42 protein-coding genes (1 of these 42 running past the window's edge) are annotated in these 57,671 nt (G+C 36.7%); 14 read left to right on the top strand and 28 right to left on the bottom strand.

Annotation, left to right across the window (positions count from 1 at the left end; all coding sequences use genetic code 11):
- The first annotated feature begins 913 nt into the window (after nucleotides 1–913).
- Nucleotides 914–1,999: a 3-deoxy-7-phosphoheptulonate synthase gene (locus GYY69_RS10645; RefSeq protein ID WP_174797651.1), complete on the top strand. Its 1,086-nt coding sequence runs from the start codon at nucleotides 914–916 to the stop codon at nucleotides 1,997–1,999.
- A gap of 46 nt (nucleotides 2,000–2,045) precedes the next feature.
- Here GYY69_RS10645 and purL read toward each other — a convergent pair whose 3' ends face one another.
- Nucleotides 2,046–5,948 carry a phosphoribosylformylglycinamidine synthase gene (gene purL, locus GYY69_RS10650; protein ID WP_174797652.1) on the bottom strand — a complete coding sequence of 1,301 codons (3,903 nt, stop codon included), beginning with the start codon at nucleotides 5,946–5,948 and terminating at the stop codon, nucleotides 2,046–2,048.
- Nucleotides 5,949–6,438: 490 nt separating this feature from the next.
- On the bottom strand, nucleotides 6,439–7,926 hold the full coding sequence (locus tag GYY69_RS10655; protein ID WP_174797653.1) for a hypothetical protein: 1,488 nt from the start codon (nucleotides 7,924–7,926) through the stop codon (nucleotides 6,439–6,441).
- Between the two features lie 734 nt (nucleotides 7,927–8,660).
- Here GYY69_RS10655 and GYY69_RS10660 point away from each other — a divergent pair.
- Entirely contained in the window at nucleotides 8,661–9,179 is a 519-nt protein-coding gene (locus GYY69_RS10660) for an endonuclease V (protein ID WP_174797654.1), read from the top strand.
- Between the two features lie 87 nt (nucleotides 9,180–9,266).
- Here the strand turns inward: GYY69_RS10660 and glnS are convergent, their stop codons facing one another.
- From glnS to GYY69_RS10675, 3 genes are all read right to left on the bottom strand, one after another.
- Nucleotides 9,267–10,943 carry a glutamine--tRNA ligase gene (glnS, locus tag GYY69_RS10665; RefSeq protein WP_174797655.1) on the bottom strand — a complete coding sequence of 559 codons (1,677 nt, stop codon included), beginning with the start codon at nucleotides 10,941–10,943 and terminating at the stop codon, nucleotides 9,267–9,269.
- A gap of 271 nt (nucleotides 10,944–11,214) precedes the next feature.
- Nucleotides 11,215–12,558: an ATP-binding protein gene (locus GYY69_RS10670; protein WP_174797656.1), complete on the bottom strand. Its 1,344-nt coding sequence runs from the start codon at nucleotides 12,556–12,558 to the stop codon at nucleotides 11,215–11,217.
- Nucleotides 12,555–13,283 (bottom strand): winged helix-turn-helix domain-containing protein, encoded by a 729-nt coding sequence (locus GYY69_RS10675; RefSeq protein WP_174797657.1) that lies wholly within the window; start codon nucleotides 13,281–13,283, stop codon nucleotides 12,555–12,557. The genes GYY69_RS10670 and GYY69_RS10675 overlap by 4 nt, the downstream gene beginning before the upstream one ends.
- A gap of 193 nt (nucleotides 13,284–13,476) precedes the next feature.
- On the opposite strand from GYY69_RS10675, the gene GYY69_RS10680 reads away from it, so the two are divergent.
- The 4 genes from GYY69_RS10680 to GYY69_RS10695 are packed head-to-tail and all read left to right on the top strand — an operon-like array spanning nucleotide 13,477 to nucleotide 15,777.
- Entirely contained in the window at nucleotides 13,477–14,175 is a 699-nt protein-coding gene (locus tag GYY69_RS10680; RefSeq protein ID WP_202985003.1) for an MtnX-like HAD-IB family phosphatase, read from the top strand.
- A 9-nt stretch (nucleotides 14,176–14,184) separates the two neighbouring features.
- Nucleotides 14,185–15,018 carry an alpha/beta hydrolase gene (locus GYY69_RS10685; protein ID WP_174797659.1) on the top strand — a complete coding sequence of 278 codons (834 nt, stop codon included), beginning with the start codon at nucleotides 14,185–14,187 and terminating at the stop codon, nucleotides 15,016–15,018.
- Complete coding sequence (locus GYY69_RS10690; RefSeq protein ID WP_174797660.1) at nucleotides 15,018–15,374, top strand: EamA family transporter; 357 nt, start codon at nucleotides 15,018–15,020, stop codon at nucleotides 15,372–15,374. The genes GYY69_RS10685 and GYY69_RS10690 overlap by 1 nt, the downstream gene beginning before the upstream one ends.
- A gap of 1 nt (nucleotide 15,375) precedes the next feature.
- Entirely contained in the window at nucleotides 15,376–15,777 is a 402-nt protein-coding gene (locus tag GYY69_RS10695) for a DMT family transporter (protein WP_174797661.1), read from the top strand.
- Between the two features lie 77 nt (nucleotides 15,778–15,854).
- On the opposite strand, the gene GYY69_RS10700 is transcribed toward GYY69_RS10695, so the two are convergent.
- From GYY69_RS10700 to GYY69_RS10710, 3 genes are all read right to left on the bottom strand, one after another.
- Nucleotides 15,855–16,727, bottom strand: a complete 873-nt coding sequence (locus GYY69_RS10700) for an arginase family protein (protein ID WP_174797662.1) — start codon at nucleotides 16,725–16,727, stop codon at nucleotides 15,855–15,857.
- Nucleotides 16,724–17,773, bottom strand: a complete 1,050-nt coding sequence (locus GYY69_RS10705) for a GNAT family N-acetyltransferase (protein ID WP_174797663.1) — start codon at nucleotides 17,771–17,773, stop codon at nucleotides 16,724–16,726. Before GYY69_RS10705 ends, GYY69_RS10700 begins: the two co-directional genes overlap by 4 nt.
- Nucleotides 17,774–17,847: 74 nt before the next feature.
- Complete coding sequence (locus GYY69_RS10710) at nucleotides 17,848–19,257, bottom strand: aspartate aminotransferase family protein (protein WP_141669987.1); 1,410 nt, start codon at nucleotides 19,255–19,257, stop codon at nucleotides 17,848–17,850.
- Nucleotides 19,258–19,440: 183 nt separating this feature from the next.
- On the opposite strand from GYY69_RS10710, the gene GYY69_RS10715 reads away from it, so the two are divergent.
- The 7 genes from GYY69_RS10715 (at nucleotide 19,441) to gyrB (ending at nucleotide 28,726) form a co-directional block, all read left to right on the top strand.
- Complete coding sequence (locus tag GYY69_RS10715) at nucleotides 19,441–20,190, top strand: MipA/OmpV family protein (RefSeq protein WP_174797664.1); 750 nt, start codon at nucleotides 19,441–19,443, stop codon at nucleotides 20,188–20,190.
- Nucleotides 20,191–20,300: 110 nt separating this feature from the next.
- Entirely contained in the window at nucleotides 20,301–21,209 is a 909-nt protein-coding gene (locus GYY69_RS10720; RefSeq protein WP_174797665.1) for a recombination-associated protein RdgC, read from the top strand.
- A 195-nt stretch (nucleotides 21,210–21,404) separates the two neighbouring features.
- Nucleotides 21,405–22,505 (top strand): porin OmpA, encoded by a 1,101-nt coding sequence (gene ompA / locus GYY69_RS10725; RefSeq protein WP_174797666.1) that lies wholly within the window; start codon nucleotides 21,405–21,407, stop codon nucleotides 22,503–22,505.
- A 167-nt stretch (nucleotides 22,506–22,672) separates the two neighbouring features.
- A complete protein-coding gene (gene dnaA / locus GYY69_RS10730; protein WP_174797667.1) occupies nucleotides 22,673–24,031 on the top strand; it encodes a chromosomal replication initiator protein DnaA in 1,359 nt (452 codons plus the stop codon).
- Between the two features lie 15 nt (nucleotides 24,032–24,046).
- Entirely contained in the window at nucleotides 24,047–25,150 is a 1,104-nt protein-coding gene (gene dnaN / locus GYY69_RS10735) for a DNA polymerase III subunit beta (RefSeq protein WP_174797668.1), read from the top strand.
- A gap of 48 nt (nucleotides 25,151–25,198) precedes the next feature.
- Nucleotides 25,199–26,272, top strand: a complete 1,074-nt coding sequence (gene recF / locus GYY69_RS10740; RefSeq protein ID WP_174797669.1) for a DNA replication/repair protein RecF — start codon at nucleotides 25,199–25,201, stop codon at nucleotides 26,270–26,272.
- A gap of 42 nt (nucleotides 26,273–26,314) precedes the next feature.
- Nucleotides 26,315–28,726 carry a DNA topoisomerase (ATP-hydrolyzing) subunit B gene (gyrB, locus tag GYY69_RS10745; protein WP_174797670.1) on the top strand — a complete coding sequence of 804 codons (2,412 nt, stop codon included), beginning with the start codon at nucleotides 26,315–26,317 and terminating at the stop codon, nucleotides 28,724–28,726.
- Between the two features lie 361 nt (nucleotides 28,727–29,087).
- On the opposite strand, the gene GYY69_RS10750 is transcribed toward gyrB, so the two are convergent.
- From GYY69_RS10750 to gss, 14 genes are all read right to left on the bottom strand, one after another.
- Entirely contained in the window at nucleotides 29,088–30,710 is a 1,623-nt protein-coding gene (locus tag GYY69_RS10750; protein WP_174797671.1) for a hypothetical protein, read from the bottom strand.
- Nucleotides 30,711–31,824: 1,114 nt separating this feature from the next.
- A complete protein-coding gene (locus GYY69_RS10755; RefSeq protein WP_174797672.1) occupies nucleotides 31,825–33,273 on the bottom strand; it encodes a VWA domain-containing protein in 1,449 nt (482 codons plus the stop codon).
- Between the two features lie 125 nt (nucleotides 33,274–33,398).
- On the bottom strand, nucleotides 33,399–34,781 hold the full coding sequence (locus tag GYY69_RS10760; RefSeq protein ID WP_174797673.1) for a VWA domain-containing protein: 1,383 nt from the start codon (nucleotides 34,779–34,781) through the stop codon (nucleotides 33,399–33,401).
- Nucleotides 34,782–34,850: 69 nt separating this feature from the next.
- Nucleotides 34,851–35,333 carry a hypothetical protein gene (locus tag GYY69_RS10765; protein WP_174797674.1) on the bottom strand — a complete coding sequence of 161 codons (483 nt, stop codon included), beginning with the start codon at nucleotides 35,331–35,333 and terminating at the stop codon, nucleotides 34,851–34,853.
- Nucleotides 35,334–35,335: 2 nt separating this feature from the next.
- A complete protein-coding gene (locus GYY69_RS10770) occupies nucleotides 35,336–36,025 on the bottom strand; it encodes a hypothetical protein (RefSeq protein ID WP_174797675.1) in 690 nt (229 codons plus the stop codon).
- Nucleotides 36,025–37,608, bottom strand: a complete 1,584-nt coding sequence (locus GYY69_RS10775; protein ID WP_202985004.1) for an SUMF1/EgtB/PvdO family nonheme iron enzyme — start codon at nucleotides 37,606–37,608, stop codon at nucleotides 36,025–36,027. Before GYY69_RS10775 ends, GYY69_RS10770 begins: the two co-directional genes overlap by 1 nt.
- Nucleotides 37,598–38,821, bottom strand: coding sequence for an ABC transporter permease (locus GYY69_RS10780; protein WP_174797676.1), 1,224 nt, complete (start codon nucleotides 38,819–38,821; stop codon nucleotides 37,598–37,600). The genes GYY69_RS10775 and GYY69_RS10780 overlap by 11 nt, the downstream gene beginning before the upstream one ends.
- A gap of 3 nt (nucleotides 38,822–38,824) precedes the next feature.
- Complete coding sequence (locus GYY69_RS10785) at nucleotides 38,825–39,541, bottom strand: ABC transporter ATP-binding protein (protein WP_174797677.1); 717 nt, start codon at nucleotides 39,539–39,541, stop codon at nucleotides 38,825–38,827.
- Nucleotide 39,542: 1 nt separating this feature from the next.
- Nucleotides 39,543–41,498, bottom strand: a complete 1,956-nt coding sequence (locus GYY69_RS10790) for a vWA domain-containing protein (RefSeq protein WP_174797678.1) — start codon at nucleotides 41,496–41,498, stop codon at nucleotides 39,543–39,545.
- A gap of 12 nt (nucleotides 41,499–41,510) precedes the next feature.
- Nucleotides 41,511–42,512: a hypothetical protein gene (locus tag GYY69_RS10795; protein ID WP_174797679.1), complete on the bottom strand. Its 1,002-nt coding sequence runs from the start codon at nucleotides 42,510–42,512 to the stop codon at nucleotides 41,511–41,513.
- A gap of 130 nt (nucleotides 42,513–42,642) precedes the next feature.
- A complete protein-coding gene (locus GYY69_RS10800) occupies nucleotides 42,643–45,315 on the bottom strand; it encodes a putative virulence factor (protein WP_174797680.1) in 2,673 nt (890 codons plus the stop codon).
- Entirely contained in the window at nucleotides 45,312–48,338 is a 3,027-nt protein-coding gene (locus GYY69_RS10805) for a virulence factor SrfB (protein WP_174797681.1), read from the bottom strand. Before GYY69_RS10805 ends, GYY69_RS10800 begins: the two co-directional genes overlap by 4 nt.
- 9 nt (nucleotides 48,339–48,347) lie before the next feature.
- Complete coding sequence (locus GYY69_RS10810) at nucleotides 48,348–49,907, bottom strand: SrfA family protein (protein ID WP_174797682.1); 1,560 nt, start codon at nucleotides 49,905–49,907, stop codon at nucleotides 48,348–48,350.
- 284 nt (nucleotides 49,908–50,191) lie between these two features.
- Entirely contained in the window at nucleotides 50,192–52,066 is a 1,875-nt protein-coding gene (gss, locus tag GYY69_RS10815; protein WP_174797683.1) for a bifunctional glutathionylspermidine amidase/synthase, read from the bottom strand.
- Nucleotides 52,067–52,259: 193 nt separating this feature from the next.
- Here gss and ybeD point away from each other — a divergent pair, with 193 nt between their 5' ends.
- Nucleotides 52,260–52,526 carry a DUF493 family protein YbeD gene (ybeD, locus tag GYY69_RS10820; protein WP_174797684.1) on the top strand — a complete coding sequence of 89 codons (267 nt, stop codon included), beginning with the start codon at nucleotides 52,260–52,262 and terminating at the stop codon, nucleotides 52,524–52,526.
- 290 nt (nucleotides 52,527–52,816) lie between these two features.
- Here the strand turns inward: ybeD and adk are convergent, their stop codons facing one another.
- The 6 genes in view from adk to hisS are tightly spaced (at most 38 nt apart) and all read right to left on the bottom strand, a layout consistent with a single transcriptional unit that may run on beyond the window.
- A complete protein-coding gene (adk, locus tag GYY69_RS10825; RefSeq protein WP_174797685.1) occupies nucleotides 52,817–53,461 on the bottom strand; it encodes an adenylate kinase in 645 nt (214 codons plus the stop codon).
- 38 nt (nucleotides 53,462–53,499) lie between these two features.
- Nucleotides 53,500–53,751 (bottom strand): YfgJ family double zinc ribbon protein, encoded by a 252-nt coding sequence (locus GYY69_RS10830; protein WP_174797686.1) that lies wholly within the window; start codon nucleotides 53,749–53,751, stop codon nucleotides 53,500–53,502.
- Between the two features lie 3 nt (nucleotides 53,752–53,754).
- Entirely contained in the window at nucleotides 53,755–55,221 is a 1,467-nt protein-coding gene (gene der, locus GYY69_RS10835; RefSeq protein WP_174797687.1) for a ribosome biogenesis GTPase Der, read from the bottom strand.
- Nucleotides 55,222–55,240: 19 nt separating this feature from the next.
- Nucleotides 55,241–56,413, bottom strand: a complete 1,173-nt coding sequence (gene bamB / locus GYY69_RS10840; RefSeq protein ID WP_174797688.1) for an outer membrane protein assembly factor BamB — start codon at nucleotides 56,411–56,413, stop codon at nucleotides 55,241–55,243.
- Nucleotides 56,414–56,439: 26 nt separating this feature from the next.
- Nucleotides 56,440–57,165, bottom strand: coding sequence for a tetratricopeptide repeat protein (locus GYY69_RS10845; RefSeq protein WP_174797689.1), 726 nt, complete (start codon nucleotides 57,163–57,165; stop codon nucleotides 56,440–56,442).
- 17 nt (nucleotides 57,166–57,182) lie between these two features.
- Nucleotides 57,183–57,671: the 3' end of a histidine--tRNA ligase gene (gene hisS / locus GYY69_RS10850; protein ID WP_174797690.1), read on the bottom strand. It continues 789 nt past the right edge of the window; the window shows 489 of its 1,278 coding nt (coding positions 790–1,278); its start codon lies off the right edge, out of view — the gene reads right to left on this strand; the stop codon is at nucleotides 57,183–57,185.

Genomic DNA, 57,671 nt, shown 5'->3' on the forward strand with positions numbered 1-57,671 from the left:
ATTTAGACTTCGCAATATCTATTCGTTAAAACATGTGATAACCATCGTATCAATCAAAAATTCACAAAACCGGCTTGTCCACACATGAATGGCAAAGCCATAAGAGATAGGTACTTTAATGAAGAAAGGTGTTCACGTTTTCAGTTATATTTTTTGTAAAAAATATTCAGGATTCTATACCGTTTCGCGATTAATTTAGACTTCGCAATATCTATTCGTTAAAACATGTGATAACCATCGTATCAATCAAAAATTCACAAAACCGGCTTGTCCACACATGAATGGCAAAGCCATAAGAGATAGGTACTTTAATGAAGAAAAGTGTTCACGTTTTCAGTTATATTTTTTGTAAAAAATATTCAGGATTCTATACCGTTTCACGATTAATTGAGACTTCGCAGTATCTATTCGTTAAAACATGTGATAACCATTGTATCAATCAAAAATTCACTAAACCTACCTGCCCACAAACGAATGGCAAAGCCGAAAGCCTGATACGGAAATTTATGAAGAAGTAACCTAATCAACAATAGTTAGCAATTCAAAAGATAGAAAATAAAAGATTAAGCAATTTATTAACTTTTATAATACGGTTAAACCACATAATGTGATTTCAGATAAAACACTTTATGCATTTTTAGCGGATTATTTTAATCATGAAGTGTAAACAACTCGGTGTTTTCCTACAACTTATCGAAATGTAAACATTTAATTACACAATTTTAGATCTGGTTTGTTTAGATACCCGTTTTGCAAGTATCTTTTTATCAAGTCACAAAATATAAAAATGAATCATTTAGTAAACAGTAAAAATTTCATTTACTATTATGTAATTTTGTGTTTACATAATAAGCGTTTATGTAATTAATATTTTACATATAAAATATAAATGATTTTAACAAGGAAAAGAAAAATGTTAAAAGATACCCTAAATAATGTTCGAATCCGAGACGAACACATGTTAATCACCCCCGAAGAAATTAAACAGCTTTATCCTCTTTCTGAAGATTTAAAAAATCAAATAGCCTTGTCTCGTCAAACTGTTGTGGATATTTTAGAAAGACGAGATCACCGATTACTTATCGTCTGTGGTCCTTGTTCTATTCATGATCCTATTGCGGCACTTGAATATGCGCATAAATTAAAAAAACTCTCAGACGAAGTTAAGGATCACTTATTTATCGTCATGCGTGTTTATTTTGAAAAACCAAGAACCACTGTTGGTTGGAAAGGTTTGATTAACGATCCTCATATGGATAGCTCATTTGATATTGAGCATGGACTAAAAAAAGCACGTAAATTACTGCTCGATATTGCTGAAATTGGCTTACCTATTGCTACCGAAGCATTAGATCCCAATACACCACAATATATTGCCGATTTAATTAGCTGGTCAGCAATCGGTGCAAGAACCACAGAGTCACAAACCCATCGAGAAATGGCTTCAGGGCTTTCGATGCCTGTCGGTTTTAAAAATGGCACAGATGGTAGTTTGGATGTTGCCATTAACGCCATGAAATCAGCCTCTATGCCTCATCGTTTTGTAGGCATTAATCAACAAGGGCAAGTGACCGTTTTACAAACAATGGGCAATCCACATGGTCATGTTATTTTGCGTGGCGGTAAAACACCTAACTTTGATGCTGAAAATGTCGCATTATGTGAAATTCAAATGAAAAAAGCAGGGTTATTACCTAACTTAATGATTGACTGTAGCCATGCCAATTCCAATAAAGATTATCGCAATCAACCGATTGTTGCCGACTCAATTATTGAACAAATCAAGCATGGTAATAATTCAATTATTGGCGTGATGATTGAAAGTAACCTGTTTGAAGGCAACCAATCTTCTGAACAACCGCAAGAAAACTTTAAATATGGTGTGTCAGTGACCGATGCTTGTATCAATTGGGAAACCACCGAGCAAGTGTTGCAAAAAATGAATAGCCAGTTAGCTACACCTCTAATTGAAAGACAAAAACAACCACCTAAGCCCTAAACACTAATAAAAAAATCGCCGACAAAAATATCGGCGATTTTTTTATTTAACCTAATTGTTTGCGAGCATTACGGAACATTCTCATCCATGGGCTATCTTCGCCCCAATTATCTGGATGCCATGAATTAGCAACTGTTCTAAATACCCTTTCTGGATGTGGCATCATAATGGTTGCTCGCCCATCTTCAGATGTCACCGCAGTAATTCCGTTTGGTGAACCATTGGGATTGGCAGGGTACTGCTGTGTTACTTTGCCATAATGGTCAATATAACATGCCACTATTAATGCTGATGCTTCTAAATTAGTTAGATGCGTATCATCACAAACCTCAACACGCCCTTCTCCGTGTGAAACCGCAATTGGCATATGTGATCCCGCCATATCAGTAAATAGCAACGAAGGGCTTGATTGAATTTGCACTAAGCTAAAGCGCGCTTCAAAACGTTCTGACAAATTACGCACAAAACGAGGCCACAAATCAGCCCCTGGAATCAGATCCTTAAGGTTTGACATCATCTGACAACCGTTACAAACCCCTAACGATAACGTATCTTTGCGATGAAAGAATCGTTCAAATTCATCGCGCACCTTTTCGTTAAATAAAATCGATTTAGCCCAACCTTCGCCCGCGCCTAGCACATCGCCATAAGAAAAGCCACCACAAGCAACCAGTGTACTAAATTGGTTAAGAGTAATGCGACCTGAGAGTAAATCAGTCATATGCACATCAATGGCTTCAAAGCCTGCTCGATCAAATGCGGCCGCCATCTCGACATGCGAGTTAACACCTTGTTCACGTAAAATAGCGACTTTAGGTTTTGCACCTTTAGCAATATAAGGCGCTGCAATGTCCGTTTGTGGATCGAAAGTTAAGTGCACATTTAAGCCCGGATCATCTTCATTTTGTTTCGCTTGATGTTCTTGATCGGCACACTCAGGATTATCACGTAACCGCTGCATCTGCCAAGTTGTTTCGGCCCACCATGTTCTTAACATTGAGCGCGACTCACTATAAACCACAGCAGATTTGTTACGCACAATAAATTGTTGTCCTGCTTTAGCACTACCCAAAGCATGAACCGTATGGGATAAGCCAAACTGCTTAAAGCAAGCCATCACATCATCTAAACAACTATTGGCCACTTGAATAACAGCACCAAGCTCCTCATTAAATAGCGAAGCAATCACATCATGGCCTAATTGAGAAATATCAACATCAACACCACAATGCCCAGCAAAAGCCATCTCGGCTAATGTCACAAACAGCCCCCCATCGGAACGATCATGATAAGCCAGCAACACATTTTGACTGACTAAAGCTTGAATGGCTTGATAAAAAGCAAGCAGCTCTTTAGGATCATGAACATCCGCTGTTTGTTGGCCTAAATGACGATACACTTGCGCAAGTGCGGTTGCCCCTAATGCTTGATGACCTTTCGATAAATCAACCAACAATAACGTATTATCTTGATCGGTACGCAATTGTGGTGTTACGGTTTTACGCACATCTTCAACGCGCGCAAATGCCGAAATCACCAATGATAACGGTGATGTCACTGCTTTTTGTTCACCATCTTCTTGCCATGTAGTTTTCATCGACATCGAATCTTTACCAACCGGAATTGCAAGTCCCAATGCTGGGCATAGATCTTCACCTATTGCTTTAACGGCCTGATAAAGCCCAGCATCTTCGCCCGGATGGCCAGCGGCGGCCATCCAGTTAGCTGAAAGCTTAATGCGTTTGATATCACCAATATTCGTTGCGGCAATATTGGTAATCGCCTCACCAACAGCAAGCCTTGCCGAAGCTGCAAAGTTAATTAGCGCAACTGGCGCGCGCTCTCCCATAGACATAGCTTCGCCATAATAACTATCAAAACTTGCAGTGGTGACAGCGCAATCGGCAACTGGTACTTGCCAAGGTCCAACCATTTGATCTCGCGCCACCATCCCCGTCACAGAGCGATCACCAATGGTAATTAAAAAGGTCTTTTCGGCAACCGTTGGTAAGTGTAAAACCCGTTTGACCGCATCATATAAATTAATGTCAGCAGTTGAAAAATTATCACCATGCGCCTGATGTGTTTTTACATCACGTTGCATTTTAGGCGTTTTACCAAGCAGTACATCCAGTGGCAAATCTATCGGGTTATTATTAAAATGCTCATCATGCAAAATCAGCGCTTTATTCGCTGTTGCCTCACCAATAACGGCATAAGGCGCTCGTTCACGCTGACAAAGCTCATCAAACAATGCTAATTTATCGGATTGGATGGCAAGGACATAACGTTCTTGCGATTCATTACACCAGATTTCTAACGGGGACATACCCGGCTCATCGCTGAGTATTTTTCGGAGCTCAAATTGACCACCACAGCCACCGTCACTAACTAGCTCAGGCATCGCATTAGATAACCCACCAGCACCCACATCATGAATAAATAAGATAGGGTTATCTTCACCTAGTTGCCAGCAACGATCGATAACTTCTTGACAACGGCGCTCCATTTCAGGGTTATCACGCTGAACAGAAGCAAAATCCAGATCTGCATCGGATTGACCTGATGTCATAGATGAAGCAGCGCCACCGCCTAAACCAATATTCATTGCTGGACCACCTAACACAATGAGCTTAGCGCCAGCAGGAAACTCATCTTTTTGGATATGTTCACGGCGTATATTACCCATACCACCCGCTAACATAATCGGTTTATGATAACCTCTCACTTCTTCGCCATTATGGCTATTTACTCGCTCTTCATAAGTGCGAAAATAACCCAATAAAGCCGGACGACCAAATTCATTATTAAATGCTGCTCCCCCTAATGGACCATCCATCATAATATCAAACGCACTGACAATACGATCAGGCTTACCAAAATCTTGCTCCCAAGGTTGTTCAAAATTAGGGATCCGCAAGTTAGAAACCGAAAAACCCACTAAACCAGCTTTAGGTTTAGCCCCGCGCCCTGTTGCACCCTCATCACGAATCTCACCCCCACTCCCCGTTGCTGCACCCGGCCAAGGTGATATGGCTGTTGGATGATTATGCGTTTCAACTTTCATTAAAATATCCGCATATTCTTGATGATAACCGTAGGTTTTATTCTCATTATCCGCAAAAAAGCGCCCAACTTTCGAGCCATCCATCACCGCAGCATTATCCTTATAAGCGGACGAAACATAATCAGGGGTGTGTTCAAAGGTATTTTTGATCATCTTAAACAGTGATTTAGGCTGCTTTACCCCATCAATAATCCAATCAGCGTTAAAAATCTTATGGCGACAATGCTCAGAGTTGGCTTGCGCAAACATATAAAGTTCAATATCAGTCGGATTACGATTTAATTTTTCAAAATTTTCAACTAAATAATCAATTTCATCAGGCGCTAATGCCAAACCTAATTTAAGGTTAGCGTCTTCTAACGCCTTGCGTCCCTGACCTAATAAATCAACGGTTGTCACAGGTGTTGGTGACTCAACGTGGAATAGCTGCTCGGCTTGCTCAACACGACTAAAAACGGCTTCCATCATGCGATCGTGAATCAATGATAAAAAATCGTTTTTTTGTGAATCGGTTAATGGCGAACTCACTTGCACATAATAAGCGATTCCTCGCTCAATACGGCGAATTTGTAACAAGCCACAATTATGCGCAATGTCCGTCGCTTTTGACGACCAAGGCGAAATGGTTCCGGCTCTTGGAGTAACTAAAAAAAGTTGCTTGCTAGATGTCTCTTTAACATTGATTTGTGCGGTTTTAGGACCGTATTGTAATAATTTATCTAAAGTTAGCTGTTGTTCAGCCGTTAACTCGCCAGCCAAATCAACAAAATGGAGATATTGGGCTTCAATATCGATAACAGGGATGGATTTTTCACAACAAGTAGATAAGATTTTACTAATACGAAATGCAGATAAAGCAGAACAGCCAGCTAAAATTTTCATGCTAATTACTCTTTTTAAGCCAAACATAGGTTAAAAAATAGAACAACATTATAAAAGAAAGTGAACAATGTGGCTATCTTAAATACAGTTAGTCAAGCGATAACAAATTGGAAAGCCGCTTTGTACGTCTAAGACGCATTTGGATTCCTACCAAATGTTCTATGCCTATTAACTCACTTAGCAAAACTTAAAAGAGAAAAAGAAGCCAGACTTTGCCTTGAGTAAAAATATTAAAAAACATCAAAATTATTGTTTAGATATTTGATTTTACTAAAATTTTATTTTTAGCCAAATCAATTAGTTATAGAGTCCTTCAACCTCAGTGCCAGAGGTTTTGTTTTTTGGGTTATACTCTTTTGCTATTTAACTGCAAAAAAGTATAACCTACCAACGTTATCAACTCAAAGCCTGTCTTAGGCTAAGATGGCTTTCTTTGGTTGTTGATTCTTAAAATGGCAAATAATTTCTTCCATGACGCGAGAATTAAGAGCTAAGGAGCGACACAAAGCGCGGAACGCCTCGGATCAGGGTTAGTACGCACACTACCTTGAAAAATCTCAAACCCATCACTAGTCGGGAAGCTATGATTGAAGTCACCCATACCTATGTACAGCTGTATATATCCCCACTCAGAAAAAAAACCACCGCCTATTCGACGCTGGTAATAATTACCACTTGATGAGGGCGTAGCACCAACAGCGCCTTGACACTTATCAGAGTTCTCACCCGAACAGACTGCATTGGTAAGGTCTTTTACTCGTGAAAGACGATATCCTAAACCGCTACACCAAGAGTCTGAAGGTAACCTTTGCCTTCCGTCTTGTCGGTAGACAAACCACTGCTGTAATACAAATCCATATTTTACGACTACATTACCCTGACTATCTCTACCCACTAACTCAAAGGTCTGCGGTAAATTTGGCTTAGCAATTCGACTAGGATTAAGATTCTCCCATTGATCTTCTGCCTCCGGACCAGTTAAAGTAACCTTTACAAGTTTACCATCTAAACCCGGTGCCATTGTGGCAGTTATACCCTCATGGGTGACAGGTTCCCAAGTCAATTGACCGCCACCACCACCTATTCCTAAAATAAAGTAGAGGCCATTTAAACCAGTAGTCGGGAAGTTTCGATCGTAAGATGCTGGGTCGGTTGATTGAGTAATAAAAAAACTTGTTGAACCATCAGGATCCCACATGGAAGCAGGACCATCAGTTGGATAAGTACCCCCCCAATAGGAAGGCCTTGGCTGGGCATAACAGGCTTTTAGTGATGATTGAGGATTGATATAATACGTTGTCCCGTTATACTCGAAAGGAGTACGATTAGGCACACCGTATTGTGTACTTAACACTCCCTCGTCATTAAAAATCACCATTTGATAAGGTGCTTTACAAATATCTAAAACATCGTTACGACTCACCTTCCTGTAAAATCTATCGCGTAAAAGAATTTCTAAACTACCTGGTATTACTACATCGCCCTCATCACCACCCCATAATCCTTCAGTTTCTACAATTACATCGCCATCACCATCATCATCACCCCATAATTTATGTGTAGTAATTAGCTCATTTAACCCTATTGATGTCATTGATTTTGGTATTAACATGTCAATATCATTAAAACTTTCCCCGACTCGAGGTAACATAATTGGGTTTGAATTTGATGAGTTGTTGGTTTCTGGCGTGATTGTAGTACCATCTGATAACGTAAAAGAAAGAAAACCATCTGTTGTATTGGCCTTGGTTTTCCCCCCATCAAATGTTAAATACGGCGCGCTACCTTCAATGATTCCCGTGGTAATTGCTGATAATGCCTGAGTATGTAACGAATACGACAATAGCAACAACATAGCTAATGCTATAGGAAATCTTGATGATACTAATGAGGTTAAAGAAAAAACTCGACTAAAGGGAGATTTAGACGTATTTAAAATATAACGCAGCCAGAGCTGCTGTCCATAATTGTACTGCATAATATTCTGTCCATAAATTTATCTACTTTTTATTTAATCTTAATTTCCATAGCCTGATTATGAAATAAGTTAAATTTACTTTTAATCATTCCAAAGTATAGCATTTTTAAAAAATTTTCTCCTTTGGATTTACAGAATTATAAAGAATCATAAAGAATTAACAAGAAAAACCTTGATTAAGCTTTTAATGGAATACCTGAAAATATTCGTCAAAATCTTTCAGAAAAATATACGTTTGAGTATACAAATTAGTTTTTGGAGTTGATTCTAATAGTGGGCTGTTCAAAAAATATTGATTTATTATTCAATTACTGATTTACTGTTTATCTAAAAATTTGTAAATTATTATTTTAATTAACTATAAAAAATAAGTTGCCATGAAATAAAAAATATAAATATAGTGGTATTTATTAATTTTTCTAATTTGAAAGATCAAATCGTCACCTTAAAACTTCAGTTGACAGAATTATAAAATCACCATTTATTACAAACAGAACTACTTTATTGCCGATAATTGTTCGGCTGAATTAGAAAAAATCCCACAGTCAATCGAGAAACAAGGTATTATCAAAAACAAAGGCTGATTCAATAGAGAATTCATTTTTGCCTAAATGGTTAATTTGGATTTGTTTAGTTATTGGTGCTATGGCATTAATCATTATTGAATTAAAACTACTTAACGAAGTTAAGAAGCCTTCATAATTAAAAAGAGTGAGAATAGAAGATAACTTAATATGATACTTGCAATTGATGTTTATTACATTGATAACCGCGCCAAATCGGTCGGCGTTGTATTTCATAATTGGACTGATTCAACCTCAGCAATTGAACAGGTAATCACAGATTATCAAGATAATGTTGCGCCCTATCAATCGGGTCAGTTTTATCAACGTGAATTGCCTTGCATTATGTCACTGCTTGATAAAATTGATTTAAGTAAACTTACCTGTATTGTGATTGATGGTTATGTGCATTTGGATGAAGGTAAGATAGGGCTAGGTGGGCATTTGTATCATGCATTAAACAAAACCATTCCTATTATTGGTGTTGCTAAAAAGCCGTTTTCAGGCAATAGCGAGTATTTGATCGAAGTTCTTCGCGGTCAAAGTAAGCACCCGTTATATGTTACCTCGATAGGCATACCGCTAATAAATGCTGCCAATAGCGTGCAATCAATGGCAGGCAAACACCGAATGCCTGATGTGCTGAGCTATTTAGATCAACAAACAAAATTGTTTAAACACGAAGAATAATTTATTGAATTAGATTGAAGTAATGTAAATGAGGTGGCAACTACAATCATTCGCCGCCCCAATAAGTCGGCGAATGACTTAGTTAAATTATGCTTCGTTCCAGCTATCCCTTAAACCCACGGTTCGGTTAAACACTAGCTTATCATCGATTGCATATTTGCTATCTAAACAGAAGTAGCCTTCACGTTCAAATTGATAAGCTACTTCAACTTTGGCATTTTGTAAGCTTGCTTCAACAAAGCCTTGTTTAATGACTAAAGAAGTTGGATTAATCGTCGCTAAAAAGTCCTCGGCAGCACCTGGGTTTGGTGTGTTAAATAGGCGATCATACAAGCGAATTTCAGCTGGTTTTGCAAACTTAGCCGAAACCCAATGAATAACTCCTTTAACTTTACGTCCATCTTCTGGGTTTTTATTTAATGTAGCAGGATCGTAGCTACAATAGATCGTTTGGATGTTGCCTTCGGCGTCTTTTACAACGCGCTCAGCACGAATCACATAAGCATTACGCAAACGCACTTCTTTACCAAGTACTAAACGCTTGTAGTTTTTGTTAGCTTCTTCCCTAAAATCAGCTCGGTCGATATAGATTTCACGGGTGAATGTCGCTTCACGCATGCCTAATTCAGGGCGATTTGGATGGTTTGGCATGCTAAGTATTTCATCAATACTGTCTGAAAAGTTTTCAATCACAACTTTAACTGGATCTAGCACTGCCATTGCACGAGGTGCATTTTCGTTCAGGTCTTCACGAATACAAAACTCAAGGGTACTCATTTCAACAGTATTTTCTTGTTTGGTCACCCCAATTCGACGGCAAAATTCCCGAATTGACGCTGGTGTGTAGCCACGGCGACGTAGTCCCGATATTGTTGGCATGCGTGGATCGTCCCAACCATCGACAATTTTTTCAGCTACAAGTAGATTCAATTTACGTTTAGAGGTAATGGCGTACTCTAAATTTAATCTTGAAAATTCATACTGGTGCGGACGCGCGTCGATAGTAATATTATCTAATACCCAATCATATAAACGACGATTGTCTTGGAATTCAAGCGTACAAAGTGAATGGGTGATGTTTTCGATCGCATCTGAAATACAATGGGTAAAATCGTACATTGGGTAAATGCACCATCTATTGCCTGTTTGGTGATGCTCGGCAAATTTAATGCGGTATAACACCGGATCGCGCATCACAATAAATGGCGATGCCATGTCAATTTTGGCTCTTAGGCAGGCTTTTCCTTCGGCGAATTTGCCTTCTTTCATTTGTGTAAAAAGAGCCAGGTTTTCTTCAACACTACGATCACGATAAGGACTATTTTTACCCGGTTGCATTAAAGTACCACGATATTCACGAATTTCATCAGCAGACAGTTCATCTACATAAGCAAGCCCTTTATTGATGAGTTCAATTGCATAATCATATAGCCGGTCAAAATAGTCAGATGAGTAACAAATCTCACCATCCCATTCAAACCCTAACCAACGGACATCTTGTTTAATCGACTCAACATACTCTATATCTTCTTTAGCTGGATTAGTATCGTCAAAACGCAAGTTACACTTACCCTGATAGTCTTGCGCAATACCAAAATTTAAACAAATTGATTTGGCATGCCCAATATGTAAATAGCCATTTGGCTCTGGCGGAAAGCGGGTATGCGTTGTTTTATATTTGCCAGCAGCAAGATCCGCATCAATAATTTGACGGATAAAATTAGTCGGACGAGTTTCAGTCTCTGTCGGTAGTGAACCGCTCATAAAAAACCTCTGATGATATATTTATTAGAAACAAATTAAGAATATTTGCTTTGCTATTACTTCTTGTATTGGTTGATGAATATAACAAATTTTTGTTATTTCTGAAACGGAAAACCGGCTATTTGTATCGACAAAATTGGTTTTTAGCTAAACAATGCCATTTTTTAACAAAATAGCCTGTTTTTTCAACAACAAAGCAAACATGAAAAATCAAATAAAATCAATATTTTTCTGACTGCTTTTTGACAGTGTTCGCCAATAAATGCTACTTTTATTCATCCCCCGATTTTAGCGAAACTACAAATCTAGCCCCTCCAAGCGGGCTGGTGACAACAAACGCTTTGCCATCATGAAATTCTGCCATTAATTTTACATAAGCTAAACCAAGCCCATAACCACCAGTTGAACGTGTACGGCTAGTATCAAGTCTGGCAAAAGGCATAAAAATCTTTTCGCGCGCATCAAAAGGAATACCTGCGCCATCATCATCGATCTCAAGGATAACACGATTTTCATGTTTGGTGATATTTAAAACCGCTTTATGAGCTGCATATTTAAACGCATTAAGTAACAGATTTTTTACAATAGTTTCAACTAAATTGGTATCAATCATAGCGTATGCATCTTGGCTATTACAAGTTAGTTCAAACTCTTTAGGTTTGAATAACGCCAGTGATTGGCACACTTTTTCGCCCCACTCTTTGAGTGCTACACGCGTTAAGTTTAGCTCGATATTGCTTTGCTGCATTTTAAAATAATTCAAGCTGGCATTGATTAATGTTTCAAGCTCGTTAATATCATCACTCATACCTTTTTGTAGAAGACGTTTTTCTTGTTCGTCGTTAGCTTCTTCAAGCATACTAAGTTCAAATCGCATTCGTGCAAGCGGGGTGCGTAACTCATGTGCCATTGCATGAGAAATCGTTTGATTGGTACTTACTAAGTGTTCAATATGTGTGCCCATATTGTTTAATACGTTAGCGAGCGGCTTAAACAACCAACCTTTAACATTTTCGGTTCGTGCTTTTAAATTACCTTGTCCTAGTTGTTCGGCGGTCTGCCTGATATTAACCAAATCTTTCCAAACAGCACTAAACGCCATATAAATTAAAATAAAAAAGGTGATGGCACTAAATACAGCCCAAATAATGAGAAAGATGGTCAATGACATGGTGTTGGATGCCAAAATATCTCGCATGGCAATGGGGCCTAATTGCAACAAGTTGCCATCTTTTAAATCAATATAAACGACCTCTTTATCGCTATCATAAGAAAAGTCCAGCTTGTGTAACTCGTTAAGTACCGCATCGGGTAATGGTGTATTAATTGGCAATACTTCGATAGGGTAACCAAAATAAGGTTGTAATTCACTAACCACTTCTTGAAGGGGACGATCTTTGTGCTCGTTAATTTGCATACGAATCAGGTTTACCGTGCCTCGTTGAGATTCTCGAAATACAATATGATCATCAGGCATATCGGTTAATGATGAAGGTAATGAATCAAAAACCAATAAAGCACCATAAGCAATGATACTTTGCAATAAAAGTAAAATGACTAGATAAAATACAATTCGGCGATTAAAAAATAGCGGTTTGGCTAATAATTGTCTCAATGGTTTTCTCCCTCTCGCATAAATAAATAGCCTTTACCACGTACAGTTTTGATGCGCGATGGGTTATCTGGATCATCGAGTAATTTTCGACGAAGTCTTGACACACGTGCATCAATAGAACGATCGCTACCATCAAAATCGATCCCTCTTACCTGAGAAAAAATATCATCTCGGGATAAAATTGTCCCTGCATTATGCGCAAGTAACCATAACAGATCAAATTCAGCTGTTGTTAAATCAATTTCTTGCTCTTGCAAGAGCACTTTTCGGTTTTCGCCATCGATAACTAAATTGTCAAATATTAGCGTTTTATTATTTGATGGCACAATCAATTCTTTATGATTGTCTTTGTCGGTTTCTATCTGTTTTCGTCTTAATAAGGCTCGTATGCGGGCAAGCAGTAATCTTGGCTCAACGGGCTTAGCTAAATAATCATCCGCCCCCAATTCCAACCCAACGATCTCATCAATATTATCTTCGCTAGCTGTCATTATAAGGATGTAGTTAGTAAACCATGTGCGTATATCACGACAAATATCAAAACCCGTTTTTTCAGGTAACATCACATCTAATATAACCAGATCTGGATTAAGCTGTTGAATTCTTTCTTCAGCGCCTGCACCGCTATTATGCCATTCAACAAGATACCCTTGCCGAATAAGATAAACTTGAATTAGATTAGCTAACCGCTGATCATCTTCGATGATTAATATACGTTCACTCATTATTTGTTCTTAATCACTGCCACTTTTACTTAGAGATGCCTCATTATACAGACAATTATCCCCTCGTTACAAAATATATACAAAGAGCCTACAAAGTTTATTGTCACTCTATGAGAGAATCTGCGCCAATATCTTTAAATAGACTATTTTTATATCCAATATGAGTGCTTTTTCATCAATAACAAACCCTCTGTTGCATCCATCTTATACACAACATCACACGCCCATTATTTTGTGTGATTTTGATGGCACAATTAGTATAAAAGATGTTACCGACACGTTACTGAGCCATTTCGGTCAAGATGGTTGTGATGAGCTTGAAGAATTATGGGTTAATGGCAAAATTGGCTCTCAAGAATGTATGAGCAAGCAAATTGCCTTAATGGATGCAAGCTTAGATGAGCTCAATGACGTCTTATCTCAAATTGAAATTGATCCGGATTTTAAATCCTTTATTCAATATACTGAACAAAATAATATCCCTGTCCACGTAGTTAGCGACGGTCTTGATTATGCCATTGAGTTTATTTTAAAACGTCATGGCATTAAACATTTGCCAATTTTTGCCAATAAATTGATGCACAATAATGCGCGCAGTTGGCGCCTTGAGTTCCCCTATGCAAACCAAGACTGCATCAAAAAAAGCGGTAATTGCAAATGTAATCATGTAAAAAAACAACAATATTTTCCACAAATACTGTATGTTGGTGATGGTTCATCAGACTACTGTGTATCGCATAATGTTGATTTCGTGTTTGCCAAAGACAAACTAGTTCACTATTGTGAAAAAAATAAGATTGAGCACTGTGCAATCAAGAGTTTTGCTAATGTAACACAAGCCTTACAACAGGCTCAGGATTGGCTAATTCCGGTCATGATAGTAAAAGAATAAGGAATACTAATGAGTACAATTGAAGATTTATCGTACTTTCTACCAGGTAACAAAAATGGCGTACTATTAATCCATGGATTAACAGGAACGCCCAATGAAATGCGGATTTTAGCTAATGGTTTACATAAAGCTGGATTTACGGTTTATGCAATCCAGTTAGCAGGGCATTGCGGTACAGAAGAAGATCTGTGTAAAACAACTTGGCAAGATTGGTATAAAAGCGTGCAAGATGGCGCTGATTATTTAGCGCAACATGTGGATAATATTTTTGTTGCAGGACTATCAATGGGGGCACTACTTGCGCTCAAACTGGCAGTAGACAGACCTGAACAAATCAAAGGAGTTGGTGTATTAGCGCCCACATTTTGTTACGATGGCTGGAGTATGCCATTTTGGGCAAAAAAACTGTTTTTCTTACTTGTTTACTTTAAAAAATTGGGTATTTTTCAAAAACAGGTTTTCATTGAACAACCACCTTATGGGCTTAAAGATGAACGCATTCGTGCGGTAGTCTCTGAAAGTATGTTAAGTGGTGATGCTGCATCAGCAGGCCTTGCAGGAAATCCATTCCCTGCGCTTGCCGAAATGCAGTTATTGGCAAAAACTATGCGCAAGCAATTGCCCAAAGTGATTTCGCCTTGTTTAATTATGCATTCAGGTAACGATGATATCGCCAATATAGAAACGAATGCCAAATTGGTCGAAAAGCAAGTATCAGGACCAACAAAGTTAGTGGTATTAAATGATAGCTATCATTTAATTACCATTGATAGCCAGCGCCGCGAAGTGATCAAGGAGTGTGCTTCTTTCTTTGATAATATAGCAGAAGGAATAAAAGCATAATGTCACCATTAGTTATTTTACTTTGGGTTAGTAACATTTGTTTCGATACTTTAGGACAAGTCGCTTTTAAATTTGCCGCCATCGCACCCAACAATCGCGACGGTTGGTACTATTGGCTAGATTTAGCAAAAAATAAGTGGATTTGGATTGGCGTTACTTCGTATGTTGCTGAATTTTTATTATGGTTAGCCTTTTTAACTTTAGTGCCTCTTTCTCAAGGGGTATTACTTGCCTCATTTAATATTATTACTATCATGCTAGTTGGCCGTATTATTTTCAAAGAATTACTAACTAGTTACCGCTTGATCGGAATGTTATTAATCACCGCCGGTGTTGTTTTTGTAGGGATGTCTTAATATGGCTAGATTTTACTTAATTGGTTTTTCTGTATTGCTCTTTTTTGACACAATTGCGCAATGTAGTTTTAAATTAACAGCGGTTGAAGCGCAACCTTTAGAGATGAGCCTTGAATGGTTAATTCGCGTATTTACTAATCCTTGGATTTATATTTCAATAGTGGGCTATATTCTGACTTTCTTCACTTGGATGACGTTATTAAAAAAAGCCCCTGTAGGCCCTGCCTTTGCGGCATCACACTTTGAAATTGTGACTGTCATGATTGTTTCGATCTGGTTGTTTAACGAACCAATCACCTTATTCAAGTTAATTGGTACAATACTCATTGTTTCAGGCATTCTTTTTTTGGCGTTAGCAGAAAGCAAATTATCGAAACAAGATTCACACTATCATCAACGTTAAGTTCCAATTATAATAAGGAAAGGTAGGTAAGATTTTATACTTAAACGCCTACTTTCCTGAAAGTTTTTCACACCAATTTATACCGCTAATGCTTTTAATAATGTCAAATTAAGTTGATGTTGCTCTTGTTGCCAATTTATAAGGTTATTGGGTGATATGGTCGGTTGTTTATCAAGCGAACTGAGTAAACGTTTAAACCAATTTGATGGCTGCCATATTGACAGTTCCCCCGTAATATCACTGCCGATAATTCTAGGTTTAATTGACGATATAGTATCAAGCAGATGATACGTTTGTAGTTTGCCTTGATCCCAGTTGGTGTGAATCACCTCTTCGCTTAATACGTCTTTATCAATCGATAAATAGACTGGTTGTGCGCTATGATATTGTTCGGATAAGAAGTTAGCAATAAGGTCATCTGGTGTGGAAAAATGTCTAAAAGCATGTCCTAAGCCAATTTTTTTTGCCCATGCGACATTGATATCTAAGCTCCAGTAAGTCAATTTTTTATGAAGCAGCGGTTTCCATCTATTTTCCCAAAAATGTGCTATACCAATATCATGAGAGGTAATGCCTAGCACATGTACATGACTCACAAACGGCAAACTTGCCACATAACTAACCCATGATCCACAATGCACACCAAATAGATAGCGCATATTGTCTGGATGATTATCAAAAATCACAACTTGGATCGGATTATCTGCGGAATATTGCTTTGCTAAACGTTCAATAAGTAGTAATGAAATATGATGAAAATCACCACTGCCCATTAATACCGTGCCATGGCTTTCGGGTAAAGATTGCTGTAATACCTGTTTAAATTGGCTAAATTGTTTCTTAGTGCAACCAAAACGAATTGTATCTTGCCACTGCGTAACATCAACCGTTTGAGCATAACAAATATCACCCACGCTTCTATCAAAATTGAGAATAATAGGACAGGTCATGCTACTTTCTCCTTATCACTTTCAAAGAAACCAATCAATCTACGTAATATAATTCTGAATAATGGATTACGAATATAAACAAGATGCTTAGTAAAAGTAAATTTTGCACCTAGTGATGCTTTTACTTCAGGATCGGTCCAACCCGCAATATAATGACTAAATCCTTGCTGCAAAGCATATTCAAGATTTACAAACCAGCTTACAAAATAGAGATTGAGCTCTCTTGCCTGTGGATAAACCATACCGATATACTTATCAACAAGCATATTGTTGACAACAAAACAAATATTGTATCCCACCAACTTATCATCATGGTAATAAGTCACAATATGCGCATTTTGGGTTTTGCTTTGTAACAACTGAGTAAAAAAAGGTTTAGTCAATAAGTCAAAATGGATTTCACTTTGCTGATAAACATTAAGATACAATTGATAATACTCATCTAAAACCGCTTGGTCATAAAAACACTCATCACCACTATGCAACATATTAATCACTAATTTTTCTCGTGATTTTAGTTTTCGCCTAAAATTTTTACGTCGACTATAAGAAAATCGTGAAAAAATTTCATCCATATTGGCAAAATCAATCGGTAGCCAAGCTAATGCTTGCCCTTCAACTTCAATAAAACCTTGTTTTTTTAATGACGAAATAAGATGCATTGAATAATCATTTTCTTTTTCACTCAGTAAAGGCGATGCGACAGGTATATCTTTAACAATCAAAAAAGGATATTGCTTAGCATAAGCCATTTTAAGATGTTGTGCTAATTGATTAGCATCCACTTTATCATTTAGTAACGCATATTCCGAAACAGTTGCGCCAACAAAACAAGTATTGGGTTGTAAATAGCGCTGCCATTTATGGTAAAAAGGCAGTTTTTGAATTTTATGTCTGAAATCATCATCTGCAGTAGTAAGAAGATCAAACTTGGCAGAAAAAACAGGCACACCATCTTCACTCAGCCATGCGGAAAATTCTTGTGGAGGATGAGCTAGAAAATTGTCTATTAATTCATTGGGTTCTAACTGATTGATATATTTCATAACGTTAAATATAAGATTGGCTGTAACTCGCGGTCCCGCCAATAGACATTGACGGGAAAATGAAAATAAAATAATTAAAGCTCTTTTTTAGCTCGGGTAATTAATTGATCCAACAGTTCAATACCCTGATCAATTTCTTGACGAGAGATGTGTAACGATGGCGCAAAGGTAATCACGTTTTTATAGTAACCACCAATATCCAACACTAAGCCCATTTTGGTACCTTTCCAATCAAGATCACCGGACATACCAATATCAACCATTTTGTCAACAAGTGCTTTATTGGCTGTAAAGCCATCTTCAGTACAGATTTCAGCACGCAGCGCTAAACCTAAACCATCAACTTCGCCGATCTCTTTGTGTTTCTTCTCAAGTGTTTTTAAACCTTCGAGGAAGTAAGCACCGCTCTCCATGACCATTTTTTCGTAATCGGTTTCAGAAGTCATTTTTAATACTTCAAGACCAACTGCTGTACCAAGTGGATTTGAGGCAAAAGTTGAGTGAGTTGAACCAACTGGGAATACTTGTGGATTAATTAATTCTTCACGTGCCCATAAACCACCTAGCGGATTAAGACCATTAGTTAATGCTTTAGCAAAAACCACAACATCAGGTTTGACATCAAAGTGTTCAATTGACCAAAGTTTACCGGTACGGTAAAAGCCCATTTGGATTTCATCAACGACTAATAAAATACCATACTGATCTAATACTTTTTTAAGACCTTTAAAGTAATTACGAGGAGGAACAATATAACCACCTGTTGCTTGTAAAGGTTCGGCATAAAACGCTGCATATTCCGCTTGTCCAACTTTTGGATCCCAAACACCGTGGTATTCGGTTTCAAATAAACGCGCAAATTCAGCCACCAAATGTTCACCATATTCTTCTGCTGTCATTCCTTTTGGACGACGGAAAGGGTATGGGAATGGAACAAACATAGCACGATCACCAAAATGACCATAGCGACGACGATAACGATAACTTGATGTAATGGATGAAGCCCCTAAAGTACGGCCATGGTATCCACCTTGGAAAGCAAACATTAACGATTTACCGCCAGATGCATTACGAACCAATTTTAAAGAGTCTTCAATACATTGTGAACCACCCACATTGAAATGTACTCGTCCTTCATAACCAAAACGTTTTTCCATGCCTTGGGCAATGGTTTTGGCTAATTCAATTTTAGTTGGATGCAAATATTGGCTAGCACACTGTGGTAAAGTATCAATTTGCTTTTTAAGCACATTATTTAAACGTTCATTAGCATAACCAAAGTTACACGCAGAATACCACATTTGTAAGTCAAGAAAAGCTTTACCTTCTTTATCATACATGTAACTACCTTCACAACCATCAAAGATTTTTGGTGGTTCAACATAATGCACGGTATCGCCAAAAGAACAATATTTAGCTTCATCCGCTAACAATGTCGCATCATCAGGACGACTGTTAATCATTTCTAAAGTTGGTTTACTCATAATTATCTCACTAATCCATATTCAAACACGATAAAATGTGGCATTATTATTCAAGAAATTGGTTTGTTACAATGTACAATTAATGTATAGATTGTGTGACGATAAGCGAAACAGCAAAATAAACGATATTAAAGTTTGTGTTACTAGCGACAGGAGATCACTTTTTATATATGGGTATAAAAAATGAAAAAAACAGCTTGTGCACTTTCTATTTTGTCAATCATCGTTTTAGGCGCCGCCAAAAATGCGTTAGCTAATCCCATTTCCATCGGTGCTGGTATTGGTTGGGCAAATTCACCTTATAAAAGTTATAGCGCTAATTATTACCCTATCGGTCATATTGATTATGATAATGACTTATTTTTTATTGATGACTTATCGGCTGGTGTTTATGCGTATAATGAAGATAATCAAAGCATCTCCATTGGCGCTCGTTATTTATCTAATGAATTTAAACCACATGATTCAGATAATCGCCAATTAAGGCAACTTAATAGTCGCCATTCAACACTACTTGCAGAAATCGAATATTCCATTGATACCAATTGGGGAAGTTTTTCTAGTAGCGTCGGGGCGGATGTACTAAATAAAAGTAATAGTATTTTAGTCAATGCAGATTATACCGTTCCTTATATGCAAGGCAATTTAATTGTTGCGCCTACCATTGGTATAAATTGGTCCAACAGCAAACATAATGATTATTATTATGGTGTTTCTCATAAAGAATCCGCCCGTTCAGGATTACCATACTTTAATGCAGATAACTCATTGACGCCTTATGCTGAAATAGCTGCACAATATTCATTAACCGAAAACATGGCGACTTTTGGTGGTGTTCATATCGATAAATTAACCGGTGATGCGGCCGATAGCCCAATGGTTAGCAATAGCACTGTAACTTCGATTTATATGGGGGTATCTTATAACTTTTAATGAATATACATTGATATTCAATAATAAATATCACGACTCATCCACTATAAGTGGTGACTTGTTTAAACAAAATAAAATCTTTATCACAAAAATTCAGGAAATAGAAAAGTATGCTTTGGTTTAAAAATGCCATCATTTATCAACTTAATAATGATACATTACTTAATAAAGATGCAATTGAAAAAGCACTAAAATCTCATCCTTTTACTCCCTGTGGTAATTTAGATACCACCAAAATGGGTTGGGTGTCGCCTTATCATGATAATAATGACAGTGCTTTTATTATTGATATGCAAGGGCATTTATTATTACGCATCAAAAAAGAAACAAAAATATTACCCGCTCCCGTAATTAAACAAGCGTTATTAGAGAAAATCGATAAGCAAGAACAAGCTTTAAGTAGAAAACTGACCAAAAACGAAAAAGCCACCTTAAAAGACGAAGTCATGATTGATCTAATGCCAAGAGCATTTAGTAAATATAATTACTATTGGTTATGGATCGATACACAAAATAAACGTATTATTGTTGACTGTAGTAGCTTTAAACAAGCAGAAGATATCTTAGCTATTTTACGTAAAGAGCTTGGTTCACTTGCCTTAACACCTTTATCAATTGATAAACCACTTGAGCAGGTCATGACCACATGGGCTAAAGAAAACTTGACATTCCCACCATTTTTATTGGGTGACCAAGCCGAACTTAAAGATCCGCTTGAGGGTAATGGGATTATCAGTTGTAAAAATCAAGAAATCACCGGCGATGAAATGCGTGTCCATTTTGATTCAGGAAAATGGATCACTAAAATTAAAATTATTGATGAAAGGGGAGTCAGCTTTATCGTCAATAATGACTTAACATTTAAACGAATTAAATTTGATTCGGTTATTTTAGACGAAAATGAAGATATCGGCTCAGATGAATTAGATCAAAGACTAGAAGCTGACTTCTTTATTATGGCTAATTCATTAGCTAATACTATTCATGACTTTTACATAACAATTAACAAAATCATCTGATAAAATTATTTAAATATTTTTTTATTGCGATAGCAATAATTATAGATTTGCCTATTATCTATGCTATACTAGGCACCAGATTATGGGTAACATAATTATATAAAAATAAGTCATAGTTCTTTTTATTTGAAGTAAATTTTAAACAATAAAGAAACTAAACATCGTCTATAACAACATATAAGTTGAGGCAATAAAATGAAAAAAACTACTCTAGCTCTAGCAATTGCAGTTGCAAGTTTAACAGCTACTTCCGCTAACGCAGCATACGAAGACAACACTATTTATACAGGTGCTAAATTAGGTTGGTCAGAACTTTATAAACTAGATGCAAATAAGGTTCGTGGCTTTGATAAAGACGAAGTTGGTATTAAAACTTCAAATCGTAGCAATATTGCTGGTGGTGCTTTCCTTGGATTCCAAGCAAACCCTTATTTAGCCTTTGAATTAGGTTATGATTGGTTAGGTTCAGCTAAATATAAAAGAACTTGGACTGATGATAAAACTAAAGCGGGCAATAGCAAGATCTCTGCACAAGGTGTTTCATTAACTGGTAAATTAAGCTATCCATTATCATTCATCTCTGACGATTTAGATATCTATGGTCGTGCTGGTGGAATGATGACTATTGCTAAGTGGAAAAATAGTGGAGATATCAAAGAAGAATACGGTCGCGGTGGCACAAAAACTAAGCTATCTCCTGTTTATGCATTAGGTCTTGACTATCGTTTCGCCGAAGACTTTTCTACTCGTTTAGAATACCAATATGTTAATCACATTCATACTAAAACTGATGCATCTCCTGATGCAGGAACTGTAAGTTTAGGTATTACTTACCGTTTAGGTGCCCCAGCTGTTCCAGCACCAGTTGAGTTAAAAACGCAAGAAAACCGTTATGTATTAAATGAAGATGTACTATTTGCTTATGCAAAAGCTGACTTAAAAGCTGAAGGTCGTCAAGCATTAGACAACTTGCTTACAAACCTAGTTAAAATCAAACCAACTGAAAGCGCAGTTGTAGTAATTGGTCATACTGACCGTATCGGTTCAGTTAGTTATAACCAAAAACTATCAGAACAACGTGCTAACTCAGTCATGAGATATCTAGTATCTAAAGGTGTTCCAGCTGACCTAATCAGTGCACGTGGTATGGGTAAATCTCAACCAGTTACTGGTACTAAATGTAATGCACTTCGTGGCGCTAGCTTAAAAGCATGTTTAGCACCAGATCGTCGTGTTGAAATTGAAGTTAAAGCACGTAACGTTCAAGAAGTTCAAGTAACTGATTCAACAAATTAATTTTTGTTTTCTAAGTTGTTCATTAAAACCCGGTTAAAAGCCGGGTTTTTTACATCTCTTTATTTGTTAACAACTGAATTATATATCACCTTAGCTCTACAAATTATCCACAAAAGGGATTATAATACTGCATAGTATTGTTAGTAAGCAAAGTTGAAGGAGTTGCCGTGCCTACCGCTATTTGGCAAGATTGCCTTTCTCAATTACAAGAAGAAATCCCAACAACGGAATTCAATTTATGGATTCGTCCGTTGCAAGCGGAAATGGTCGATAATAAACTCTATATTTATGCACCGAATAGATTTGTTCTAGATTGGGTAAGAAATAAATATTTAACGACTATATCCCAATTATTAAACCAACTTTTTAATGATGATTCTTTAAAATTATTTCTTGAAGTTGGTTCAACGGTATCTACCGATAAAAAATTGCAAAGTAGTCAACGCAAAACCGAAGTAGTACCTGCATGGAAAACAACAAAAGAAACAAATAGCAATCATGTCTACCATTCAGGTATTAATCATAAACACACTTTTAATAGCTTTGTTGAAGGTAAATCCAACCAACTTGCGGTTGCTGCGGCAAAACAAGTAGCTGAAAACCCAGGAAAAGCTTATAACCCATTATTTTTATATGGTTCTACCGGTTTAGGTAAAACCCATTTATTACATGCGGTTGGCAATCAAATAATGGCAGAAAAAGCCAATGCCAAAGTTGTCTACATGCATTCAGAACGCTTTGTGCAAGATATGGTAAAAGCGCTACAAAATAATGCTATTGAAGAATTTAAAAATTACTATCGTTCAGTTGATGCCTTGCTTATTGATGATATTCAATTTTTTGCAAATAAAGAGCGATCGCAAGAAGAATTTTTTCATACTTTCAATTCATTATTAGAGGGCAATCAACAAATTATTTTAACCTCGGATCGCTATCCTAAAGAAATAAATGGCGTTGAAGATCGCTTAAAATCGCGTTTTGGTTGGGGATTAACTATTGCAATTGAGCCACCCGAACTGGAAACGCGGGTTGCAATTTTAATGAAAAAAGCCGAAGAAAATCATATCAAGTTACCTGAAGAAGTTGCTTTTTTTATTGCTAAACGATTACGTTCCAATGTTCGTGAGTTAGAGGGGGCACTTAATCGAGTCATTGCTAATGCTAATTTTACTGGCAAAACCATTACCATTGATTTTGTTAAAGATGCCTTAAAAGATTTACTGGCTTTACAAGAAAAACTGGTTACCATTGAAAACATTCAAAAAACGGTTGCCGAATACTATAAAATTAAAGTATCAGATTTACTTTCTAAACGTCGCTCTCGTTCTGTTGCAAGACCACGACAAATGGCAATGGCACTTGCCAAAGAACTCACTAACAAAAGCCTTCCTGAAATTGGTGATGGCTTTGGTGGAAGAGATCACACAACAGTATTACATGCATGTAGAAAGATTGCAGAATTAAAAGAAGAAAGTAATAATATTAAAGAAGATTACTCCAATTTAATTCGAACTTTATCAACTTAAAAAAGAATCAATACTATGAAATTTATTATAGATCGTGAAAAACTGATTAAACCATTGCAACTTGTCAGTGCGCCATTGAGTAGTCGCCCTACACTACCTATTTTGGGTAATTTACTATTACAGGTGAGCGATAACACACTATCGATGACGGGAACTGATCTTGAAATAGAAATGATATCGCATTTACCATTAGTTGAACCAAGCGAACCAGGTGCAACAACGGTGCCCGCAAGGAAATTTCTCGATATCTGTCGAAACCTACCTAATAATGCCCAAATTTCGATAAGCGTTGATGATAACCGATTGATGATCCAATCAGGTCGTAGTAAATTTTCTTTATCCACACTGCCCGCTAGCGATTTTCCTAATTTAGAAAATTGGCAAAGCGATGTTGATCTTTCCATTCCACAAAAAACCATTAAACGCCTTATTGATGCAGTGCAATTTTCAATGGCTAACCAAGATGTAAGATATTACTTAAATGGCATGTTATTTGAAATTGAAGATGGTTTATTAAAATCAGTTGCCACAGATGGGCATCGATTAGCTTTATGTGCACAACCTATTGAGCAAGATACTAAAACTTCTTGTTCGGTCATTTTACCAAGGAAAGGGGTACTTGAGCTTGCTAAACTGGTTAGTGATAACGACGAATTAATCAATATGCAAATTGGTAATAATAATTTACGTGTTAATCTTGGTGATTTCACCTTCACATCAAAACTCATTGATGGAAGGTTCCCTGACTACAAACGCGTATTACCACGCAATCCTGATAAACCACTTGAAGTATCTTGCGAAGAACTCAGAAACGCCCTATCACGTGTTGCGATCTTATCCAACGAAAAATTCCGTGGTATTCGACTTTATGTCCATAACAATCAGATAAAAATCACCGCAAATAACCCAGAACAGGAAGAAGCAGAAGAAGTTATTGACGTAAAATATCAATCAGCAGAGCTTGAGATTGGCTTCAATGTAACCTATTTACTTGATATATTAAATACATTGAAATGTGATAGCGTACAACTGCTCTTAACTGATGCAACATCAAGTGTACAAATAGAAGATATCAACAATCAGACCGCTACTTATGTTGTTATGCCAATGCGCTTATAATCAAATCTCATTTAATTATCCGGCTTCGGCCGGCATCATTCAAGGCATATGACTCTTTCAAAAATCAACATTCATCATTTCCGTAATATTGATCATGCGCAACTGTCTTTATCGCCACATTTCAACTTCATTGTTGGTGATAATGGCAGTGGAAAAACGAGCTTACTTGAAGCTATTTATATGCTTGGCCATGGTCGCGCTTTTAGACATACTCAATCAAATCGAATTATTCAGCATGAACAACCAGAGCTTGTATTATTTAGTGAAATAAAAAATACCCATCAACAAGTCCATTCCATTGGTCTTGCAAAGTCACGTAATAGCGAAAATAAAATCAAAATCGACGGGGACGAAGGTTTTCGACTCGCCGATTTAGCCAAATTATTACCTATACAGTTAATTACACCTGAAGGGTTTGATTTATTGAGTGGAGGTCCCAAATATCGTCGAGCATTTATTGATTGGGGATGCTTTCATCATTATCCAGAATTTGTTCATTTATGGAATAATCTAAAACGCTTATTTAAACAGCGCAATGCATTATTAAAGCAATCCCACAGTTATAATCAATTATTACCTTGGGATAAAGAACTCGCCCCCATTGCTGAAAAAATTAGCCACATTAGAGCGGATTATTCGCAACAGATTTTCCCCGAAATTATAAAAACTTGCCATGACTTTTTACCTGAGTATCAGCTTAATTGCCAATATTATCAAGGTTGGGAACATAGCACTGGCTATGCTGAAATATTATACAAACAATATGAGCGAGACAAACTCCTTAATTACACATCAGTCGGGCCTCATAAAGCGGATATTCGATTACGTGTCGACAATATTCCAGTTGAAGATTTGTTATCACGTGGTCAATTAAAGCTGTTAATGTGTGCTTTACGCCTATCTCAAGGTGAATATTACTCAAAGCAAAGTACCCAAGCTTGTGTTTACTTGATTGATGATTTTGCCTCTGAACTCGATAACAATAAACGAGAACTGTTAGCCAAACGTTTAAAATTAGCTAATTCACAAGTATTTATTACCGCAGTTAACCAAGCGCAAATTACCCATATGATCGATGAAAATGATAAGATTTTTCACATAAAATCTGGTATAATTTCGTAAATTTATAGAATGATATAAACAATCAAATAAGTCGAGAAATCCATGTCTAATTCTTATGATTCTTCTAGCATTAAAGTACTCAAAGGGCTTGATGCTGTCCGTAAACGTCCAGGTATGTATATTGGTGATACTGATGATGGAACAGGACTTCACCATATGGTTTTTGAAGTAGTCGATAATGCCATTGATGAAGCATTAGCAGGTTATTGTCACCATATCGAAGTGACGATTCACCCCGATAATTCTGTTTCTGTCCGTGACGATGGTCGCGGTATTCCAACTGGCATTCATGAGGAAGAAGGTATCTCAGCGGCTGAAGTTATTATGACCGTACTACATGCAGGTGGTAAATTTGATGACAATTCCTATAAAGTATCCGGTGGCTTACACGGTGTTGGTGTTTCAGTGGTAAATGCTTTATCGGATAAACTAGAATTAGTGATTTATCGTGATGGTAAAATTCACCAACAAATTTATCATTTAGGTGTACCACAAGCACCACTCAAAGTGATTGACGAAACTACTGAATCAGGTACCTATGTTCGCTTCTGGCCAAGTCCTGAAACTTTTACCAATATTGAGTTTGTTTATGAAATCTTAGCAAAACGACTACGTGAATTGTCTTTCTTAAACTCCGGCGTATCTATCAGATTACTTGATGAACGCACTGGCAAAAACGAACATTATCATTACGAAGGCGGTATCCAAGCTTTTGTTGAATATTTAAATAAAAATAAAAATCCTATTCATCCTAAAATATTTTATTTCAGCACAGAAAAAGACGATATTGGCGTCGAAGTGGCACTGCAGTGGAACGATGGCTACCAAGAAAATATCTATTGTTTTACTAACAACATCCCCCAACGAGACGGCGGTACACACTTAGCCGGTTTCCGTGGTGCAATGACGCGCACATTAAACAACTATATGGAAGCTGAAGGTTACAGCAAAAAAGCGAAAATTAGTGCCACTGGTGATGATGCGCGTGAAGGTCTCATCGCGGTTGTATCAGTTAAAGTCCCTGATCCTAAATTCTCATCACAAACCAAAGACAAATTAGTGTCATCAGAAGTTAAATCAGCGGTTGAATCCGTCATGGGTGAAAAATTAGCAGAATATCTTCTTGAAAACCCAAGTGATGCCAAGATCGTCGTCGGAAAAATCATTGACGCAGCAAGAGCTCGAGAAGCCGCTCGCAAAGCGCGAGAAATGACACGCCGTAAAGGCGCTTTAGACTTAGGTGGATTACCGGGTAAACTTGCCGATTGCCAAGAAAAAGACCCAGCGCTATCTGAACTCTACTTAGTGGAAGGGGACTCTGCGGGGGGCTCGGCCAAACAAGGACGCAACCGTAAAAATCAAGCAATTTTACCGCTAAAAGGTAAGATATTAAACGTCGAAAAAGCCCGTTTTGATAAAATGCTTTCATCGCAAGAAGTGGGAACGTTAATTACTGCGTTAGGTTGTGGTATTGGCCGTGATGAATATAATCCAGATAAAATGCGTTACCATAGCATTATTATCATGACCGATGCCGATGTCGATGGTTCACATATACGTACTCTATTACTAACGTTCTTTTATCGCCAAATGCCAGAAATCATAGAACGTGGCTATGTGTATATTGCACAGCCGCCTTTATATAAAGTCAAAAAAGGCAAGCAAGAACAATATATCAAAGATGATGAAGCAATGACGCAGTTTCAAATTGCTTTGGCCCTTGAAGATGCCTCATTACATGTCAATGACCATGCACCCGCCCTTGCAGGCGAAGCGTTAGAAAAACTAATTGCCGAATATCAAAAAGTCGAAAAACTGATTACCAAAATGGAGCGTCGTTACCCTAAAGCGCTACTTTCTGAATTGGTTTATCATGATGTATTAAACGAAAGTATTTTGCAAAATCAACAGCAGGCTGAAAATTGGGCAAAAACCATTGTTGAAAAACTATCGAATAAAGAGCAACATGGCAGCAGCTATCTTTATTCAGCTGAATATAATGAAAAAGCACAACTGTATGTGCCAATTATAAAAATAAGAACCCATGGCGTTGATACAAATTATCCATTAGATCAGGTCTTTATCCATAGCAATGAATACCGTAATATCTGCCACCTTGGTGCACAATTAAAAGATTTACTAGAAGATGGTGCATTTATTCAACGTGGTGAACGTAAACAACTCGTTAATTCTTTTGAAGAAGCAGTTGATTGGTTAATTAAAGAATCACGTCGCGGCCTAACTATTCAGCGTTATAAAGGTCTTGGCGAAATGAACCCAGAACAATTATGGGAAACAACCATGGATCCAACCAGTCGCCGTATGTTACAAGTCACCATCAAAGATGCCATTGAAGCAGATCAATTGTTTACAACCCTTATGGGCGATGAAGTTGAACCTCGACGATTATTCATTGAAGAAAATGCCCTTAAAGCAGCTAATTTAGATTTCTAAATATTACTGCTATAAAAAACAAACAGAAAAACCAGACGTATGTCTGGTTTTTTATTGAATAAAGGTATAACTAACTCTAAAAAAATGTAACTATAACCTAAATTAGGCTTTTGCTGGAAAAATTAAAATTCTTGTCAAAAATTTTCAGGTAACTATGTGTTTAAGTATAAAAATGGATTTTTAGGTTCTCTTTGATTGGATATTTTTTATATTAGAAAAGCGCTTCTGCTGTTTAGATACAAAAAAGCATGGCTTGCCAACTTTGTTGGCGTGTAGCCACTTAAATCAAAAAAGATTTCTTTGTTTTTTTAACTTAATTGGCTGTTAATTCGTACAAGAATTAACAGCTCAGAACTAAAAACTAAGGATAAACGCACACCCCGTAATAGTTACCGATAGGGTCAGCACGGTAAACCCGTCCATTGTACGAGTATACATGAAATAGACGATCCCCTATCACATCACTTGTCCAATAGCTAAGATTACTAAAGCCTGAACCACTATAATTAGCTAGGCGAGCCCACTCACTAAACAAACCACCACCTATTCGGCGATGGTAATTATTCCCCCTTGATGAAGGTATGGCACCAACTGCATTTTGACAACTACTGCTACCATCACAGCTCGCATTGGTGACGTCTTTGACTTGTATAATCCGATAGCCTATGCTTGAACACCAAGCTTCTTGGTTGGCGGCTTCTGCTGTTTTAACTCCACGGTTAACAAACCACTTCTGCAATTCAAATCCATATTTTACCGCTTCTTTACCACTACTATCGTATCCCTTTAGCTCGAATGTTTGCGGTAAGTTTGGTATTCCGGCCTGAAGCGGCCCAGGCAAATCAGCATTCTGTTCATCTTTGGTTGACGCAGGTCCCGTTAAAGTAACGCGCACAGTTGTCCCATTCGCATTGGGAGTCATGGTGACAGTGATACCGCCATGAGTAATCGATGGCCAAGTGAGAGCCCCTCTTCCCCCTATGTCTAAATCAAAATATAAACCATTTGCACCGGTAGTAGGAAAGTTACTATTGTATGATGATGGCGAGGTTGATTGGGGAATAAACCCTTTCCTTGTATCCCACATTTCAGTAGGACCGGCGTATCGACCTATACTTTCTTGCAATTCTGGCTTGGCATAGCAAACTTTAGCAGACGATTCTGGGGTGAAGTAGTAAGTTACAGCACTCACACCAAAAATAGCTTGATTTGGCACACCATACTGCGTCTTTAAACTGCCATTGGTATTACTTAATTCCATTTTATAAGGTGCATTGCAAATATCTAAAGTATCAACACGACGAACTGTTCGATTATTTTTATCATAGATCCGAACTCTTAACCGGCCTGTTGCTGTTATACCTCTTCTTCCCTGCCCATCACCATCATCATCACCCCAATAGTTATACGGAGCTCTAACCAGTGTGTTCAAACTTATTGAGTTCCTTGTTGTTGGTAACAACATGACAACATTAGCAAACGTATCGCTAGCATTAGGTAACACTATTGGGTTTGATAATGAAGAGGTATTGCTCATTGGTGAGATTATTGTAGCATCCGATAACTTGATACTTAACAAGCCATCGGTCTGATTAGCTTTGGTTATCCCCCCATCAAATGTAAAATAGGGAACGGAGCCTTCAATGACATGTGAAGTACTGGCTGATAACATTTCTGCATTTGCTGCACACGGTAACAGCAACAATGGCACTAATGTAAAAGGGATTTTAAATAACCATAAAGTTAAACCAGATATACACGATAAACGTTGCCGTGATAGCTCCGCTAATTGTAATTGCTGCTTCAGACTAACACTTAGCTGTTTACGAAAACTAATTAGCAAGAATGGGGGGCAATCTTGTGTGTGTGTATTAAATAAGTTTAGGGTAAAAATGATCCCGAAGCTTAATGTTTGACTCAAGTGGTATTTAGAAATGCTTAAAACATAATGCTGCCAGATCTGTTGGCTATAGTTATACTGCATAACATCCTGTATATCAATTGTTTTGTTTTTATTTGATTTTTCATAATTATTAGCTAATAAATTAAGCTAAATTAATCTTTTAATATAAAAAGTATAACGATTTAAAAAAATTTAACCACCCTTTTATTGAAAGATTAATAAGTAATGTCAAAAAGTTTAGGGTAGGTTGATTGAAATAGGAATCCCCTAGGTTCCATATGTTATCAGAACCTGCATAGCCAAGATTGTCATATCAATTATTACTTCCCTCATCAAATTGCAGAATCAGCTTTACGAATTTGATAACAGCCCATTTTGACGGTGGCAGTATTATAACCCACCTACTTATTGTTAGCGGGTAATGCCTATAAACGCCATAAATACAACAATAATAACAATCCCAACGCCAGAGAGACTTTTCGAGATAATTTCGAAGATATAAACGAGGTTCGTATAAAAACTCGTCCAATAGGGTTATTGGATAAATTTAAGATATAGGTTACTACAGTAAACTAAAATTTTGTTTTATTTTATCTATATTTGTTTGTTAAATCTGCTGATTTTTAAAATCGATGAAAGTATAACCGTTTTAAAAACGCTTGACTCCTTTTTTCGTGGATTTTGGTAATAATTATTTAAATGTGACTTCGATTAAGTTTTTCGAAAATAATTAACATATTGAAATATTTTAATTTTATTAAAAACGACAAAATAAAAAAATTAAATAAATGATCTCACTGAATGTTTTTTGATGCTTTAGAGGAAGTGGTTTTTAACTATAGTTTGAGCTAATTGGGTTTCGGAAGTTTTAACCTTTTGGTTGAATAAATAGCAACAGTAACAATGTCCAAACTATGAGAATTAGCAAATTCCCCTTAACAATCCCACGCTTAGCTACAGAATGTAGCCTACTTATATTTACTCGTATCATATTGATACTCGCCTCTTCGATGCCATCTTTGCTTTGCTAAAATGTTCAAATTTTTCCAGAAATTTTGTCCGCCAACACTCGGTTTTAACGCACTCACATGATTCGTTCCTGACAAAATATAACCATGCCAAACATCCTTTTTTGGCTAGGCTTTATTTTGTTTCGCATAAAATTCGCCAAATCGGACGTTGACTAGAATGTTATTTATTGACACACAGGCCTGTTAATTTTCAAACTTGAAACCGCTTTATTCATTTGTTTAATCATATCTTTAGGGCTTTGCGCAATGTATACTTTTCCGCCCGTTGCATTGGCGATACAGTCTATTTTGTGTTCGCCAGCGATATCAACAATATTAATTTTTAATCGTGGTTTTTGTGCAGCTATATAGTTAGCTAACGTACAAATATTCCTTTTTGTACAATTATCTTCGCCATCACTAATAATCAGAATATAGTCGTCACGTTTTACCCCATCTAGCATTTTACTGGCTTTTTCTAGACCATTATATAAAGGCGTTCCGCCCCCGCCTGCTGCGGTGGGTGTTAATTGTTTAATTTTATGCTTTAGTGATGCCCTATTAGAGTAATTATAAAATGGCGATACATTCGCTGCTGGGCAATTCGTCAGCGTTACCAGTGAAATACCTATGTTTGGTTGTATCTTATCAATGCTTGAAGTAGCCACACTCTTACTACTTGATAAACGAGTTGGTAAGCGAGTCATACGCTTTTCGTATTTAATTCTTTCTTGCTCTGACATATTACGACCATAACCATACGTCAAATATTGAAAGTATTGCTCAACCGCTGATGGCGATTCATTTAACGTTACTGTCATCGATAATGAATTATCAAACACTATTGCCATTTTAGATGGGTTAGGATCTTTATTCATATCTTCTTTAGTAATACAGTTAGGTGGATTTTTTACCTTTGGCGCTAGCGGTGACTCAGGTACCGGTTCTGGTTTAGGCTCAGATGTTGCAATTGGCGTAGGTTCTTCTGGCACGGGATCTTTTGGTTCAGTAACAGCCTCAGGTGTCGGTTTGGGTTTCTTCACTATAACAGCCGGTGCAATGATAGCCATAGGATCGGGGACAACTGTTTTTTGTTTACCAAATGGGCAAAATAAATACCACAGAATACCAAGTAAACCAACAAGCAATAAGGCTAAGATTAAAAAATGCCACCAACGCCAAAATGGCTTTGGTGGAATAACAGGGGCTGCTGCAGGTAAAACCGGTTCTTCAAAGGTATTGACAATAACCGGTTCATCATTAATCACATAAATTTGATTGCCTAAACTTTTAATTCTTGGAAGCCATGCTGAAACTAAACTTCGCTCTTCATCACTTAATGGCATTAGTTTAATAGCATTTTCAATATCATTAATACGTGTTTGTAACGTTTTGGTTATCTTATTTTTATGCGATTTGTGGGCAATACTATCAAGTAAAAGCGGTTGTCCTTCAAGATTAGTATACCAGCCTAGATATTGATTGTTATCAATTAACCTTGGTGATGCTAAAATCGAAAAAGTGCGATCGGTTAAATGTGATTTTAATAATAATAGTAAAGAATGATATTGTTCTAATAGAGAAATCTTCTCTGGGTTATTATAATCAAAGGCTATCCGTGTTATTCGTTGCATTATTGATTTAATTCCTTACAGTTGACTATTATTCTTATACTAAAATTGCAATAAACTTGAATCGTTTTTTACCAATCGATATATCAAAAACGAGATATTGATTATCTAATATTATTTGAAAATAATTATTCGCATATCGGTTTACTTATATTCATATTCGAAACAGCATTATTCATTTGTTCAACTATCTGTGTTGGGCTTTGAGCAATATAAACTTTACCCCCAGTTTTATTCGCAACACAGTCAATCTTATGTTGTCCAGCAATATCGACAATATTGATTTTGAGACGAGGTTGCTCATTGGCGATTTTGCTGGCTAAAGCACAAATATTCGCTTTGGTACAATTATCTTCGCCATCACTAATCACTAAGATGTAATCATCATGATTTACACCATCAAGCATTTTACTAGCTTGTTTTATACCACTGTATAAAGGCGTTGCACTGTTATTTTCTAATGGATTTAACCGACTAATTTTAGTTTTTAACTTACCTCTATTTTCATAATGATAGAACGAGGTCGTTTGTGCAGCAGGGCAAGCAGAAAGGGTGACTAACGCAATATTAACATCAGGTTGTATTTTATCAATAGTCGACAATGCAACCTTTTTACTACTTGATAGACGATTAGGCAAACGTGTCATGCGTTTTTCGTATGCATCAGCTTCTTGTTCGGTCATTGAATACCAATCAGCACGCAAGTATTGATTAATGGACGCTTGAGATTCCATCAAAGTCAATGTCATCGAGGCTGAATTGTCAAATATCATAACCATTTTAGGCTTGTCAGTATTATTAGCAATCTCTTCACGAGTAATACAATTTTTAGGTGCTGGCTCTGGTATCGGTTCAGGCTCCGATTTTACAACAGGTTGTTCCTCTTTGGGTAGCTCAACAACTGGATCTGGTTTCTTTTCTGCAACAGGCTGAGTAATGGCGGGCTCAACCTCAGCAATCGCAGGCTTTTCTTTTGCATATGGGCAAAAGAAATACCAAAGAATGCCGAGTAAACCAAGGAGTAATAAGGCTAAAAGTAAAAAATGCCACCAACGCCAAAATGATTTTGGCGGAATAACTGGGGCAGGTGCTGGTAAAATAGGATCTTCAAAGGTATTAACAATAACTGGTTCATCATTAATCACATAAATATGATTACCTAAACTTTTAATTCTAGGTAACCATGATGAAATAAATGCCTGCTGCTCAGCCGTTAATGACATTAACTTAACCACAGCTTCGATATCGTTAATACGATTTTGTAACGTGTTTTCTATCTTAGCTTTATGTGATTGATCACTAATTTCACTCAATAAGATAGGCTGACCTTCTAAAGGGGTGTACCAACCAATATATTGATTATCATCAATCAATCTTGCTATTGCAAAAATCGAAAAAGTGCGCTCAGTTAAATACGGTTTTAGCAATGCTAGCAAAGAATTATATTGATCAAATAAAGACATCTTTTCGGGATGATGATGATCACAAATAATTCTTGTTATACGCTGCATTGCTAATTTATTTCCTTTTATTTAACTTCTGCTTTTATTGTCTACACATTAATTAAGCAAGAAATATATTTATATGTTTAATGCTTTTTGCAATTGTTGAAGTTTTTTATTTAACTTATCTAACTCAACTTGTTTTTCAAGTTCAGAACTATTTGAATTGTTCACTTTATTTAGTTGCTGTTCAATATCTTTCACTTGAGCCTGTAGATCGTCACGTCCTTTGGCTTTTTGTTTTACTTCATTGGTTAGTTTAGTTAAATCCGTTTTCAACTTTTGCTGCTGTGCCTGTTTTTGTTTAATGCTTAACGAAGTAGCTTTTTTTTGCTTCTCGATAGCGGCATAAATCTCTTTAAACTGCTGATTAGCTCTTACTTCATCTTCTAGAATTTGTTTTTTGTGATCAATTCGAGCCTGATAATTCCCTGAATAATTACAGCTGATTTTATCCATAATTCCAATGTTGGTATTAGTTGGATCGCACTGTTCAGGCGTAGTTGAACAACCGGCTAAAAAAATAAATGGACTGAGTAATAAAAGATATCTTTTTTTCATAATTAGCTAACCTTAACTGCTGAACGTTGTTTAGTAACAAGATTAATTTGATTTTCAAGTACTGCAATTTGTTTATGCAATTGACTGATTTGTTGATCCAGTCTTGATACTCTAACACCTGATTGTCGTTCTTCAGATGATATTGAAACCCAATCATTTTCAACTTTTTTCATGCGTTTTAATTTATCTCTTAAATAGGCAATATTTGCATCAATTTGAGTCAAATCATTTTGTGCTTGTTTTTTATTGACCGTGTCATTTTTTATTTGATTATTTAATACTTTAAGTGTTGCTAAATTCTTATCTAATACCGCTTTAGCTGTTTCGGTCACCGCTTGTACTTCGTAGGTGTTCTTTTGCACGTCTTGAATATAAACATCTAGACGCATCTCGTCATCAGCATATTCAGCTCGCTTACTATCAAGATAATAGTTAGCGCCCATCAATACACCACAACCTACCGCCGCAGAGGCAAGACATACCCCTGTTTTACCGCCAGCTAACATACAGCCAATACCACCTAAACCAGCACCAATAGCACAAGACTGCCACGCTGATTTACTAAAAAATTTGGCCGTATTACTTTTGGTTAATGCAGGATCGACATTTCTAGAACTCACACGCCCTGTACCTTGACACCCTGTTAAAATAAGCGATATACATAAAGTCAGTGTTACTATAATTTTATTCATCATTTTTTTCCTTTTATCTCATTACACGTTTGTAGCCAAGCTGTTCGCTCGATCTTCCCCGATTCAATATATTGATTAATATGTTTGAAATAGAGTTTTAAATAATCGCTCATATTCGCTTTACCGCTATTTTCTAGAATAAATTGTGTTGATTTGACTTGATCATTAATCGTATTTTTCTCGTAATTTGATGCCGTATTAACAATCGTATCAGCATAATATTTCAATATAAAGTCCCGTGCATTTTTAGACTCATCAACAACCTGCTTTAAATTATCTAGCTTCACTTTTGAGCACATATTGTCATCGGCCACAGTATCGGTTTCTTTTAGATCACAAACTTCATTGATCATTGTTTTGTATAAATTATCATTATACTCAAACTTGCCGTTCAAATCTGAAACATTAGCACACAAAAATGCACCTAATTGTAATGCTGATTGAATAGAACGATCTCGTTGCTCATCGCGCGCTTGATTGGCGCTACGTAAAAGAGCATTGAGTTGATTTAATTCTTTTTTTGTTTTTTCATCGTCAACTTGTTTAGTAATTTTTTCAAGCTCGCTGACAACATTACCATTTTTTGCGCTGTCCGTTTCACTACCTAATTGACTCCATTCTTTGTCTAGCTCTTTGATTTTGTCGTTCGAATTCATCACTTCAGTTGTATAAACTAAGCGAAATCCAACATCTTTACTTTTATAGGCACTTTTATCATCATAGAAAGGCTTTTCAATACGAAAAGCACTAGTAGTTGAAGATTCGGGCGTTAAATAGCTCCCCCCACGGACAATCATTCCCCCTTGTTGGCCATGGTAGCGATCAAGTTTATTCATTCTAAACGAATCAAACATCATTTCGCTCGCATTACCTAAAATATCATACAGATCTAGCGGATTAGGATCTAACCTACCAATAAGTTGCAATTTACCATTAGCAGACTTGGCACCAGAAAACCATGCATAATTTTCAAGATTTTTGCTCATAGGGAACCGTGATTCACGAAATTCTGATTCTGTCACTTTTGAACCACCACGCGCGGCATATTCCCATTCCGTATTATTGGGTAAACGGACATAGCCATTAGGTAAATTAATTGATTTTATTTTTGACTGGTTTTCAATTAACCAACGATTATATTTATCTGTAAAAGCAATAGCATCAAACCAGCTAATATCCGTGATAGGAAAGGAAAGATTCACTTTAGGAGTTGGGCAAGTATCATTCATGACGGATTGATATTGCAATGTGGTAATCTCATATTTACCTATCAAATAATAGCGCTCTTTACCTGAGTCAGAAAAGCTACCAGCAATATAATTGGGCGTGGCATACTCGGCAAAACCGAGCTCTTTTTGATTGCTTCCTAAAATGACTTTGACATCATCTAGCGGTTTATTGGTAGGGGTAAATACCTTTTTCATCACTAAACTACCGTCACATGGCATCGGTAAAATTACATCATCTTTTGCAGGCTTGGGATTATAAAATTTACTGTCCCAAGGTTCAGCAAAGCTTAATGCCGGTAGTAAGCTAATTGTAGCCAATCCCCAACAAGCTAATCGGGTATAATTATGCTTCACGTAAGCTTTCTGCTGGTTGAATTTGAATAGCACGTCGCCCTCCTATAACCACAATGCCCGTTGAAATAAATAAAGTCATTAAAAATGCAATAACAAGATGATAAAATTGTAATTGACTCACAACGGATTGTGAAAGCAAATTTTTACCTAAAACTAAATTAAAAGCACAATTTCCTACTGCAAACAGCCCACAAGAGATTATAAAAGCGAAACAGCTCAAAATCATTGCTTGGTTAATTAAATAAAGCATAATGCCTTTCGAGCGAAATCCAAGTAATCGCATAAAAGCAATATCTTTACGTTTACGTTCAATATTCGATAAAAATGAACCAGTAAACGATAAAACACACCCCAATACTGCCGTAATGGCAATAACGCTAAAAATAAAATTAAGCACTCGATCAATCGCTTGCATGTTTTCAATTGCATTAGCCTCGGTACGTGTTTCAATATGTTTTTCTCGTAATTTGTATGCTAATGGTGCGACATTATCCAACGAGTCCGCATAAATACGGGCTCGCGCAAACGAAGTATGATTAGGTGGATTTAATTGTCCAGTAGAAGTCACAAAAACATCACTTTGATATCCATCATAATAGTTTTCCATATCAATCAGTAAATCTAAAGAGACAAAAGCCGCTGCACGGCTATAACGATTTTCGGGAATAATGCCAACTACCTCTAATTCAGTCATTCCTTTTTCAAGTTTTCCATCAAGCTGCCTTGTGATCACCATTTTCACACGACTTCCCATCATGACTTTCATTTTTTCGGCTGATAATGAACTTAATAAAATTTGCTTTTTATTATTCGGTAATGGCAAATTTTTTGTTATTGGATCATCTATAGCCGTGGGAATAATTTCGGCATTATTGACGAAATGGCTAGTATCTTTCATTAAATCAGCTTGCGTATTTAATGAACGTGTGAGTGGAATCACAAAAGCTGTTTCAGGTTGCTGTTTTATCCACTTAAACATTTCATCTTTAAGTTGCAAATTCCCCACAATTTTTACTTCTAAATTTTGAGGATCACTGAGTAATTGTTCTCGAAGCTGCGAAACAACCCCGTACTTTAAACTAAATAACAATAACAAGGGAGTAATCACTGATATTACTGAGGCAATAATACAAAATGATACTTTTTTGTCATACCATAAGTCCGCTAACGATAAACGAGTAACAAGTAACCATTTTGATATTGCTTTAGTCATTTTTTACGCCTTATCTTGTAACGGTGAAAATTCTGATGATTGTGCCGAGGTTAACTTAGCTGATAAAGTCAATAATCCTTTGTCAGCTATGCGTTGCCAGTCATGTGTGACAATCATGGCAGCAATGTTATCTTGCTGAGCTTGTTCAATAATTAAATCAAACAATAAATTCGCATTATAGGGATCCAATGCCGAAGTCGGCTCATCGGCAAGTAACAACGCTGGTTTATGAATAATCGAACGAATAAAAGAAGCTCGTTGCCTTTCACCAATTGATAACTGTTTAGGATATTTATTGAGCAAATGAACGATATTGAGTTTTTGCACTAGATAATCAAACCGGCTATTATCCACTTTTTTTTGTAATAACTTCAACGATAATAAAATGTTGTCACGAATCGTCAAAAATGGCAGTAATCCACCTGTTTGCAGCATAAATCCTAAATGTTGAGCGCGAATATCAGCAAGTTCTTCAATTTTATCTTGCTTGATTAGCTTTGCGATATCAATATCATAATTATCAACAATTAAGTTATAACCATCAATTTGGTCTGGTTTTAAAATCATTCCTACCATTTCAAGTAAAGTACTTTTACCCGAGCCACTATCACCTTGAATAACAACAACTTCCCCCGCTTGGACAGTAAGCGTCGGCAGGCAAACGCTAAAAAAAGACTTACCTGTTGAGCGTGAAATCGATAATCGATTAATATTTAACATGTTACGGCAACATTTCTAATGGTATAGGATAAACATTTTCGCGAGGATCACTACCGTCAGCTAATGAAATCCAACGATCGACATCCGCATTACATTTTTGATAATAGCGAATCTTACTGTTTAAATTACGGATAAATTTTTCTTGTTCAAGCCCACTCATACTTTTCCATGTATCTTGATCAAGTCCAGTGACATCGCTTTTATAAGGGATATTATCTAAATATTCACCCAGCAAACCTAAGTCAGCAATTTTTGTGACGGAATCAGATTTTAATTTACTTGGATCTTGCCCCATTGCAGCCGCAACAGAACGAAGTTGAGAGAACATATCATCGGCAGAAATCAATCCATCATTAGCCGCATTAGCAATTTTGCTAACCACATCGCTCAAATCACTTAGTTGCGATTTTGTTAATAATATACGTGGCTCTGCTGTTGGAATAGTCGGTTTGACAAAATCTTTATCGGCAATCCATGCTTTAAAAACTGACGGAGCTTGAGTGCCTTTAACATCTCCCAAATAAGCCAGTTGCATTGCCTTGCTTAGTAGCAATGCATCTTTTAACATGTCTGAATTATCATCTTTTGCATTGATGGCATTACCAACAGAAGCTTCACCTTTATAAGCAAGTTTAACTTGCTCAGACAATGCTTTTGCTAGCAAATCAACTTTTTGACCAAACTCATTCACATCACCTGCATTCACTGGGTAATAAAGTGATTTATGAATAAAATCGTTATACGTTAAGTCCGAATATTGTTCTGCCGCAATTTGATGATCTTTTGCACCACTTGGCGTTTTTAAATGTAATGCATAAATTGCAACACCTTTATGCTGAGCTTCAAGTCTTAATTGCGCTGCATCCATGCCAGTACTAGAGAGCTTATCATCACCAGGAATCGCACTTGCATCAGTTATCAAAATCATATAACGCGCCCCAAAGCTATTCCAATTAATATCATTTAATGCTTGAGCAACACCCGCATAAGAATCTTCAGCAAAATACGAGGTAGAAACAGAAGCTTGTTTAAGCGAAGAGCTCAATTGTTTAAAGTCATCTTTATCTTTAACTTTATTGGGATCGGCAAAAATTTTGCTCACAAATTCAAGCTTATCGGAAGCCTTTAAACTTGACCTAAATGAAACCAATCCAAACTTAACTTGATTTTGTAAATTTTCTTTTTCAATATGTTGATAAACTCGCGCTACTGCCTCCTTAGTTCTTGAAATATAAGGATCCATAGAAATAGTCGAGTCAATAACAAACACTATGGCGGCTTTAAAAGGGGCTACTTGGTTAGCACTATCATCAGTCGTTGTTGATTTTGTGTTATTTTTTATCAATGATTCTTGTTTACTGACTGAGGCAACTTCTAACACTCGCTCATAAAACCCTTGCCCATTCATCACTTCTTCACCTTGTAAAATAGGTAATAAATAGAAGTTACTTTTAAAATCAACGAACTCTTTAGGTTCTTGAGCCACCACTTCTAAAGCGGGTTTATTTGCTTTTAATGCGTCACGAATAGGTTTTAATAAAGCTTCAGGCTTGTCTGCATCAATAATCGCCGTTAATGTGGCTTTATCTTTAAAAAAGAGCAAAGGATCACGATCAACTGGATTTGTAAAAACCAATGTCATTTGCATATTCCAAGCAATCGCACATGAATTATTAATCCAACCAATGGTTTTTCCATAAGAATCAGGACCAACACTAAGCCACTCTTGATTATTGTCATTTTTGCGTTCATAAACATAATAACGGGAAAATGCAGGCAAGGATTTGCCTGTAGCATCGGTAATATTGTTTTTTAATTCACACGTTGGGGTACTTAATACTCGTTGGTATAGGGTTGTTTTTCCAGCCTGTTTAAGTGGCTCTGTTGCAAACCCTATCAAAGGCAGGCATGTTAGACCTAGTGTGACAATGAGTTTCGAGATAGCTAGCTTATTCATTCTTGATCCTCACTATTTTTGTAATTCAGTTAAACGATCTTTAACGAACGTATTATTTGCATCGTTAGTCAACGACGTTTCATACCAATAAATAGCCGTTTCTTTATCTGCTTTAAAGCAATTATTTGCTTCATAATATTTTTCGTCATACTCTTTTGCATATAACATCGCAATTTTAGGATTAGTTTGAGCCTGATTTGCATATAACCGCTGAGCAATATTACATTTTTCATTTTTTTTAGCCTCAGTAATGATCTGAATAATGGCATCTGTCTCTGGCTTGGTCTGTAAACATTGTTGAATAAAGGTTAAATCATCAGTAGAGGCGTTGTTCAAATTACATTGACCACTAATTTGCACTGCTGGAGTTGGCGGTGTTGGTTGTGATTGATTTTTGTAAAATAAAAAATACCATGCAGCCATACCAAGTCCAATTAGCACCATACAACCGATAATAATAGTCATAATTAACCCTAGGCGACTTCTCGATTTAACTGGCTCTTCTGGTATGATTTCTGGTTCGATGGATTCGGCAAACGTTTCATTTTCAGCGCCAAGGCTAGATTCTTCAATTAATGGTGTTTGATCTTCAATAATAGAATCACTAACAGGATCCGGCTGCGCTATAGTTTGTTCGTCATTGGGTAGTGCAGCTTGCAAGTTTAATGCTGTTGATGCAAGAACCGAATCAGCAATACTCACAACCCCCCCATCAACATAATTCTCATTTTGCTTATCACGAATTTGTATAAGAAATCGAATCTGGCTTTCTTGTGATAATAAAGAGTCAATCAACCATTCACCAATTTGTCCGGTTAATTGTTCATTATCAACAGACATATTTTCAACGGCGTGCCAATTTTTTTCAGGGCTCCATTGATTTAGACCTAATAAATAATAACCATCTTGATTTCGTTGTATAAGCATATCAATTTCAGAACTACCACTCCATTTTTGAGCTAAAAACTTCGCAATACCGGGTTTATAACCATCTAATTCTATTCTTAATGCCATGATATCCTCTATTTTTATACTCGAATATGTGAGTATTGTTTATCTGAGCTATTAATTGGAAAAGCTCTTTTCGCTCAAAAAGACTTTCCTACTATACTTTGTTATTTATTCAATATGTTGTTATTTAATTTTAATTAATCCGCGATTGCTTAAAAAAAGCAAGAATTTCACCCAATCGGCTATTTTGTTCTTGGCTAATTTCGCGTCCTGCATGATGCCCTACATTTTCTTGCGCAAGCATAGCAAACGCAATAAACCAATCAAATATTGCATACTGAGAATAATTTTTAGTGTTATCGTCCAGTTTTGGTAATAAATGCGATGATTGCACATTAAATTCGCTTAGTGGTGAAGAAAATATTGGTTTCCCCTGATTAACTTTGCTCATTGGTATATCACTTGCTTGCCCTTGAATAAAACCAAGCCAAGCAATAAAGTCTGCCAGTAAAGTATGAATAGTACTGACTTGTCTAGACTCTAGATCATCACGTTTACTACCTGTGTTTTCATTATTCAAAATGCGTTCGCTTAAACTTGCTTCAAGTTTCATTCGATTCGCAGCAGTAATCAATTCTTCTACCATAAAAGAGAGCGATTTTTGATTGATACCGAAAAACTGCAAGATATGCTTATCTAGCACAATATTTCTTAAATGCTCTAACCATGCCGAGAAAACCGTTTTTGCAAACTTAGATTCATTCGATAATATAGCGACTTGTTTGGTGGTTGGTGATGAACTCACATCAGAAAATAGTTCAAAATCAGCAGTTAAACCAAAATCATTAGATAAGTTATCTAACACATTATCATTACCTGCTTGCTGCGTTTCATTTTCTACAGTATTGGAATGATAAAGCGCTCTAATGGTTTGATCTGGCAATTCAAACGCTTTAAGTAGCTCACCTAATAATAGTGCTTTGCTCTGTAACTCTTTAACAACATCAGCAATGATTTGTTTTTTCTTGGCTAGTTCTTCATCATTGTCCGCTTGATACCAAGTATCAAAACGCATATTAATAATATATTCAATTTTTTCATTAAGCTGTTCAACAATTCGTTGCTGTTTGACTTCAGTAATAGCAACTTGTTCTAAGTATTGGCTAATTCGCCCTATACCACCATCATTAAGTTTTAACATGGCATCCCATGCTTCTTCTGGCTGGAACACATACTGTTTGATATCACTATTTTGCACAAATGTATTTCTTAATACATTCATTTTATCTTGATAATTTTCATTATAAGATTGCTCTTGGCAAGTGTTCGGCTCGACATTTAAAAACGGTACATCAAATCCTGGTTTGCGGACAAGAAAGACATTATTAAATTTATGTTCGTTAGACCAGTTACTTAACCAATCGTAACTACCAAAGCGTTCTAAAATAGTTTGCTGAAGTAACCCACCTTTACCCCAGCTATTTTTAAGATTGTCTTCTGATAGAGTTAATGAGGTGCCAATACGTTTATCAAACATGGTGATTGCCCATAATAACCCCGCTTTTTTCGTTGCTCTTTTTTCAGCTGTTTCACCTTGGGTTTTATCGATCCAACGCTCAAGTACTGGACCAACATCATTAACATCAGATTGTTTATCTGACGGCGTGCAAACAACTAGCACGTTCATTTCTTGGCTATCAGTATATTTTTCAAAAAGATAAGCAACTTTACCCCGTAATAAAAGCTGAGCAATAGGGTTGCCTTCTTTCACATCTGAAATCGATATCAAATTTAAACGCCCTCGATATCCAGGAAAATCAAGTAAATCCACATTTTCAAAAGTTGGCACTCTGGTTTTATTGACTAATGGGAAAATTAATTCGGCGGTTAAAAAAGCCAATTGCGCTAAAGATATTGATGTTGGTTCACTATTTAACGGCGTTATAGTAATCGATGAATCTTTGTCGGTATTTAATCGCTCAAGAATATCGACATTCATAATACTGTCAATTTGCGACTTGGTGCCATTATTATCTTTCACTAATACTGAAAGCGGCGCATACACAGTTTCAGCATGGTGTAAACTTGATAATGTGGTGGCTAATTGAGTGTAAATTATCGTCAGTTCAGTAATTCCCCCCCATAAGACAGAAAACAGCTCGCCACGCTCTACTACTGATAAATAAGGAATAAGGTACGTTACTTTTTCCCAATATCCGCCTTTTAATTCTTCAAGTGAGTTACCAAAGTTTTCAGATAAATAATCGTAAAGATCAACAATATCATCCTCGCTAACACCACCGACATAATTAGTTTGTTTCTGATTTTCCAAGCGTTGGATTGTCTGATTTAACGGTGCAAACTCGATTTTATTAGATACTTTTTGCTGATCAAAATCTTTAAAATAAGCATTTATCAAGATTTTGACAATTTCGATCTCTTTAAACAATTTTAACTCTAACGGATAGTTAGGTATGCCACCTTTGGCAATGCGGCTAAAGCGAGTAACAAGCCCCGTCGCCTCTTTGCCACTACCCACGGGATTAACATGGTCAATAAAATCTAACACTTCATTATCGACAACCGTTTCAAGCTTACCATTTTCACCAGCTGCAAGTGCTGAAATTAAATAAGATTTACCTGCCTGTGATAATCCAAAAAAACCAACTGCAACAGATTTCTTTGATACATCTCCCAATCGTTTTGCGCTGTTACGTAACCGCCGCAAATCCAAAATTAAGTTATCCGCTTCGCTATTTAAACGTTTAGATGAATGGCGTGTTTGATTCACCCACTCAATGGCCTTTGCAGATGCTTGATAGACCTGATCCCAAGATTTAGGCAGTTGTTCGTTTAAGTTTTTCATCGTTTTATCATTCCACTATCAAGCCAATATTGCGTACTTATTAACCCCGAGTTAACCATGGTGTTTAAACTTAGTTTAATATCCTGATTTTTATTACAGGCTCGACCATCTGAGGCTTTTACCTCTTTAATATAAAAATTTTCGACCATTTTTTGTTTATTTTTTATGCCTAAAGTTACTTCTAGCACGACGCCTTCAGCGCTTAATCGCTTAGCCACTTCACTGCTTTCAATCGTTAAAATATAGATAGGCGATGCTGGCCAACGGTCAACTTCAAGTTGCCTAAAACCAAGTCTTGTGGTGCCTCGTATTTCAAATGAGAGATTAGGAAAATCATAATCAGGATTATCCAGATCAATATCTTGGTAATAGACATTTTCTTTTTTAATCATATTAAGATTATCTAAAAGTCCAATGTACTTAACGGTTGAATATAAATCTATATTAGAGGATCTAAAATAGAAATTAGGTAATCGTAAATTCTTGCTTAAAAAGCACAGCATCGCCCCCACGGCTGCCGTTGTTTTAGGATCATCAATTCGTTCTTGTTTATGGAAAGGATACCAACCACCAGTATAATAACCATGCAAAGGCAAAATTCGACCTGCAGGCATGGATAAGCGTGATCGGAAATAACTTTGAATCCCCGGTAAACGCGAAGGACGACCAGTTAACAAAAGAACATCACACTGATAACAACTAATAATCTCTGATAACGCATCAAACGTTTTACAAATATTGTAATAATCGCCCCGAATAAACAAATAATGAATACGTTTAAGGTTAATCTCAATACTTAAGTCAAGTACTGAAAAATCAGGATTATTTAATGCGCGCTTAATCGGTTCATTAATAAAATTAAGCACGTTATCGGTCATCATATTGTGTTGTAATAATTCACCGAAAGTAGAACAATAGACATGTTGCTCTGCGTGTAATGGGTCATAAAGTTCATATGCTTTTAATATTTGTAACCCAACTGGTATAAATAGCTGTAAGGTAAGTTGCTGGCGCAATACCGCATCTTGAATTGATAGTTGCTGAGAACCAATCGTTATGGACAAAATAGGATTAGGATCAGTAATTCCAGCTTGTTTCAAACCATTTGTTAAAGCTGTTATAACGGTATCTTGGATAATATCAAGTAAAATATCATCACCCGCCACTTTGAATCCATCACGAAAACGCTGTGTTGGCACAATATAGGCATTACTGCTATTGGCTTGCCCGCTAACGCCGTAGTCTAATTGATAATCGTTAATCACTAAATCGGTTGTACCACCACCAATATCAACCGTTGCAATAGTTAACTTTTGCTTATTGGTTTTATCCGGACGGATCATTGATGCAATAAACTCTTCGCATCGCCCATTATAATTATTTTGTGTTTCGTTAAAAAGATACACAACTTGGCCACAAGTCGCTTCATCCCATTGGATATAAACTTCAGGAATATTTGGCCAAACGCTTTTTAATTGCTCAGGATTATTGAAATCAATATTGTCATCTGAACTATCCCAACCAAGGCTTTTCCAAACCAAACCGATGGCTTGATATACGCAACTTTTAAATATTGCTTGTTCGGGTTTTGGCATGGCTGGCGGAATCGTTAAAATGATTGAACGTAAATTACGTGGTGTTTTCGCATGCTCTAGTTTATTACGCTGAGCGACACTATTCATTTGCATTAATGCATGCATTAATACTTCACATAACATAAACGTCATCAAGGAGCTACGAGAGTATTTTGGGTGGAAAACCGGCATTTTGCGATCATACTCGTCTTGAATATCATTGCTAAGAATATGCAACGCTTCACCATATTCATTAATTAAACTAGAAAAAGGTTCTGCTGTTGCAAATGGTTCATGATCACTTTTTACATAATGAGAGTTAAAACGCCATCCTTGTTCATATTTATCTTGATCCCACAAATAACGTTTTGGGCTTGAAAGTCCCGTTGCGCCTTCATTGCCTTCACGCCGGCTGGCAAGTCGGCTTGCTTCTTGACCAACACGGACAATACTTGGCCAACGAAAAGTATCGCGTCGTCCACTTTGCAAAGAAAAATGTTCCTTGCCAAAAAAAGTTTGGGCAAATTCTACTCGGCTTTCAAACGGTTCGTTATAGATATGCTCAGGTTGTGTTAAATCACGGATTTCAAGCTCATAACGATGATTTAAACTATCTTTATCTTGAGCATGATCTTCAATTAGAATCCCACAAGTGCGTGAATTACCCACATCTAAAATCATATCTACAGGAATTGATTTCACCACATCATCTTTATTGTTTGACACAATTTTAATTGTCGGTAATTGCAATGAATCGGCAAGTAAATGGATGATATTTAGGTAGTGTCCATAATAAGATTTGCTTTTAATTTCTTGATTAAGATCATCTTTATGGATCTTTAACCGCTCAGATTGTGGCGCCAGCTCTTGAAAGAGATCAATTAACCAACTGGTTATCCATTTAAGCTCTAAATACCATGAAACATGATCTGAACGATGCGCTAAACTAAAAACTGCGCCAGTCATCACATCATTTTCGGTTGGAGCAAGGTAAGCCACATCTTGTAAGTTAGCGAATACTTTTGTATCAAAAGCAAACGTAATTCGATGTGTATTGCCATCAGGATCTTCACCTTCAGGAATACTAACAATTCGAACTCGGCTCCAATTATGCGGCCCTTGATCAAAGCGTTCTGGCGGTATTGAACGCAAAACAGGCACAGGTAACCAAATACCATCATATAATTTTAACGACTGATCAACACTAATTTCTTGTGTTGGTTTGACAGCAAATGTTGGATTATCAGGTGTGAAAAATTGACCACTTTCCACATCTTCAATCAACCTGATAAGTGCACCACTTTCTGATGGGTCAATAAAAGCCCCATTAACTTTACTGCGCCATCGATTATCTTTCCAATCGATTTTAAGTGCAAAATCAAGAAACTGAATGCCACTATTCATAATCAGTGTCACTTCTTGACCATAATTGCGTAATTCTGGAAGCATATACAACCTTTATTGTTTTTTCATCGTTATTGGGAATGAAGTCCCATTATTATAAATTCCTTGGCAATTGGCTTTATTATCTTTGCCTGGTGTGCATTGAATTTTGGGTAATTGATATTTGGTGTTATCACTACAAACAGCCTCTGTATTACCTGCTATACCTAAATTAGCATTTTTAATATCAGTGCCAACATTACCCGTACATTTCACACCGTCACTACGCGTTATAGTAACTTCGCCATTACCATCTTTAAAGTTATAACTTAATTGCAATGGTTTACCTGTGGCTTTGTCTTGAATGCCACCATTGACAGACCATTGTCCATCTAAGAATTTTGTGGTTCCTTGCTTGATTGCATCTGCTGGTAAAGCTAAATTATTTGTTTGATCAACTCCAGCGTTAGGATCTGCTTTATTATCTTTATCTAATGGCGAAGAAGTTTGGTCAGCGCTATCTTTGTCTTGTCTATTTTGAACATCTGTATTATCTTTTTTATCGGGATCGATAGGTGTTGATTTTTCATCTTTATCATCTGTTTTACCTATATCAGGCGGAGTCACTTGATCATTTTTATTATCTTGCGCATCTGGATTTGAAGTATTATTCCCCTCATTTGCATTATCTGGTGCTACAGAATGATCAACCGAATCATTTGCTACATCGGCATTAGTCGGGGTATTGGTTGTATTGTCTAAAATGGTACCATTTGGTATAGCATTACCCGTGACACCTAACCGATTATCAACAACCACACCTCTTGGTTCAGTTTTTAATTCTGGTTCTGTCGCTTTTTTATCCTGCTTGTCATCCTTTTCAGGTTGACTAATATTGTTATTATCTAAAGATACATTCGGATTAATCGATATCTCAGGTTTTAACCAACAACCGCGTAGCAAAAACAAGGCTAATAAAAGCAACAATAACGGTAATAATCCCAGCAACCATATCCACCAACGCTTCCACCATGGTTTATTATCAATAGGCGTGGCAGAAGTAACGGCAGCTGCTTGTGCAACTTTTGCTACCGATTCTAAACTATAGAATGGAGAATTGCCTTGAGAGGTGTGCGGATACACAAATCCCCAGAAAGTAATCACCGGTTTACCGTTAACAATATAAACAAATTGATTACTTGGAAAACGTATTGCCATCAAATTAGGTTCGGCACTATCAACATTATTTTTGGGATCATAAATAAGACGGCTAAAAAGCAGTTGATCACCTTCTAAATTAGGATTACTGGCTAGTTGTTTGCCAAAATTCATCACTTTATGTTCAAATTCTTTCAGTAAAGCCAGCGCTGACTGTTGCTCAGATTCACTAGCTGAAGTCCAAGGAACAATATCATATTGCCCATCAGGCTGATTTGAATCAAAAGGAATATACCAATCGATAATATTGCCGTGATCATTGCGTTGTGGAATAGCTAAATAATCAGCATATTGTTTACCTAATTTAACTCTAAACATTTCACGGATTTGAGCTGCAACTAAATAAGCGGCTTTACCATCATGCCCTAGCATTTTAAAGTCTTTGATATCACCGCTTCGAAGTAATGTATTTGCCATATGTTCCTTTCTATTTCTTTCTATTATTTTATTTCTCAGCATTTGTACGCAACAAAAATAAGTTTAACAGAAAACACTATCATTGTAATTGATATCATTATGGATATTATGAATTTTTATTCATATTTTTGATAAGTTCCACTACTAATAAAACGCTTTATATAAACCATACATAAAAATTTATAACCATTTGGTTTATAAAATTTTTCAAGTTAATTATAACTCTGCTAGCCTGTTACAAATTTATACTGAAACGCATACTTTTCTGAAAGTTTTTTACAAAATTATTTTAAAAAATCTTGATCTGTTAATACGCGTAATGGTTGCATATCGCTTTCGCCTTTTATCACTAATGTAGGATCTGAACGTAAACAAGTACCACCATAATGGCCACCAACCGTAAAAGTACATAACTGCAAATACCTTTCATCAACTTTAGGTAAACACCATAACTCTTGATAAATATTTTCTTGTTTAGCAAATTTGCCAAGTGTTTTATCGAGTATTTGCTCTTTACTGTTCACCAATTCAATATTACTGCCCCTTCGCCCTGCAATAGGTTTAATCGCATAACCTTTTTTTATTAAGTTATCGTTGAGTTCAAAAGTCGATTCTAATAAATAACGATGGTTAGGGAATAATGACCACAATACCGGCAAAATCGCCTTATTACTTGGAATAACGGTCCATAAAGGTTCAAAAACAGATACTTCAGGCCGTAAAAGCACATCAATTAATCTTACGGTATTATCAGGATGCCAAGTACGAATCGGCAAACCTGCAACTTGTGCTTCACTTTCTTGTCGAAGCTGTTCTAAAACAGTTTCCCAAGCCCATGTTTTCCAAACACAAGTGACTTGGCGATCTTCATCGTCCACTAACCGTCCACGTTTATCCCATCTCAGTCCACTTAGTCCGCGTAAAATTTTGCTATCTATTCCAGCCAAAGTCATAGCTTTTTGCATAAATAAAGCGTGATAATTTTCTTCACTATCATCATCACGCATAATATGTACAAATGCTTGCGCATCACTATGCTTCCAGCAATTAGCCAAAGCATTAAGTAAACCCTCACTCGGATTTGTTCCTACACTGATTCTTGCTTGTGTCGCCCAGTTTGCTAATATTTTCCCTGCTTCGGTATGACAAGAGGCCGAATCGGCATTATATTCATAGACTTTAAAGCCACGTTCATCCATACAAAAATCTAATCGTCCTGTAATCATTTGATAACGACGCTGTTGCCACGAAAGTCTTAATCTTGGCCATAATATTTCAGGAATATTAAAATTAAGCAATAGATTGTCATCCTTTAATACCTTGTCGGTGGCATGTAAATACATTAAATGTAATTCATTGGTAGCCCGAATTAATTCTTGCTCAGCACTTTCTGAAATAGTGAAATAACGATAATGATCATCATGGCTAATCGCATGACCTGCCGCTAATACATACGCATGTTCTAATGGATCTGATTCATCTAACCATTTTTTATCAAATTGACCTTCGTTTTTAATATGGGCACTATGAATTTGAAGTAAAGGCTGAGGAATTTTAGGTTGAGGTAAACTATACTCTGTCTTATCAGTTTGAATCATCCAACCTAAAATTTTCGTGTCATCGAACGTATCATGTAAATGATAACCTTCACTAGACACTGTCATTTTAAGTTCACGTGTCCATTGCTGTCCAATGGGTAAACGGGTATGTATTACATTTTGTTCAGCAACTCGGACTTTGTCTTCAAATACTTCAGTGATAATAGCTATATGGCCTGTTCTGTCAAATACACCACCATCATCCCATACCAACAAAGAGCCTGCTTCTGGCATTTTTTTGCTACCATTAGCAAATGCTTGCAAAGGTAAAATCGCCTCGTTAACAACTTGCCTTAAAAAACGTAGTGAAAAAATTTCGTGCGCCATTCCTACATCAGTAAAAACGATACCGTAATTTAAGAATAAAAAACGCCTTGCAAATTCAACGCATTGCCATTTATATCCCATATACTCATAGCCACAATAGCTACGAAATGATCCATCATTCGGGTATTGATTTCGATCTAATGTTTCATAATCAGAAGAATAAATAGCAACCCCGCCCGGTGCATAACCTAATAATGTGCCAAAAGGTTCTTTATTTTTGGATTTAGATGACATATTGTTTTAGCCTTATTGGTAAATAGTAAAAACGCTTATTTCACTATGTTAGAATTTTCTTATCATAGCTCAAAATATATACTTTAAAAAGCAATGTTTATTATTCGTTACTTGAAGAGTCATAAACAGCCTATATATAGTAATCATTCTTGATACCAATACATTGAACCTATTAACTGAGAAAAATAAGATTATGCAACCAACAAAATTAAATGAATTATTAGAGTTCCCATGTTCTTTTACTTACAAAGTAATGGGCGAAGCCAAACCTGAACTTGTTGACAAAGTGGTATCAGTCATTCAACGTCATGCTCCGGGTGATTATACGCCATCAATCAAACCGAGCAGTAAAGGCAATTATCATTCAGTTTCAATTACTATTAATGCCACGCATATTGATCAGATCGAAAATCTTTATAGAGAATTAGGCGAAATCGATATTGTAAGAATGGTTTTATAATACTTTACTTTTTTGCTAAAAATAGAGCCTTACTGTTATAGATAAGGCTTTTCATAAAAAATAAAATCAACATTCTACCTAAATATTTTTTCCTGAAGTATCTATCCCTGCTAAAACAAAAATGACTTGAAAAAAATCGAATAAAATTAGTGCGTTTTCTGAAGGTGTTTAGGCGATGTTTATCGTGGCTCAGCTTTTAGTTGATCGCTATATAAGCGGCAATATTAATCTATTTGAAATAAAAAGCGCAAGATAGTTAACACTACCTTGCGCTTTGTATAAATAACCAATTATCCTAAAATTTTAGCTAATTCTTTTGTTACTTCGGCAACAGGCTGCGTCCCATCTACATGGAAATAGTGTGTACGCCCTTCTTTTGCTTCATGCTGATAATAATTGATCAGTGGTTTAGTTAAATCGTGATATTCGACAAGGCGTTTACGCACAATATCTTCACTATCATCTTTACGAGTGGTTAATGGTTCACCTGTCACATCATCCACATTTTCAACTTTCGGTGGATTATGACGAATATGATAAACACGACCTGAAGCAGCATGAATACGGCGCCCACTCATACGATCAATAATGACAGCGTCTGGTACATCGAATTCAAGCACATAATCAACATTAATACCAGCTGCTTTCATAGCATCAGCCTGAGGAACAGTACGAGGAAAGCCATCTAATAAAAAGCCATTAGCACAATCGCTTTGCGCAATACGCTCTTTCACTAATGCAATAACAAGTTCATCAGTAACCAATTTACCTGCATCCATTAATTCTTTTGCTTGCAAACCAAGCGCTGTACCCGCTTTTACTGCTGCACGCAACATATCACCAGTTGAAATTTGGGGAATTCCATATTTTTGCATAATAAATTGTGCTTGGGTTCCCTTTCCTGCTCCTGGTGCGCCTAATAAAATAATTCGCATAAAATAACCTCTTATGGCTTTAATATAGATAATATCTTCTATTCTGGTAAATAATGAAATATCACCTTACTGCTGGAGATTAAACCATCAGTTGGGCAAATATAGTTCACCGACCCGCAGCCCTTAATCATCTGCACTTTTTGCAGACAAGTCGGGCAAATATATTGTTCAAAATAATGTTGCTTGCAATGAAGACAATTAAAATATTGAGGCGAAACAATACTCATTTTATGATGACACTTTGGGCAAAGACCTTCTTGTCCACCATCAACCACCTTCTTTTGAGACATAAATTATTTTCGACCTCTAACATGTTTCATCAATCGACGACGTTTGCGTTGCTGTGATGCGGTTAAACTATTTTTTCTCCCTTCAAATGGGTTTGTTCCTTCTTTAAACTGAATTCGAATTGGTGAACCCATAATTTTTAGCGAGCGTCTAAAATAGTTCATCAAGTAACGCTTATAGGAATCTGGTAAATCTTCAACTTGATTACCATGAATAACGACAATGGGTGGATTATAACCACCTGCGTGCGCATATTTTAATTTAACGCGGCGTCCTCGCACCAAAGGTGGTTGATGATCGTCTTGTGCCATTTGCATAATCTTAGTCAATAAGGCAGTGTTGACACGGCGCGTTGCACAATCATACGCTTCTTGAATGGAGTCAAATAAGTTACCAACACCACTACCATGCAAGGCAGAAATAAAATGTACACGAGCAAAATCAATAAAGTCTAACCTATCATCTAGTGTTGTTTTCACTTGCTCTTTGATATCTTGTGATAAACCATCCCATTTATTAACTGCTATAACAAGTGAGCGCCCACTATTAATAATAAAACCTAGTAATGATAAGTCTTGATCGGATATACCTTCACGGGCATCTATAACTAAAATGACAACATTAGCATCTTCAATGGCTTGTAAGGTTTTAATGACAGAAAATTTTTCAACGGTTTCGGTGACTTTTCCTCGCTTACGAACACCAGCGGTATCAATCAAGATATACTCACGTTCATCACGTGTCATTGGTATATAGATGCTATCACGCGTGGTGCCTGGCATATCATATACAACGACTCGTTCTTCACCTAAAATTCGATTAGTTAGTGTTGACTTACCTACATTTGGACGACCAACAATAGCAACTTTGATGGGTTGATTAATAAGGGATTGTGTTTCATCGACAAAATCATCGCAAGATTCAGTTAAGTCCTCAAATTGTTCTTTATTCTCAAAATCACTTTCTTCGTTATTATCAAACTGAAAAATAGGATCTAATACCGTTTCAATTAACGAGCTTACGCCTCGACCATGGCTAGCTGCAATGGGATGAATTTCGCCCAATCCTAATCCGTAAAAATCAGAAATTGCAGTATCCGCATCAATACCATCAATTTTATTAGCCACTAAAAAAGTGGCTTTTTGACGAGAGCGTAAATGCTTAGCAATAGCATGATCGGCAGGCATGGTACCAGCTCTGGCATCAACCAAGAAAAGAACAATATCAGCTTCTTCTATTGCTTGCAGGGATTGCTCAGCCATAAAACTTTCAACCCCATCTTCAGATCCATCAATACCGCCAGTATCAATCAAGATATATTCATGGCCCTTGATTTCTGCTCGTCCATATTTGCGATCACGAGTTAATCCAGGAAAGTCAGCCACTAAGGCATCTCGGGTTCGCGTTAACCGATTAAATAAAGTCGACTTTCCAACATTTGGACGACCAACAAGTGCTACTACAGGTACCATGTTTCTTCTCTAAATTACTTTAATTTTTTGTAAAAGCGTAAATATCACCATTTTTGGCTTGAACAATTAATTTATTGTCCACAACAATTGGTTTCGATATTAATCCACTACTGCTCACTTGAGTCTTAGCTGCAAGCTCTCCATTGTCAGCATTTAACCAATATAGGTAACCTTCAAAATCACCAAATACCACATAATTTTGGTAGATAACAGGATCGGTTAACTGACGATGTGTAAGATTTGATTGTGTCCAAAGCTCACCGCCACCATTCTTGGCAATAGCTTGAACATTGTCATTTTGGTCAACAACAAATAATCGATTAGTATCAACCGCAAAGCTATGAGTAGAACCAAGTCCTTTACGCCAAACAGTTTGACCATTACTCAAATCAAGCGCAACTAAACTGCCATTATAACCAACGGAATAAACTAAATTACCTTCAACTACAGGGGTTGAATCAACATCGTTTAATTTTGCAATTTCAGTAGAGCCTGATGGCTGTGAAATACGTTGCTGCCAAATTAATTGGCCGTCATTAATAAAGTAAGCATTTACTCGACCATTATCATCGCCAACAATAGCTGCACCATGAGCGATAGTCGGTGTAGAGTTGCCTCTTAGCGACAGTGCGGGAACGTCGAAAGAAACATCCCACAAATAATCACCTGTATCACGATTAAGACCTTGAAGAATGCCATTTGCAGTATGAATTATCAATTTGTCTTCAGAAGGTACTGGGCGAGCAAGCACTTCACCTTTTACGGTTTTTTCCCACACCACTTTACCATTGTTACGATCTAACGCATACACAACAGCGCGTTCACTACCTACGTAAACATATTTATCATCAGCACTTACACCACCTGAAAATAGTGCCGTTTTACTGCTAAAAAGCGTACTTTGCGATAAATTTACATCCCATAGAGTATGACCACTTACTAAATCAATTGCTTTAACTTGTCCACTACGACTTGCAACATAAATAGCATTATCATAATTGATCGGACCTAATAATGAATAAATATGAGTATTGCCAGCAGTGCTATTTCGCCATACTTGTTGAATAGGAAATTGATTATTCACTGCTGGTGAAGGTGAAATTTGAACAATCTCTTCTTCCCCACCGAATAAAGAGCACCCAGCAAGTGAAAACATAAAAACACCAGTAAAAAGATATTTTGATAACTTCATTGTATAGCTCCTTATAGCAGGATAAATTAATTTTTACTTTCTTCCGTTGCAGTTTTTTTTGCCTGAGCTTCTTGTTCTGCCTTTTCTTTAACTGCTTGAGCTTCTTGTTCAGCTTGTTGTTTTGCTTTTAAATATTCAGCTTGATTCAACTTCATTTTAATGTTTTCTTCTAAATCTTTGGTTGGATTAGAAGTTAAAGCAACGTTATAAGCGCTCACTGCATCAGCATAACGAGTCATTTTAACTAACACATCACCACGAAGATCATTAATTACAGGTCCCCAGCTTTCGCTAGTCACATGGCTTAACGATGTTAAACTGTCTTGATATTGACCTTGTTGGTACTGTAAACGCGCTATACGAATATTGGTAATTGCTTTGACTGGCTCTGAATCAGTTTTCTTTAAAGCATCGACTAATAATGTTTGCGCACCAGAATAATCTTTTAATACTTCAACATAAAATTTTGCAGCACGTAAATTAGCAAATACACTATAAATAGTATCGTTGTCTTTAGCAAAAGCGACTAATTCATTGACAGAATCTGGTTTATTATCATCTAATTGAGCTATTAACTGTTCATACTTATCTGACGATTCAATCGCCTTTTCAGCTTTATATGATTGCCAATAGCGCCAGCCGTAAAAGGCCAATAGCCCGATTACAAGAATCGCAACCATAATTTTCCACGTTTTAGCAAAAAAGCCTTTTATATCTTCAAGTTGTTCTTCACTTGATAACTGATGACTCACGTTTTTCTCCTATTACTTTACTTAATCGACAAGCAAGTTTGAACAACTTCTTTTTGTGCAACTTCAACTTGTTCGCCTGTTTGTAAATTTTTAATCATTACTGACTGATTAGCTAATTCATTTTCACCAATAATGACTGCTATTTTAGCACCTAACTTATCGGCTTTGGAAAATTGTTTCTTAAAATTACTACTACCGTAATTTGTCATGATTCGCCAATCCGGTAAGCCATCGCGCAACTGCTCTGCAATACGTTGTGCTGCTGAAATTGTTCTTTCATCACCAGAAGATATCATATACACATCAATCAAATTATCGCGATTAAACGATGGATTAACGGCTTGAACTAATAACACTAAACGCTCAACGCCCATTGCAAAACCCACTGCTGGTGTTGGTTGTCCACCTAGTTGGCTTACAAGCCCATCATAACGACCACCACCACAAACGGTACCTTGTGCACCTAAGCTACTTGTTACCCATTCAAAAACAGTTCGATTATAATA

The organism is Gilliamella sp. ESL0250, assembly GCF_013345045.1.
GTDB lineage: Bacteria > Pseudomonadota > Gammaproteobacteria > Enterobacterales > Orbaceae > Gilliamella > Gilliamella apicola_H.

Bases quoted from the DNA above. Each gene is read 5' to 3' on its own strand.
- GYY69_RS10645 (WP_174797651.1), top strand. From the start codon at position 914: ATGTTAAAAGATACCCTAAATAATGTTCGAATCCGAGACGAACACATG.
- purL (WP_174797652.1), bottom strand. From the start codon at position 5,948: ATGAAAATTTTAGCTGGCTGTTCTGCTTTATCTGCATTTCGTATTAGT.
- GYY69_RS10655 (WP_174797653.1), bottom strand. From the start codon at position 7,926: ATGCAGTACAATTATGGACAGCAGCTCTGGCTGCGTTATATTTTAAAT.
- GYY69_RS10660 (WP_174797654.1), top strand. From the start codon at position 8,661: ATGATACTTGCAATTGATGTTTATTACATTGATAACCGCGCCAAATCG.
- glnS (WP_174797655.1), bottom strand. From the start codon at position 10,943: ATGAGCGGTTCACTACCGACAGAGACTGAAACTCGTCCGACTAATTTT.
- GYY69_RS10675 (WP_174797657.1), bottom strand. From the start codon at position 13,283: ATGAGTGAACGTATATTAATCATCGAAGATGATCAGCGGTTAGCTAAT.
- GYY69_RS10685 (WP_174797659.1), top strand. From the start codon at position 14,185: ATGAGTACAATTGAAGATTTATCGTACTTTCTACCAGGTAACAAAAAT.
- GYY69_RS10690 (WP_174797660.1), top strand. From the start codon at position 15,018: ATGTCACCATTAGTTATTTTACTTTGGGTTAGTAACATTTGTTTCGAT.
- GYY69_RS10695 (WP_174797661.1), top strand. From the start codon at position 15,376: ATGGCTAGATTTTACTTAATTGGTTTTTCTGTATTGCTCTTTTTTGAC.
- GYY69_RS10700 (WP_174797662.1), bottom strand. From the start codon at position 16,727: ATGACCTGTCCTATTATTCTCAATTTTGATAGAAGCGTGGGTGATATT.
- GYY69_RS10705 (WP_174797663.1), bottom strand. From the start codon at position 17,773: ATGAAATATATCAATCAGTTAGAACCCAATGAATTAATAGACAATTTT.
- GYY69_RS10710 (WP_141669987.1), bottom strand. From the start codon at position 19,257: ATGAGTAAACCAACTTTAGAAATGATTAACAGTCGTCCTGATGATGCG.
- GYY69_RS10715 (WP_174797664.1), top strand. From the start codon at position 19,441: ATGAAAAAAACAGCTTGTGCACTTTCTATTTTGTCAATCATCGTTTTA.
- GYY69_RS10720 (WP_174797665.1), top strand. From the start codon at position 20,301: ATGCTTTGGTTTAAAAATGCCATCATTTATCAACTTAATAATGATACA.
- ompA (WP_174797666.1), top strand. From the start codon at position 21,405: ATGAAAAAAACTACTCTAGCTCTAGCAATTGCAGTTGCAAGTTTAACA.
- dnaN (WP_174797668.1), top strand. From the start codon at position 24,047: ATGAAATTTATTATAGATCGTGAAAAACTGATTAAACCATTGCAACTT.
- recF (WP_174797669.1), top strand. From the start codon at position 25,199: ATGACTCTTTCAAAAATCAACATTCATCATTTCCGTAATATTGATCAT.
- gyrB (WP_174797670.1), top strand. From the start codon at position 26,315: ATGTCTAATTCTTATGATTCTTCTAGCATTAAAGTACTCAAAGGGCTT.
- GYY69_RS10750 (WP_174797671.1), bottom strand. From the start codon at position 30,710: ATGCAGTATAACTATAGCCAACAGATCTGGCAGCATTATGTTTTAAGC.
- GYY69_RS10755 (WP_174797672.1), bottom strand. From the start codon at position 33,273: ATGCAACGAATAACACGGATAGCCTTTGATTATAATAACCCAGAGAAG.
- GYY69_RS10760 (WP_174797673.1), bottom strand. From the start codon at position 34,781: ATGCAGCGTATAACAAGAATTATTTGTGATCATCATCATCCCGAAAAG.
- GYY69_RS10765 (WP_174797674.1), bottom strand. From the start codon at position 35,333: ATGAAAAAAAGATATCTTTTATTACTCAGTCCATTTATTTTTTTAGCC.
- GYY69_RS10770 (WP_174797675.1), bottom strand. From the start codon at position 36,025: ATGAATAAAATTATAGTAACACTGACTTTATGTATATCGCTTATTTTA.
- GYY69_RS10780 (WP_174797676.1), bottom strand. From the start codon at position 38,821: ATGACTAAAGCAATATCAAAATGGTTACTTGTTACTCGTTTATCGTTA.
- GYY69_RS10785 (WP_174797677.1), bottom strand. From the start codon at position 39,541: ATGTTAAATATTAATCGATTATCGATTTCACGCTCAACAGGTAAGTCT.
- GYY69_RS10790 (WP_174797678.1), bottom strand. From the start codon at position 41,498: ATGAATAAGCTAGCTATCTCGAAACTCATTGTCACACTAGGTCTAACA.
- GYY69_RS10795 (WP_174797679.1), bottom strand. From the start codon at position 42,512: ATGGCATTAAGAATAGAATTAGATGGTTATAAACCCGGTATTGCGAAG.
- GYY69_RS10800 (WP_174797680.1), bottom strand. From the start codon at position 45,315: ATGAAAAACTTAAACGAACAACTGCCTAAATCTTGGGATCAGGTCTAT.
- GYY69_RS10805 (WP_174797681.1), bottom strand. From the start codon at position 48,338: ATGCTTCCAGAATTACGCAATTATGGTCAAGAAGTGACACTGATTATG.
- GYY69_RS10810 (WP_174797682.1), bottom strand. From the start codon at position 49,907: ATGGCAAATACATTACTTCGAAGCGGTGATATCAAAGACTTTAAAATG.
- gss (WP_174797683.1), bottom strand. From the start codon at position 52,066: ATGTCATCTAAATCCAAAAATAAAGAACCTTTTGGCACATTATTAGGT.
- ybeD (WP_174797684.1), top strand. From the start codon at position 52,260: ATGCAACCAACAAAATTAAATGAATTATTAGAGTTCCCATGTTCTTTT.
- adk (WP_174797685.1), bottom strand. From the start codon at position 53,461: ATGCGAATTATTTTATTAGGCGCACCAGGAGCAGGAAAGGGAACCCAA.
- GYY69_RS10830 (WP_174797686.1), bottom strand. From the start codon at position 53,751: ATGTCTCAAAAGAAGGTGGTTGATGGTGGACAAGAAGGTCTTTGCCCA.
- der (WP_174797687.1), bottom strand. From the start codon at position 55,221: ATGGTACCTGTAGTAGCACTTGTTGGTCGTCCAAATGTTGGAAAGTCG.
- bamB (WP_174797688.1), bottom strand. From the start codon at position 56,413: ATGAAGTTATCAAAATATCTTTTTACTGGTGTTTTTATGTTTTCACTT.